This window comes from Alteromonas sp. HB246098 (genome assembly GCF_054890645.1).
This window is the reverse complement of sequence record NZ_JBTZUG010000005.1, coordinates 1-57,671: the sequence shown is the minus strand read 5'-3', so window position 1 is coordinate 57,671 and position 57,671 is coordinate 1. Positions and strand designations below refer to the sequence as shown.

Annotated in this window: 44 protein-coding genes (1 of these 44 running past the window's edge); 26 read left to right on the top strand and 18 right to left on the bottom strand. The window is 43.7% G+C overall.

Annotated features, from left to right (window positions below; translation table 11 throughout):
• Nucleotides 1–200, bottom strand: partial view of a LysR family transcriptional regulator gene (locus tag ACYTPF_RS12080; RefSeq protein WP_461852365.1) — the start only. The gene continues 685 nt to the left of window position 1, outside the view; 200 of the gene's 885 nt are visible here — the first part of the coding sequence; it begins with the start codon at nucleotides 198–200; the stop codon falls past the left edge of the window.
• Between the two features lie 98 nt (nucleotides 201–298).
• On the opposite strand from ACYTPF_RS12080, the gene ACYTPF_RS12075 reads away from it, so the two are divergent.
• The 4 genes from ACYTPF_RS12075 (at nucleotide 299) to ACYTPF_RS12060 (ending at nucleotide 4,773) form a co-directional block, all read left to right on the top strand.
• Nucleotides 299–1,798, top strand: a complete 1,500-nt coding sequence (locus ACYTPF_RS12075; RefSeq protein ID WP_020744244.1) for a CoA-acylating methylmalonate-semialdehyde dehydrogenase — start codon at nucleotides 299–301, stop codon at nucleotides 1,796–1,798.
• 14 nt (nucleotides 1,799–1,812) lie between these two features.
• A complete protein-coding gene (gene mmsB / locus ACYTPF_RS12070; RefSeq protein ID WP_461852364.1) occupies nucleotides 1,813–2,688 on the top strand; it encodes a 3-hydroxyisobutyrate dehydrogenase in 876 nt (291 codons plus the stop codon).
• Nucleotides 2,689–3,215: 527 nt separating this feature from the next.
• The gene (locus tag ACYTPF_RS12065) at nucleotides 3,216–3,938 is read left to right on the top strand and encodes a lipocalin/fatty-acid binding family protein (protein ID WP_461852363.1); all 723 of its coding nucleotides are present in this window, start codon (nucleotides 3,216–3,218) and stop codon (nucleotides 3,936–3,938) included.
• Between the two features lie 70 nt (nucleotides 3,939–4,008).
• Nucleotides 4,009–4,773, top strand: a complete 765-nt coding sequence (locus ACYTPF_RS12060; protein WP_461852362.1) for a zinc-dependent metalloprotease family protein — start codon at nucleotides 4,009–4,011, stop codon at nucleotides 4,771–4,773.
• 70 nt (nucleotides 4,774–4,843) lie between these two features.
• On the opposite strand, the gene ACYTPF_RS12055 is transcribed toward ACYTPF_RS12060, so the two are convergent.
• Both ACYTPF_RS12055 and dld read right to left on the bottom strand, forming a co-directional pair.
• Complete coding sequence (locus ACYTPF_RS12055; RefSeq protein ID WP_269916618.1) at nucleotides 4,844–6,874, bottom strand: BCCT family transporter; 2,031 nt, start codon at nucleotides 6,872–6,874, stop codon at nucleotides 4,844–4,846.
• A 246-nt stretch (nucleotides 6,875–7,120) separates the two neighbouring features.
• Nucleotides 7,121–8,854 carry a D-lactate dehydrogenase gene (gene dld / locus ACYTPF_RS12050; RefSeq protein WP_461852361.1) on the bottom strand — a complete coding sequence of 578 codons (1,734 nt, stop codon included), beginning with the start codon at nucleotides 8,852–8,854 and terminating at the stop codon, nucleotides 7,121–7,123.
• A gap of 277 nt (nucleotides 8,855–9,131) precedes the next feature.
• Between dld and ACYTPF_RS12045 the strand changes: the two genes are divergently transcribed.
• A complete protein-coding gene (locus ACYTPF_RS12045; RefSeq protein ID WP_179984515.1) occupies nucleotides 9,132–9,809 on the top strand; it encodes a helix-turn-helix transcriptional regulator in 678 nt (225 codons plus the stop codon).
• A 36-nt stretch (nucleotides 9,810–9,845) separates the two neighbouring features.
• Here ACYTPF_RS12045 and ACYTPF_RS12040 read toward each other — a convergent pair whose 3' ends face one another.
• From ACYTPF_RS12040 to ACYTPF_RS12020, 5 genes are all read right to left on the bottom strand, one after another.
• Nucleotides 9,846–10,607, bottom strand: coding sequence for a CsgG/HfaB family protein (locus ACYTPF_RS12040; RefSeq protein WP_179984516.1), 762 nt, complete (start codon nucleotides 10,605–10,607; stop codon nucleotides 9,846–9,848).
• Between the two features lie 8 nt (nucleotides 10,608–10,615).
• Nucleotides 10,616–11,071 (bottom strand): curli assembly protein CsgF, encoded by a 456-nt coding sequence (locus ACYTPF_RS12035; RefSeq protein WP_232091236.1) that lies wholly within the window; start codon nucleotides 11,069–11,071, stop codon nucleotides 10,616–10,618.
• Nucleotides 11,065–11,412: a CsgE family curli-type amyloid fiber assembly protein gene (locus ACYTPF_RS12030; protein ID WP_269916610.1), complete on the bottom strand. Its 348-nt coding sequence runs from the start codon at nucleotides 11,410–11,412 to the stop codon at nucleotides 11,065–11,067. Before ACYTPF_RS12030 ends, ACYTPF_RS12035 begins: the two co-directional genes overlap by 7 nt.
• Nucleotides 11,413–11,512: 100 nt before the next feature.
• On the bottom strand, nucleotides 11,513–12,958 hold the full coding sequence (locus tag ACYTPF_RS12025) for an autotransporter outer membrane beta-barrel domain-containing protein (protein ID WP_461852360.1): 1,446 nt from the start codon (nucleotides 12,956–12,958) through the stop codon (nucleotides 11,513–11,515).
• A gap of 29 nt (nucleotides 12,959–12,987) precedes the next feature.
• Nucleotides 12,988–13,500, bottom strand: coding sequence for a curlin subunit CsgB (locus tag ACYTPF_RS12020; protein WP_461852359.1), 513 nt, complete (start codon nucleotides 13,498–13,500; stop codon nucleotides 12,988–12,990).
• Between the two features lie 441 nt (nucleotides 13,501–13,941).
• On the opposite strand from ACYTPF_RS12020, the gene ACYTPF_RS12015 reads away from it, so the two are divergent.
• From ACYTPF_RS12015 to ACYTPF_RS11990, 6 genes are all read left to right on the top strand, one after another.
• Nucleotides 13,942–16,464: a S8 family serine peptidase gene (locus tag ACYTPF_RS12015; RefSeq protein ID WP_461852358.1), complete on the top strand. Its 2,523-nt coding sequence runs from the start codon at nucleotides 13,942–13,944 to the stop codon at nucleotides 16,462–16,464.
• A gap of 209 nt (nucleotides 16,465–16,673) precedes the next feature.
• Entirely contained in the window at nucleotides 16,674–17,330 is a 657-nt protein-coding gene (locus ACYTPF_RS12010; protein WP_461852357.1) for a response regulator, read from the top strand.
• Nucleotides 17,330–18,901, top strand: a complete 1,572-nt coding sequence (locus ACYTPF_RS12005; protein ID WP_461852356.1) for a sensor histidine kinase — start codon at nucleotides 17,330–17,332, stop codon at nucleotides 18,899–18,901. Before ACYTPF_RS12010 ends, ACYTPF_RS12005 begins: the two co-directional genes overlap by 1 nt.
• A gap of 294 nt (nucleotides 18,902–19,195) precedes the next feature.
• The gene (locus ACYTPF_RS12000; protein WP_179984524.1) at nucleotides 19,196–19,951 is read left to right on the top strand and encodes an SDR family NAD(P)-dependent oxidoreductase; all 756 of its coding nucleotides are present in this window, start codon (nucleotides 19,196–19,198) and stop codon (nucleotides 19,949–19,951) included.
• 8 nt (nucleotides 19,952–19,959) lie between these two features.
• Nucleotides 19,960–20,784: a 2-keto-4-pentenoate hydratase gene (locus tag ACYTPF_RS11995; protein ID WP_461852355.1), complete on the top strand. Its 825-nt coding sequence runs from the start codon at nucleotides 19,960–19,962 to the stop codon at nucleotides 20,782–20,784.
• Nucleotides 20,785–20,885: 101 nt separating this feature from the next.
• On the top strand, nucleotides 20,886–21,704 hold the full coding sequence (locus ACYTPF_RS11990; protein ID WP_461852354.1) for a thioredoxin family protein: 819 nt from the start codon (nucleotides 20,886–20,888) through the stop codon (nucleotides 21,702–21,704).
• Nucleotides 21,705–21,796: 92 nt separating this feature from the next.
• Here ACYTPF_RS11990 and ACYTPF_RS11985 read toward each other — a convergent pair whose 3' ends face one another.
• Nucleotides 21,797–23,242 (bottom strand): DEAD/DEAH box helicase, encoded by a 1,446-nt coding sequence (locus tag ACYTPF_RS11985; RefSeq protein ID WP_461852353.1) that lies wholly within the window; start codon nucleotides 23,240–23,242, stop codon nucleotides 21,797–21,799.
• Between the two features lie 408 nt (nucleotides 23,243–23,650).
• Here ACYTPF_RS11985 and ACYTPF_RS11980 point away from each other — a divergent pair, with 408 nt between their 5' ends.
• Nucleotides 23,651–25,747: an EAL domain-containing protein gene (locus tag ACYTPF_RS11980; RefSeq protein WP_461852352.1), complete on the top strand. Its 2,097-nt coding sequence runs from the start codon at nucleotides 23,651–23,653 to the stop codon at nucleotides 25,745–25,747.
• A 13-nt stretch (nucleotides 25,748–25,760) separates the two neighbouring features.
• On the opposite strand, the gene ACYTPF_RS11975 is transcribed toward ACYTPF_RS11980, so the two are convergent.
• The 5 genes from ACYTPF_RS11975 to ACYTPF_RS11955 all read right to left on the bottom strand — a co-directional run bounded on the left by ACYTPF_RS11975 (nucleotide 25,761) and on the right by ACYTPF_RS11955 (nucleotide 31,485).
• Nucleotides 25,761–26,192, bottom strand: a complete 432-nt coding sequence (locus ACYTPF_RS11975) for a hypothetical protein (RefSeq protein ID WP_461852351.1) — start codon at nucleotides 26,190–26,192, stop codon at nucleotides 25,761–25,763.
• Complete coding sequence (locus ACYTPF_RS11970; RefSeq protein ID WP_461852350.1) at nucleotides 26,180–27,370, bottom strand: hypothetical protein; 1,191 nt, start codon at nucleotides 27,368–27,370, stop codon at nucleotides 26,180–26,182. The genes ACYTPF_RS11975 and ACYTPF_RS11970 overlap by 13 nt, the downstream gene beginning before the upstream one ends.
• Before the next feature lie 174 nt (nucleotides 27,371–27,544).
• Nucleotides 27,545–28,156, bottom strand: coding sequence for a bifunctional 4-hydroxy-2-oxoglutarate aldolase/2-dehydro-3-deoxy-phosphogluconate aldolase (gene eda, locus ACYTPF_RS11965; RefSeq protein WP_179984529.1), 612 nt, complete (start codon nucleotides 28,154–28,156; stop codon nucleotides 27,545–27,547).
• A gap of 89 nt (nucleotides 28,157–28,245) precedes the next feature.
• The gene (locus ACYTPF_RS11960) at nucleotides 28,246–29,172 is read right to left on the bottom strand and encodes a sugar kinase (RefSeq protein ID WP_461852349.1); all 927 of its coding nucleotides are present in this window, start codon (nucleotides 29,170–29,172) and stop codon (nucleotides 28,246–28,248) included.
• 84 nt (nucleotides 29,173–29,256) lie between these two features.
• Nucleotides 29,257–31,485, bottom strand: a complete 2,229-nt coding sequence (locus tag ACYTPF_RS11955) for a polysaccharide lyase 6 family protein (RefSeq protein WP_461852348.1) — start codon at nucleotides 31,483–31,485, stop codon at nucleotides 29,257–29,259.
• Between the two features lie 372 nt (nucleotides 31,486–31,857).
• Between ACYTPF_RS11955 and ACYTPF_RS11950 the strand changes: the two genes are divergently transcribed.
• Nucleotides 31,858–32,589, top strand: coding sequence for a FadR/GntR family transcriptional regulator (locus ACYTPF_RS11950; protein ID WP_179984532.1), 732 nt, complete (start codon nucleotides 31,858–31,860; stop codon nucleotides 32,587–32,589).
• A gap of 642 nt (nucleotides 32,590–33,231) precedes the next feature.
• On the top strand, nucleotides 33,232–34,557 hold the full coding sequence (locus ACYTPF_RS11945; protein ID WP_179984533.1) for a mechanosensitive ion channel family protein: 1,326 nt from the start codon (nucleotides 33,232–33,234) through the stop codon (nucleotides 34,555–34,557).
• Between the two features lie 51 nt (nucleotides 34,558–34,608).
• Here the strand turns inward: ACYTPF_RS11945 and ACYTPF_RS11940 are convergent, their stop codons facing one another.
• Nucleotides 34,609–35,094, bottom strand: a complete 486-nt coding sequence (locus ACYTPF_RS11940; protein ID WP_179984534.1) for a hypothetical protein — start codon at nucleotides 35,092–35,094, stop codon at nucleotides 34,609–34,611.
• 209 nt (nucleotides 35,095–35,303) lie between these two features.
• Complete coding sequence (gene katG / locus ACYTPF_RS11935) at nucleotides 35,304–37,604, bottom strand: catalase/peroxidase HPI (protein WP_461852347.1); 2,301 nt, start codon at nucleotides 37,602–37,604, stop codon at nucleotides 35,304–35,306.
• Nucleotides 37,605–38,113: 509 nt separating this feature from the next.
• On the opposite strand from katG, the gene ACYTPF_RS11930 reads away from it, so the two are divergent.
• The 3 genes from ACYTPF_RS11930 (at nucleotide 38,114) to ACYTPF_RS11920 (ending at nucleotide 42,064) form a co-directional block, all read left to right on the top strand.
• Nucleotides 38,114–38,710, top strand: a complete 597-nt coding sequence (locus ACYTPF_RS11930) for a porin family protein (protein ID WP_179984536.1) — start codon at nucleotides 38,114–38,116, stop codon at nucleotides 38,708–38,710.
• A 442-nt stretch (nucleotides 38,711–39,152) separates the two neighbouring features.
• On the top strand, nucleotides 39,153–41,369 hold the full coding sequence (locus ACYTPF_RS11925) for a VTT domain-containing protein (protein WP_461852346.1): 2,217 nt from the start codon (nucleotides 39,153–39,155) through the stop codon (nucleotides 41,367–41,369).
• A complete protein-coding gene (locus ACYTPF_RS11920) occupies nucleotides 41,357–42,064 on the top strand; it encodes an endonuclease/exonuclease/phosphatase family protein (RefSeq protein ID WP_179984538.1) in 708 nt (235 codons plus the stop codon). The genes ACYTPF_RS11925 and ACYTPF_RS11920 overlap by 13 nt, the downstream gene beginning before the upstream one ends.
• 46 nt (nucleotides 42,065–42,110) lie before the next feature.
• On the opposite strand, the gene ACYTPF_RS11915 is transcribed toward ACYTPF_RS11920, so the two are convergent.
• Complete coding sequence (locus tag ACYTPF_RS11915; RefSeq protein ID WP_461852345.1) at nucleotides 42,111–43,091, bottom strand: LysR family transcriptional regulator; 981 nt, start codon at nucleotides 43,089–43,091, stop codon at nucleotides 42,111–42,113.
• Nucleotides 43,092–43,489: 398 nt separating this feature from the next.
• Between ACYTPF_RS11915 and ACYTPF_RS11910 the strand changes: the two genes are divergently transcribed.
• From ACYTPF_RS11910 to ACYTPF_RS11885, 6 genes are all read left to right on the top strand, one after another.
• A complete protein-coding gene (locus tag ACYTPF_RS11910) occupies nucleotides 43,490–46,084 on the top strand; it encodes a TonB-dependent receptor plug domain-containing protein (protein ID WP_461852344.1) in 2,595 nt (864 codons plus the stop codon).
• 116 nt (nucleotides 46,085–46,200) lie between these two features.
• The gene (locus ACYTPF_RS11905; RefSeq protein ID WP_179984541.1) at nucleotides 46,201–47,022 is read left to right on the top strand and encodes a sulfite exporter TauE/SafE family protein; all 822 of its coding nucleotides are present in this window, start codon (nucleotides 46,201–46,203) and stop codon (nucleotides 47,020–47,022) included.
• Nucleotides 47,023–47,041: 19 nt separating this feature from the next.
• Nucleotides 47,042–48,220, top strand: coding sequence for a pyridoxal phosphate-dependent aminotransferase (locus ACYTPF_RS11900; protein ID WP_461852343.1), 1,179 nt, complete (start codon nucleotides 47,042–47,044; stop codon nucleotides 48,218–48,220).
• A 249-nt stretch (nucleotides 48,221–48,469) separates the two neighbouring features.
• Nucleotides 48,470–48,835, top strand: a complete 366-nt coding sequence (locus ACYTPF_RS11895) for a response regulator (protein WP_461852342.1) — start codon at nucleotides 48,470–48,472, stop codon at nucleotides 48,833–48,835.
• Nucleotides 48,832–49,416, top strand: a complete 585-nt coding sequence (locus tag ACYTPF_RS11890; protein ID WP_118492212.1) for a chemotaxis protein CheX — start codon at nucleotides 48,832–48,834, stop codon at nucleotides 49,414–49,416. Before ACYTPF_RS11895 ends, ACYTPF_RS11890 begins: the two co-directional genes overlap by 4 nt.
• Nucleotides 49,416–50,726: a sensor histidine kinase gene (locus ACYTPF_RS11885; RefSeq protein ID WP_461852341.1), complete on the top strand. Its 1,311-nt coding sequence runs from the start codon at nucleotides 49,416–49,418 to the stop codon at nucleotides 50,724–50,726. The genes ACYTPF_RS11890 and ACYTPF_RS11885 overlap by 1 nt, the downstream gene beginning before the upstream one ends.
• Nucleotides 50,727–50,794: 68 nt before the next feature.
• On the opposite strand, the gene ACYTPF_RS11880 is transcribed toward ACYTPF_RS11885, so the two are convergent.
• Nucleotides 50,795–51,826, bottom strand: a complete 1,032-nt coding sequence (locus ACYTPF_RS11880; RefSeq protein ID WP_461852340.1) for an MBL fold metallo-hydrolase — start codon at nucleotides 51,824–51,826, stop codon at nucleotides 50,795–50,797.
• A 462-nt stretch (nucleotides 51,827–52,288) separates the two neighbouring features.
• On the opposite strand from ACYTPF_RS11880, the gene ACYTPF_RS11875 reads away from it, so the two are divergent.
• The 3 genes from ACYTPF_RS11875 to ACYTPF_RS11865 all read left to right on the top strand — a co-directional run bounded on the left by ACYTPF_RS11875 (nucleotide 52,289) and on the right by ACYTPF_RS11865 (nucleotide 57,581).
• A complete protein-coding gene (locus tag ACYTPF_RS11875) occupies nucleotides 52,289–54,658 on the top strand; it encodes a DNA polymerase II (protein WP_461852339.1) in 2,370 nt (789 codons plus the stop codon).
• A 256-nt stretch (nucleotides 54,659–54,914) separates the two neighbouring features.
• Entirely contained in the window at nucleotides 54,915–55,493 is a 579-nt protein-coding gene (locus ACYTPF_RS11870) for an EF-hand domain-containing protein (RefSeq protein ID WP_461852338.1), read from the top strand.
• Nucleotides 55,494–55,850: 357 nt separating this feature from the next.
• Nucleotides 55,851–57,581: an AMP-binding protein gene (locus ACYTPF_RS11865; protein WP_461852337.1), complete on the top strand. Its 1,731-nt coding sequence runs from the start codon at nucleotides 55,851–55,853 to the stop codon at nucleotides 57,579–57,581.
• The last annotated feature ends 90 nt before the right edge of the window (nucleotides 57,582–57,671 follow it).

Here is a 57,671-nt window from a genome sequence, read left to right as displayed (position 1 = left end):
TAAGTTACTAACTCACTACCATGGGTAGTGAGCACATATCCCTTTTTAGTTAGCTCGAACAACTTGCAATTTAATGAATCTTCCAGTTTTTTTACACGACGAATTAACGTTGTAGGGTCTACCTTTAAGCCTTTAGCTGCAATAGCTACACGACCATTTCTTGCTAATCCAAGAAACAAGCGCATGTCATCCCAATTCACTCAAATACCTGCATTTTTACAGCACCATACTGCAAGTATATGTATTGCCTTTGCAAACACAAGATTTCAATATTGTTAAAAATTATTGGAGCTATGTCATGAGAAAGATTGTTCACTTTATTGCAGGTAAAGATTTTGAGGATAGCAGCGAGAATACCGCGTCGGTATTTGCGCCTAACACAGGTGAAGTACAGGCTGAAGTAAGCTTGGCTAACACTTCAACTTTGGCCTATGCAATTGAAACAGCCCAAGCTGCACAGGTTGAGTGGGCAGCAACAAATCCTCAACGACGCGCTCGTGTTATGTTCAAGTTTAAAGAGTTGGTTGAAGCAAACCGCGATCGCTTAGCGGCACTATTATCAAGCGAGCACGGTAAAGTGTTGGTTGATGCGCAAGGTGATATTCAGCGCGGCCTTGAAGTTATCGAGTTTGCCTGTGGTATCCCTCATGCGCAAAAAGGTGAGTATACCGAAGGCGCAGGCCCAGGAATCGATGTGTACTCCATGCGCCAAGCACTTGGTGTAGTGGCAGGTATTACGCCATTTAACTTCCCGGCTATGATCCCAATGTGGATGTTCGGTGTGGCAATTGCCTGCGGTAACGCGTTCATTTTAAAGCCATCAGAGCGCGATCCGTCAGTACCTGTTGAACTTGCAAAGCTTATGATTGAAGCCGGCCTTCCTGCAGGTGTGCTTAACGTTGTTCACGGTAACAAAGAAGTGGTTGATGGTATTTTAGATCATCAAACTATTAAAGCGGTGAGCTTTGTAGGCTCTTCTGACATCGCTAATTACGTGTACGAGCGTGGCGCTCGTGCTGGTAAGCGCGTTCAAGCCATGGGCGGCGCGAAAAACCATGGCATCGTAATGCCTGATGCAGATCTAGATCAGGTGGTAACCGACTTAGTGGGTGCTGCATACGGCAGTGCCGGTGAACGCTGTATGGCGCTGCCGGTTGTCGTCCCAGTGGGCGATGAAACCGCTGAGAAACTGAAAGCCAAGCTTATACCGGCTATTAAAGACATTATGGTAAGTCATAGTGAAGATCCTAACGCCCATTATGGCCCTGTGGTTACTGCTGCTCACAAAGAGCGCGTTGAAGGCTATATCGACCTTTGCATAGAAGAAGGTGCTGAGCTTGTTTACGACGGCAGAACCAGTCAGATCCCAGACGACAGCCAAGGCTACTTCATCGGCCCAACGTTCTTTGACCACGTGACCAAAGACATGCGCTCATATCAAGAAGAGATTTTTGGTCCAGTGCTTCAAATGGTGCGCGCTAAAGATTTCAATGAAGCGGTTAACTTAGCAAGTGACCATCAATACGGTAACGGCGTCGCAATGTACACCCGTAACGGCCATGCGGCGCGCGAATTTGCGCAGCGCGTAAACGTAGGCATGGTTGGAATTAACGTGCCTATTCCTGTGCCAGTTGCTTACCACACCTTTGGGGGCTGGAAGCGCTCTGCATTTGGTGATACCAACCAGCACGGTATGGAAGGGGTGAAATTCTGGACCAAGGTTAAGACCATTACGCAGCGCTGGCCTGATGGCTCAGATACGAACGACAACGCCTTTGTTATTCCAACCATGGGCTAAGTGAGGAGACTATTATGACCACAGTTGCATTTATTGGCCTAGGTAATATGGGCTCAGGGATGGCAGATAACCTGGTTAAGAACGATTACAACGTATTGGCCTTTGACTTAAGCGAAGCGGCGCTGGCCAAAGCCAAAGAAGCAGGCTGCACTATTGCGAAAAGTACAGAGCAAGCTGCTGCTGAGGCCGACATCGTTATCACTATGTTACCAGCAGGCAAGCACGTAAAAGATATCTATTCAAATCAGATCTTGGCTTCTGTCCGCGAAGGCACCTTGCTTATTGATTGCTCCACTATCGACGTAGAAACGGCGAAGAGTGTGTCAGAATTAGCTGAGAAAAAAGGCCTTAAAATGCTGGATGCGCCAGTTTCTGGTGGTGTTGCAGCGGCTGCAGGCGGCACGCTTACGTTTATGGTGGGTGGCGACGCTGATGCATTTGACAAAGCCCATGGCGTACTTAGCGCAATGGGCAAAAAAATTGTTCATGCGGGCGGCCATGGTGCGGGACAAGCAGCAAAGATTTGTAACAACATGTTACTTGGCGCGACCATGATTGCGACGTGTGAAAGCTTCCAGCTGGCGCAAAAACTTGGCTTAGATGCGCAAGTGTTCTTCGATATCGCGTCAAATGCCTCGGGACAGACATGGTCAATGACCACCTACTGCCCTGTAAAAGGTGTAGGGCCACAAAGCCCTGCTGATAACGATTTTGCTGGCGGTTTCGCTTCTGCGCTTATGCTCAAAGACTTGGGGCTGGCCATGCAGGGCGCGAAGGGCGTCAACGCGCAAGTACCTATGGGTGAGCTTGCTGCAAAGTGGTTTGAAATGCATTGCGAAGAAGGCAATGCAGGGATGGATTTCTCTTCAATAATCAACCGATTAGCGTAAGAAAATCAACAGTTTTCCGACGGCTACTTTCCCTCAGAAGAGGTGGCCTTCTTACTGAGCGAGTAAAGGATTTTACTCGCTCTTTTTTATCTTTTGCCTCCTATCCCGCTTGTTTTTGCGCTGTTGTTACCTCGCTAGTTCCCGTACCAAGCGGAATTATTCCTTTGTTATTTGATGTCCCCTTTTCATCATCCAGAAGCCATTTTTAGGTGACCTATTCGTTCTCACCAATCTAATTAAAACGAGCTGACTCGGTGTTGGGTCTACATCTTGCAAACTGGCATTTCAACGAAGAAATTTACACTGCACTAAAGGGCTAAATTTAATACACCCTTATGCAAACTAATACTTTTACAACAGTAAAAATATTATACGTTTTAAGGACTTACTTAATTCATTAAGCAATTTCACTAAACACATTGGTTCTTCGAGCCTCTCATTTAAAGTAAGCGTGAAGAAGCAGTGTGTCGCTAAATTCTAACGTTCAATTTCCTAAATTCAGTAAGTAAAAATAAAAGGAACACAAAATGAAAAAGCGTATTGTTGCTGCTTCGACGGCAATTTTAGCAATTGGCTGTATTTTCGCCTTTATCGACACTTCTCCTTCTCACAAAAATGAGGTAGCGACGGCGAAAACAGATACAAAATCAGTTGGTAAAGAAAGCGCTGTTGAAAAGCAACGAAACGGCAAAGTGCTATCGACCGGTGTCGATAACTTCAAACCCAAAAATGAAGCCGAGCTAAAAGCTCAGGCTACAACTACTACTAACGGTAAATCAGAGAAAGACACCATCGTCTGGACAACATCAGAAGATGGCAAAAAGGTACTTGAAGCAGAAGGCTATATTCCCGCTGACGTAACCGATGAAGCTTACATTGAGCTTGATCGTGAAGAATTAATGACGGTAGAAGTTGGCGAGTATCTCGATTTATATATCCCACAGTTCGGTGGCAGTTACACCGGTGAAGTTGACCACGTTGTCACTCATCCAAACGGCGATCGTACCGTAGAGGCCCACATCCCAGGAGCGGGCTCTCTCTACGCTGCCGTTATAACGCTTGGCGAAAATGCTACCTACGGAAACTTAGCCACGCCTCGCGATGTGTTTGTGCTTGAAGGCAACGATAAATACGCATGGATCGCGCCTAAGTCTTCAATGATGCAAAACCACATCGAACGCGAACCCGACAGCGAACGCCCGCTTAGCGACGACAACGCTGAAGAAGTCTTCGATCTCGGTCAAAACTAATCCCCTAGTGCCTGTTGAGCTTCACAGGAAATTCAACAAGCTCAAATAAAACAACAAGAAGGATATAAAAATGAAACACACATTTAAGTGTTTAACAGCAATGGCAGTTTCACTGCTTTGTGCATCAACAGTAACGGCAGCCACCATCGATGTGATGGTGCTTTACACCCAACCTGCTGCAAACACTGTGTCTAATATCGACACTAAAATTAACCAGTACATTTCACACGCCAACCGTGTTTATCAAAATAATGCGATAGATTTACAGTTGCGTTTAGTGGGCGCTCAGTCTTCTGCTGCTACATCTAGCGATCTACAACCCACTGAAAGTGCATTAGATTTGTTAACTGATAGCAGTGGTGTACAAAACGCACGAGCCTCTAACGGCGCAGACATGGTTGTGCTTCTAGGTAACCGTGAAAACATTTATGAAGGCGGCCAATTGGCAGGCTATGTATGCGGTATTGGCTGGGTAGGTCAAGGTACCAACGGTACTTTGTACTCTAGCTCGCAAAGCCGTATGTATAGCATCAGTGCTGTTGATTGCGGGTTATCTACATTCGTTCATGAGCTTGGTCACAACATGGGCTTAGGTCACTCTGTGCGCCAGGGTTCAGTTGGTGGCGTTTATAGTGACGGTATAGGACATGGCGTTGATAATAACTTCTCAACAATCATGGCTTATCCACAAGCATTTGGTAGCGCCACACAATTAGACTATTTTTCTGATCCATACTGGTCGGGCTGTAATGGTCAAGCGTGTGGTGTTGAAAATGAGTCAAATGCTTATCGTGCGGTAAACGCGGTCATCAACCAGATCGCTAACTACTATTAAGCAAATAAGTAATTAGGGGATACGAAGGGAAAGCGATGATGCTTTCCCTTCAATTTACTATCTAGTTCACCTACTTTTTGGGCTGCGTTAGCATGTCATCATAGGCATCCATTTCCCAGGGCAGTTCACCTGGACTGGTATCAAGGAAGTGCAAGTAGCTTTCAAACTGGTCCAAGATATCCTTGGCTATACTCTCCTTGTCATAGCCATAAATATCATAGGCTTGACCGCCGCGACGAAGGAACACTTCAGCACGAAAGTACTTTTCCGACTCGTCATCTTCGGAACGCAATTCTGCGTAACTAAAACCCGGTACTAAATATTCGGTCATTCGAATGTCGTAGATAAAGTCCATGTGATCGTGACGCTCAACAGTGAAGATCGCCCTTCCCGTTTCCTCTTCAAGCTTAACAAACGCCTCCCACTCTCGCGCTTTCAAAGCAGCTTGTACGTCTTTCATCGCCGCTATTACCGTTTTGTCAATAAACTCATGTACCTCGCTTCGGCTCGGATAATCGACCATTGCAGCAAACCGGCCTTTAAGGCTAGTTGTTCGGCCATGATTTCTATTCAATGTATTCGCCGTCAAACTATTGTTTCGATAGCCCTCGATGACAAGTGCACGCCACAGACCTGCTGCAGACGCTAACATAATAAAGGCGAATGGTAAGGCGCTTGCAATGGTCATCGTTTGCAGGGCATTCAGTCCACCAGCCAACAGCAATACTGCTGCTACCGTACCCTCTAAACAGGCCCAGAATATACGCTGCCAAACCGGGCTTTCTTCTTTACCACCAGAAGCAAGTGAGTCGATAACCAGCGACCCTGAGTCTGATGAGGTCACAAAAAATGTAATGATTAATAACACGGTCAAACCTGACATGATTGACGCGCCGGGTAACAAGTCGTAAAGCTTAAACAAGGCTACGGCTTCGTTCTCCTGTACATCACTAATAAGCGTTGTTACCCCTTGGTTCATGATGGCGTTTAACGCTGTATCGCCAAACACAGAAAACCAAAGGAAAGTAAACATGGTAGGCACTAGCATTACACCAAACACAAACTGCCTAATGGTTCTGCCCCGGCTTATTTTGGCAATGAACATGCCCACAAACGGCGCCCACGCAATGGTCCAGCCAAATATAAATAGGGTCCAGTTTCCAATCCAGTCACTACGACTGTAAGCTTGAAGATTAAAAGTGCGCTCGATAATACCGTTGACATAACTCCCTGTGTTTTGCAGAAAGGTCTCTAGAATATGAACGGTTTCCCCCATGACAAAAACTGTACCCATAAGAGATACAGCCAAAAGCATGTTCAGAATAGAAAGTCGCTTGATGCCTTTATCCATTCCCGCAATAACCGATATTGTTGCGGCTATCGTCACTATAGCGATAGTACCTACCTGTACCATGATATCGATGGGAATATCACCGGACAGATAGTTAAGCCCCGCATTGATTTGCGTAACAGATAGCCCAAGGGTAGTGGCGATACCAAACAGTGTTCCTAGAATGGCAAATACATCTACTGCGTGACCTATTGGGCCATAAATTTTATCCCCTATCAGCGGATATAAAGCAGAGCGAATAGATAGGGGCAAACCATGACGGAAAGCGAAATAGGCAAGCACCAAGCCCACTAGCCCGTAAATTGCCCAAATGTGGAAACCCCAGTGGAAAAACGCGATTTGCATAGCCTGCTTAGCGGCGTCGACCGTTTCAGCTGCTCCTGCAGGCGGCGAAGAATAGTGTAAAACAGGCTCTGCCACACCAAAGTAGAGCAGCGCTACGCCGTAGCCCGCAGAAAATAACATCGAGAACCACTCGGGAAAGCTATATTGAGGCTCAGCATGATCGGGCCCTAATTTTATGTTTCCCCAGCTAGATGACGCAATCGATACAATAAAGACCAAAAAGATTGCAACCGACAGCATATAGAACCAGCCAAAGCTTTCGGTTATCCATGCCAGTGTGCTGTTAAAAGCCTCGGCAGCGAGCTCCGGGTTACTGATTGTTCCGATAACCAGAAGCAGAATGATGGCAACGGCGGGAAGGAATACAGGAAGAAGAATGGTGGAGTTGTTTACTTGACCTTTCATAGCAAATCCCTTTTCACTTACAGGTAAACTGATAACCTGCGAAAGTTTAAACACTTTCTTTTGTTACTAGCGGAGATCGGGTTTGGTTCAGGTTAGTCCAGATTTAACAAGGTGGTGTAGATCTCAGAACTTGTTTAAAGCGCTAACTGCAAAAAGTTAGCTGGAAAGAAAAAGGGTTCTACTTGGTTTTAATTTAGAAAACAACAAGCAGAACCCTTTTAAAGTGCTTTTTATGTCATCAGACTTTTAGTGATGTCCACCACAACAGCCACCTTCATGCTCAGCCCAGTTTTTGAGTTTGGTAGTTTTACCTATGCCCGGGTTGAAGCTGTTGGTTGGGTCAAGTTCGCGATAGAAGTTCTTAAGTGCGTCTTTGGCAAAGTACTCATGACCCACATTATGCTCTGCAGGATACTCAGCACTTCTAGCATCAAAGGTTTCTAGAATTTTGCCTTTTAACACTTTCGCGTCGGCGCCTTTCTTCAATACATAGTTTTGATGCATAACGTGGCAAAACAAATGACCATAATACAGTTTGGTATCTATCTGATCGTCTATTTCTTTTGGTAGTACTTCAAACCAATCAGGATCGTTTCGGCGAAGCGCAACGTCTATGGTCATCATGGCACCCACTTCTTTGCTGTGCATTACGTGGTAGCGACCTATTGCTCCACCGGCAACAAAGCGGTGTAAAATCGCTTTATCTGCTTCTTCCTCGGTACACTCAAAGTAGCTGCCTTCATTAGTTTTGAAAAACTCATCTAGGTAGGCTTTGGCTTCATCTACCCCGTCGTTGCTCATTTCCAAAATCCAGTGATGCTGATATTTGTCCCTAAACTCTTCCATGCGCTTGGGTAAGTGATTAGGAAAAATATAGCTCATGTACTGCATAACGCGGTCTGACATTTTATTAGGTAAAAAACCTAACTTGTCGGTAAATGCATCGAATTTGCGCTTAAACGCAAACAGTTTTGGAATGAACTTCGCCCCAAGCTTACTGATAACGATAAACATATCTTTGCCGTACTTTTTCGACACGTCATAGCAATCGCGGTGAAGGTATTCACCCGAGTCAGGCAAATTCTTGAAGGTTGAAAGAATGTCGCGCCGCACTTTTGTAAATACAGCAGCGTCGTTTGAACCTACATAAAATACTTGTTTCTTTTCGGGAATTGGAAAGGTGTCTAGCCTTACTGCAAACACAGCAAGTTTGCCTGCACAGCCTGAGGCCTCATGAAGTCGCCTGCCGTCATTGTTAAAACGAGATGGCGTGTTAGAGTCAACGTCTCGTACGCGCTCATCATATTCATTATCTGAGGCGCGAGCGTCGGGGTGCTGTACATCGGTTTCTTTATAACGCTTGTTTTCAAGGTTATCTAAAATCTCTTCTGGTTCGCGACCTAGGTTAATGCCAAGGTTGTTTACCAAAGATAACTTGCCGCTGGCATCAATTTGCGCAAAAAGAGCAAGCTCGGTATAGGCTGGGCCTCTTTTTACTAAAGCGCCGCCTGAGTTGTTGCATATACCACCCACGATAGATGCACCAATGCACGATGAACCGATAACCGAATGTGGCTCTCGGCCATACGGCGCAAGCGTTTCTTCCAATCCAAATAGGGTACTGCCGGCTAAACCTACAATTTGTTTACCATTATCCACCAGCTGAATTTCATCAATGCGCATGGTGCTTATAATAACAAGAGGTCTATCGTAATCTTTACCGTCTGGTGTAGAACCACCCGTTAACCCTGTATTTGCCGCCTGCATAATTACCGCAACATCGGCTTCAACACAAAGCTTTAATACACGCCAAATTTCAACCAATGTTCCCGGTCTTACGACCGCGAGCGCTTCACCTGCGCCAAAGCGAAACCCTTTGGTATATGGCTGCTTTTTCGCTTTATCAGTTAACAAATAGGCTTGCCCTACTACATCGCGCATAGATGCAATCAAAGACTGAGTGTCAACATTTACGGTCATGGTTCTCTCTGTGTGTTGAAGTTTTGGAAGGATTAGCTTGGTGATGAACTATACACTAACGTCATTATTAACAAAGGGGGCAAACGTTTTTTATAGAGATAATTTACTTATATTTAATTCGCCGAGTACTTAAGAAAAACGGCTATTCTTAAGCAAAATTAATATAAGTTTTTCACTGTTACATTTTGTTACGCTTTGGCGCCGCAAGTAAGACCACAGGAGTATTGTAAAGCTATTGTATAGTTCGTAAGGTTGATGTACACGAAAAGGAGCTTTCATGTCACACCAAGCGTTCGTTTTAACAAGAAGTAGTTTCTCGGAAAATACTAAAAAGGATGGAGCTTACGAACGATTCCTTAGTATTTTGCCATCGTGTGGATTTAACGTTACAACTGGCGCTATCCACCCGCCTAGAAGCGTACTCAACAACACTTATACCTTCTTCATTGATGCACAGTATTGTGACCCTGCCGCCATGTTTAGCTTGCCGGTCGTTAACGATTATCCTGAATTAAACAAAGTGATTTTCAACGTGCCGGAAAGTAACATCGACTTTCATTACGCGGCACTTCAACACGGTATCAATGGGGTGTTTCATATCGAAGATAGTTTGGAATTGTTAGTTAGAGGTGTTCAGCAGGTTCAGGCAGGTAACAAATGGTTTAGTCGCGAAATTATGAGCCGCTATATTGATGCTAATCTAGTGCCAAAAACTAAGCCCGTTGCTGCGCTTCAGTCGTCGACTACAGTGCTAACCAAACGAGAATTGGCCATTACACGCAAAATTGCCGACGGTGCACAGAACCAAGAAATTGCAGATTGCTTGCATATCAGTGTGAATACGGTGAAAACACACGTATACAGCATATTCAGGAAAACAGAATGCAGAAATAGGGTTGAACTTATCAAATGGTTCGATCATCAGTTTAGTCAGCCCCAACAGGTAAGCTACTAAACTGACGAGCAATTAAATTAAAACACTGTATGGCGCTTACGCTTTGGCGCGCCATACTCCTTTCTCCATTCCTTGTAATACTAATTCACTCACCGCTTTCTCTATGCTTTGCTTAACGCATTCAAACATGGGTTCGTTGGTGGTGTACCCCGTTTCGGCTTCAAGCAAACGCTTTAGCGAAACGTACCTAAACAATCCCGCTCTCACTTCTTGGCTCAGTACTTTTTTAGATGTTGAAACCGATACCAGTACTTGTCCCGTTCTCACATCAACCGCGCGCATATAGATAGAAATTTGATCTTCTCTAAACAACTCACTCGCGCCGACACCAAAATATTCAACGCCAGCCCCACCAGTACGAATATTGGTGTCGTAGCTAATTATGCCGCCTTCTATAATAATTCTAGCAGTCGTGAGTGGCGGTAAATCGCCCCCGTTTTTTTCGTCGGCCCGGATAATTTTTCTTTCCGTAAGAATATTTTGTAGCCCTTCGCGCTCAACAGGTAAAAACCACGATGTTTCACTTAGGGTTTGTACAAGGATAGACGTAGCCCCCTGTGTCACTGCAGTTGAAAAAGAGCTCGCTCCCGTACTCGGTTTGTATTGCCCAGTTTGATCCCTAAACGCGTACACGGAGACCGGAATTTGTCCCATGGGTGCCGGTAAACTTTTTACTTCAGAGAGGGTGGCGCTATCTTTGATAATATCCGCAGCCGTAGTATCAGGCGGGAGTGTATTTGTGATGGACTGGCAACCAGTGAGTGCCAAGGCCAATAATAAATAAACGGTACTTCTCATGTGTTTCCCTACCCAAACCGTGGAATTTCTACAATGGTGACTTCACCTGTCAACAAGTTAGTGATGTTCACGATAATACTGTCAGCGTTACTCGTTATAAGCTCAACCTGGAAGTCACCGCTAACAAAAATGCTATCTTGGTTAAAAATACTGTCTATCGGATTGCCATCTTCGTCGTATTCCTGCTCGCCAAAGGCGATATCTGTAATTTCACGAACAATTCGATTTATATAGGCTCGTTCTAATGACTCTTGAAGCCGCTCATCGTAAGAGCGTTCGCTTAAAGAAGCACTATGCGCGTTTTGTGAATTTGCCTTGCTTAATAAAAATGAACCATTAAGTGGGTTGCCACCAAAAGACGGATTTATTGGCTCATAAACCAATTCAGTTGCCAGCGTTATTGCAGGCGCAACTAACGTCGCCACTGTAAGCGCTGCAATTACAATTTTTTTCTTCATTACCATTCGTCCCCTGCTAAATCTGGGCTTCTACTGTCTATACTCGCATTGGCTACCGCGTCTAATACCAAAAAGATAGCTTGCTGTACTTTCTCATCTATCGGAACTTGCCTACGTCCCATATAAGTTTGATACACCACTTTATTGTCGTAAATTACTGAAAGTAGCGTTCCGGCTTGAGGCACTATGATTTCTTTAACTACTAAGTTTTTACCTGAGCTGTCGGGAACTTCCCGCCAATATTGACTAATTCGCGAAGCAAATTCGTGACCCTGGCGGCTTATACTGTTATCGAGCAGTAGCCCGCCTAAGCGAATTTCTTCCGCATGAACCGGAGAAAAGAGCACACTTAAAACTAGTGTGAGAAAAGAGAGATGATGCAAATACTTCATTTTATTGAATTGAGCCGGGCTAACGCCCGGCTATTCATTCTGTACTTTAGTACATTTACATCTGAACGACGGTCGCTACGTTGTAATCACCAACTTGCGTAACACTTACCGTGCCGCCGTTGCCAGTTATACTACCCGTAACTAAATTGTCGTTGCCCATTTGCGTTACTTCAAAGGTATTCATATCGCCTGAAATAACAAATTGACCACCCGTCTCGTCTGTTACCCAGTTTCCAACACCTTCTTGCATAACACTAACTACGTTGTCGTCACCATTAACAAGCAAATCTAGTAGGTTAAGCTCACCTGTTTGCGACACCATAATTTCGTTGTAGCTCGAAGTAACGTTGCTAGCTAACTCAACTGATGCATCGTTTTCAATACCCTCTTGCGACATTTCGATGATATTGCCATCCGCATAGTAAGTTGCATCTCCAATACCTGCTTGAGCCAACGCCAAGTTTGCATCGCCATCTTGTTCGATTTCAACGGTGTTTAAAATGCCATCAAAGTTTACTGTGCTGATTTCGTTGGCATCACCCACCTGAGTCAAATCGAACTCATTAAATAAACCAATCACCCCTGCGTAAGCGGTGTTACCCTCTCCCACTTGGTTAATTTCGAAAGTATTCGCTTGCCCACCGACGGTTTCTACCGTAGCAAGGTTTACATCGCCAATTTGGTCAATGTTGACTTCATTGGCTGAACCTTCGAACACGCCTGTAGTAATTTCATTGCCGTCGCCATCTTGTTCGAACTCAAGCACATTAGCATCGCCAATCATGGTCCAAGCGATAACGTTCTCATCGCCATCTTGGTCAATTTCAACTTCATTATCAGACCCAATTACGGTTAAATCTGAAATGTTGTAGTAACCATCCTGAATAACATCAATTACGTTAGCATCGCCGCTCAGTTCGCGAACATAGGATTCGTGCCAGTCACCGCTTTGATCAACATAAACCGTATTGTCGTTACCAGAAATCGCATTATTAGCCCAGTTACCACCATCGCCTTGATACACAGATAGCGTATTGCCGCTACCCACAATGCTGTTTATCGAGCGATTAAAGATAAAGCCAAACGGGCCGCCGTCACCTAATTGAACAAGTGAAACCGTGTTGTCGTCACCCTCAACTACGAAATCTGCTGTGCTGCTTAGGCTATCTTGCTCTGATTCTAAAAAATTGCCGTTGCCAGTCACACTTGCAAAAAAGGTGTTACCTGATTGCATTTGCGATGCAAGCACTTCGTTAGCGTCACCAGTTACTTCTACAACAATCGCGTTAAGGTCACCTTCCTGGCTTAACACTGACTCATTACCTACTTCGTTTCCCTCTGGTGCCGTTTGGGTTAGCGTAATTTCATTGCCTTCTGCCGCAGCTACAAAATCTGCTGTGGCGTTAAAGTCTACCGTTTTAGTTGCAGGAACTTCCTGAGCTGACGCCCACCCTGATGCTGCTACTAAAAGCAATGCACTAGCTATTTTTGTTTTTTTCATTTTCACGTTGTCTCCCTATGGCAATCACATCATTCTTGATATTGTGTGATGTTAATTACCATTTCGTTCCCTATCTGATAAACAGTGAAAGACTGCTCACCTAATTGATTGACATTGGCAACATTGTCGAGCCCATCTTGAATAATTTCGAAATAGTTGTTGTTGTTTTGCTGCAGCAAATTCACAACGTTGCCTTCACCAAGTTGAGTGATGATAGCTTCGTTATTACTGCCGTTTTGAACAACGTTCGATAGGTTGGCGCCGTTGCCGCTTTGGATAATGTTAGTTATGTTATTCAGCCCAAACTGACTGACAGCAATGAAGACCGTTTCATCGTCTATCGTAATAGCTTGAGCATTCAGACTCATTGAAAGAGAAGATTCCACCATGTCGGAGCTTGTTGATAAATCAGACTGTTGGGCATAGACAGAAGAGTTGACGATTAGAAGACCACACACCGCTGAAGCTAAAAGCGCATTGGCTTTTAATGCTTTTACGTTTTTAGCGCATTGGTATTTTTTAACCTTTAGTTTCTTGTCCATGAGAACGACTGCTTCCTTGATTTACAACAAAGGTGACCCTTCTATAAAACGCCTTAAAAGCGAGAGAATCCATCACCATTAAGTTGTATTTATTACATTCGAAATAACATCAGCATGCGTTTCATTAGCATTCTTGCGGTTAATGCTAATACCTTAGTGCTAGTTTTGTTTAAAAATCACATTCAAAAAAATTGTTGGTAAGACCTCTTGGCTAATATAGGAGACAGCGCCTCGTTTTGGGTACGCTGTCTAATAATTAAGTACCACTTCACTTATTATTTATAGTCATGGCCTAGTGGTTAAGTTGTATTTTTATACTAATTTTTGCGTTAAGGGTGGCAGGTTTTCTAAATTGCGTTATAAGTTTTAATCGTTAGTTATATCAGACCGAATGAGAAGGTTTCGTGATTAAAGCATTATTGCTAATTATGGAATCTAACTATGAAAACAAAGCCTTTTAAAACAGGCCTTTCAGCACTGTCATTAGCCCTACTTCCGCTAATGGCTTCTAGCCACGCACATGCCGCGAAAGCCGAAATTTTCGATGACAGCGTTATTGTTGTGTACAAAGAAAATGTGAGTAAAGCGGAAAAAATGCGCGCTCGTTCATCAGTGGGCGCAAGAATCAGCGACGCTAATCGTGATGAAGTGGATGATCGATTCGCCAACCTTCTAAATGGCCGCATTGCCAAACTTCAACTTCGTGGAAAATCGGTTAAAGACGCCATTGAAACTTTGAAGAAAAACCCAGCGGTTAAAATTGCCGAGCCAAACTTTTTATATCGCAAAGCATTAATTCCTAACGACCCGTCTTACGGTGACCTGTGGGGGTTGGATAATACCGGACAAGCAGGCGGCACCGCTGATGTAGATATTGATGCACCAGAAGCATGGGAAATTACAACAGGTGATAGCGATGTAGTGATAGGTGTTATCGATACCGGCGTTGATTACAACCATGAAGACCTTGCAGATAATGCATGGGTAAACCCAGGTGAAATCCCCGGCAACGGCATTGATGATGATGGCAACGGCTACATTGATGACGTTTACGGAATTGATACAGCAAACGGTGATACCGACCCTATGGACGATGATTCTCATGGTACGCACGTAGCTGGAACTATTGGTGCTGTGGGCGGAAACGGTATAGGTGTAGTTGGCGTAAACCACGATGTGTCTATCGCTGCCTGTAAGTTCCTAGGTGCAGATGGAACGGGTTCAACCGCTGGAGCTATCGAATGTATTGATTACTTCACCGACCTGAAAGAAAACCGTGGCGTTAACGTAAAAGCTACGAACAACAGCTGGGGCGGTGGCGGCTACAGTGAAGCGCTAGAGACCGCTATTGAAGTGGCTGGCCAAGCTGGAATTTTGTTTGTTGCTGCAGCAGGTAACTCTGGTTCAGACAATGACAACGTCGACAACTATCCGTCTAACTATGTCACTACAACAAACAGTTTATTGGCAGTTGCAAGTCACACTCGAACTGACGGCGATAGCGGCTATTCATACGGTCTGGAAACGGTGGATATTGCAGCGCCAGGTACAGCTATTTTATCTACTATACCCGGTGACGGCTATGCCGCATACTCTGGTACATCAATGGCTACGCCACATGTTGCGGGTGCAGCGGCTCTTGTATGGTCATTAAACCCAGAGCTTACACCGTCAGAAATGAAAGAGCTGTTAATGACTACCGGTGAAACTAGTCTTTGGGCTGACGGTCGCACAGTTTCAGGCAACCGTCTTAATGTGCTAAATGCATTAGAGGAAGCTGATCCAACACCTGGCTTTAAATTGGGCATCACACCAGGTTCAGCAGAAATTGAAGCAGGTGAAGCTTATACTTTCACTATTGAAGTTGGCTCAATTGCTGGCTACGAAGAAGAAATACAGCTTTCTCTTGCCGAAGAAAGTGACATTGCTTATTTAAGTGCTAACACGGCAATGCCTGGCGACTCCATTACGCTTACAGTAGAAACCTCTGAGGATACGCCTTGGGGCGCTTATAGCTTTACCGTTAATGGTGTAAGTGGTGATATTGAGAAGTCTAAATCTGCTAGCCTTTACGTTTACCCGCAAGGGCTAAATGAGTTCCCTTACGCATATTCAGGCGATGCTGTACCTACGTTACCGAACGAAGAAGATCCAGATGATGTGGGCGTTGATCTCGTGATCAATGTACCGGATGACCTAACGGTGTTTGGTATGCAGGCATCGGTAGACATCACGCATACATATAGTGGTGACCTAGTACTATCACTTACTTCCCCTCAGGGTACAACTACCGTTCTGCGTCAAAACCAAGGTGGCGGCACAGATGATATCGTTGAGAGCTATAACACTGATGCCTTTAACGGCGAAGTGGCTACTGGCGATTGGACCTTGAACGTGCTTGATACCTTCAACGGAGATAACGGTACCGTAAATACATGGAGCCTAGTGGTTACCGGTATTGGTGAAGTAGGGCCTACACCGCCGAACTCTGCATTTGCTTATGACGCTTCAGGTCTATCAGTGAGCTTTACTAACAACAGTAGCGACGTTAATGACGACATTGTTAGCTACAGCTGGGACTTCGGTGATGGTGCGACTTCAACAGAAGAGAACCCAACTCATGTTTACGCAAGTACAGGTGCCTATGATGTAACCCTTACGGTTACTGACTCTGAAGGCCAAACTGGCGTTTCGACAGAGACAGTGTCGGTTTCAGACAGCAATATTGTTGCCGAAATTGACCGCGCTATGCTTTCTCGCTTCGGCTCACTACGTGTAGATTTATCTTACAGCGGCTCAATGGCTGATACTGTAATGATTTATCGCAATGGTGAACTACTTGAAGAAGTAAGCAATACTGGTCGTTATCGCGATAGAAGCCGTGGCGTTCAGCCTGGCGAATATACCTATATGGTGTGTGATGAAACGTCTGCGTGTTCAGCGCCAGTGACGGTAAACCTTTAATACCGCGTTTGGTATTGCTATTACACGCAAAGTGATTCTTAGTATTTAGCATGCTAAACACTAAAGCTTAAGTAACTGCCGGCCATGGATAGGCCGGCTTTTTTTTATGCAAAAAATTGAATGTACCGCTAATCTAAGCCATCGGCTTATTCCCTATAAGCCAAATACAACGTAAACTTTATGCATTAAGATAATAATTAGATTTTTCTATGCACATACTCCTCATTGATGACCATGAGATTGTAAGGGACGGCATTAAGACTCTTATCGAGCAAGAGTATGGCTGGCACGTCACGTACGCTGTAAGTTCATTAAGCGCACTCCCCTCCTTCGCGTCTTTAGACGACATAGATGTAGCAGTTTTGGACATCTCCTTAGCTCAAGAAAATGGTTTTGACACGCTTATCAAAATTAAGAAAGAGGCCCCATTTGTAAAATGCTTGATGCTAAGCATGTACGATCACGTGGGTTATATTAGTAAAGCGCTTGAGCTTGGCGCCGATGGCTACGTTACAAAAAGTGCCGCCACAAAAGAGTTAATGGACGCCCTTGAGTCACTAGAAAAAGATGAAAACTATCTCAGTTCAGATATCAGTAAAAAATTAGCGTTTGGCGATAAGCGTCTGACCTCCATTCTCACAGAAAGAGAAAAGGAAGTTTTTTTGCTACTAGCTAAAGGTTTCCAACCTAAACAAATTGCCTATCACATAGATACTGCGCCAAAGACAGTCATGGTTCACAGAACTAATATTTACAAAAAGCTGAATGTTACTTCTCAATTTGGCTTGCTTCGCATAGCATTAGAAACTGGATACTTAGATGTATCTGACGTCATCTATGACGACACCCTAGTCAAAGCGGATTAATGAATATCACGCGGTATATCAACACTACCTATTTACAGATGGGTTTGATATATACCGGTCTATTTCACAGCGTATGGCTATTTAGCACCCAGTTTGAAATTATATCAGGCACTGTGAGTTGGTATTTACCCGCTGGCGTTCGCTTGGCCGCCTTTTTGTTATTACCGTTAGCAAGCTGGCCCTTGTTGCTTTTTTCAGAAAAATTAACCCACTTCATTTTATTCCATCCAGGGGGCGTTCTTGATAACACCGCCTTTTTAAGCGGAAGTGTCGGCTGGTATTTAGTGCACTTGTTAATATCACCCGCAGTAGTTTGTGGATGTGTTTATGTCTTTAGACGCCGCTTTGCAGCACCTTATATCGATAATGTCCGCAGTACCCTTGCTACCTTGGCATTCGGCGTGCTGATAAGCGTAGCGCTAGGCGCTGTGTTTCTCGGCAGAAGAGCTATTGAAGTACAAACTGACCTAGCGGCTTTTCTTTCTATTTTGTTCGATTTCTCTCTTGGTGACTTTGTAGGAATTATCGTTCTTTGCCCCCTTTTATTTGCGCTATACACTCGCCAGTACATTAATAAAAATGAATCAACACTGTTTATAACCGTGGGAACATGGTTACTTACTTTAGTTTTCAGTAGTTATCTCTATTCTCAAAATATTAATATAAGCTATCAAATTAAGTACCTCGCGGTATTTCCAGCTCTCTTCTTATCGTATCGCTATGCTGTGTTCGGTAGTGCGCTATCTTGTTTCTTTATTGGTATTACAGCGTTTGTGGTAGCCAGTCAGAGCGCTTTACCTCCCATTGAACATCAATTTTATATTTTAGCGCTATGCGTAAGTTGTCTCATTCTAGGGTCTTCTATCAACCAGTCGAGTAAGTTGAATAAAAAACTGGCCCGAAACAACGAAGACCTTGAAATTGCAGTACAAAACACACAAGCCCTCGCTGCCAAGCTAGTGGCATTACAAGAGGATGAAAGAAAGCGTTTATCTCGCGATCTGCACGACGATTTTGGCCACCGCATCGTCGATTTAAAACTTCAGTTATCATTGATTGACACAACCAAAGACCACGACATCTTAATCGACAAAATAGATGCTTTGTACCAGGCAATGAAAAAGAGCCTAGGCGGTTTACGCCCTTCTGGCATCGACACTCTTCCCATCGAGAGCGTGATCGAACGCTCCGACATCATAACTACGCTGAAGCGCGCAAAAATAAATTTTTCATTCAATCTTAGCGGTACGCCTATTAATTTAAAGCCCGAGCAAAAAATACACATTTATAGGATAGTTCAGGAGGCGGTAACTAATAGCATCAAGTACGCTAACGCGAAGACACTTTCTATTGATATTTCCTATGAGTCGCAAAGTGCAACATTCACTGTAGCTGATGATGGTGCGGGTATACCCGACACCAAAGAAGGTACAGTTGACGCTAAGCCCACACTCGGCCTGCTTTCCATGAAAGAGCGCGCTAAGTTGATAGATGGAACGCTTGATATAACTAGTTTTACCCCATCAGGGACTGTGGTTCGCCTTTCTATCCCCACCTACAACATTCAATAGCACTTTTTATAAACTGAACTAAGATGAAAAATTGGACTTACCAATAAACGTAATAAAGACTTCACTTTTCGCGCTTTACTGATCCTTACCGACGCTATAACCCCCCTCTTTCCAAAAACAATAAAACCCTCTAATTTTCATAACATTAAACGTAAAAAAAGATTGAAACACCTGTACCGTTAAACAGAAATTCATAAAACAATGACAAAAAACACACAAAACAGGTAGACCAATTAATTTTATTGACCTAAGATTGGTTATACACAATGTAATACAACACAAAGAGTTATTGTTATGACGAAGAAAGTAGCACTGGTAACTGGAGCAACAGGCGGCATCGGATTTGAAGTTGCTAAAAGACTTGGCCAAGACGGTTTCACTGTTGTTTTAAATGGCATTGAAGACGATAAGGGCGCAGAGCGTGTAAAAGAGCTTAGCGACTTAGGTATTGAAGCAGAATACTATGGCTTTGACGTTACAAGCGATGAAGCAGTTGATAAAAACGTAAAAGCGATTGGCGATAAATACGGCAAGATCGACGCAGTCATTAATAACGCCGGCGGCCTTGGCGGACGCAGCCCAATGGAAGAAATGACAACAGAGTTTTACCGCTTTGTTATGGCACTGAACCTTGATAGTGCGTTCTTCGTTTCTCGTGCAGCTATTCCTTACTTAAAGAAATCTGACAGTGGCTCTATCGTAAATTACACATCTAATGCTGGTTGGAACGCTGGTGGCCCTGGTGCGGGTATCTATGGTGTTTCAAAAGGTGCGGTACATACTTTGACCCGTGCACTTGCTAAAGAACTTGCACCAGCAGGTATTCGTGTAAATGCTGTTTCTCCTGGCACCATTGATACGCCTTTCCATGCGCAAATTAAAGCGACTAAGCCAGAAGTATTTGCTTCTTGGAAAGATAACATCATGCTTGGTCGCCTAGGGCAGCCTGAAGAGGTTGCGTCTGTAGTGTCTTTCTTGGTAAGTGAAGATGCGTCATTTATTACTGCTGAAACCGTTCAAATTGGTGGCGGTCAGGCACTCGGGATTTAATCGTCACGATGTTTCCTGATAAACCACTTACAGAAGACGACCTGAAAACGCTTTCGAATACCCTGGTTAACGCACGCAAGCAAGCCACTGTATTAGAAACTTTTCCAGGTGATGTTCCGACAACTTTGGACGCGGCCTACCGCGTTCAAGACATGTCGCTTGAACAGTGGAACGACGAGATCACCGGCTGGAAAGTAGGCATGGTGATCCCCGAACTTCGCGATCAGATGGGCGCAGAGCGCTTAATGGGCCCAATCTTTAAAACGGTTACCCATTTCATCGGTCGTTCTCATGCAGACGATGAATTTGTTGAGTTAGAAGTCTACGCTGGCGGTATGGTTGCTGTTGAAGCCGAACTGGTATTTGAACTGGGAGATGAAATTACGCCCGGCTCAATTGATACCAAGGGTCCATTAAAGCACCTAATCAAAGCTGTGTATGCTGGTGTCGAGATTGCCAGTAGCCCTGTTATTGATTTAAATAGCTATGGCCCCACTGCCATCATCAGTGACTTTGGCGTAAACCAAGGTATGGTAATTGGCGCCCCTATAGCGTCGTGGGATACAGTGATTGAGCATATGCAGACATCTGTGTTCATTAATAAAGATCACATTAATACGGCACCATCAAACAACGTATTACGCGGGCCTATGGCGGCTGTTGCTTATTTAATTGACCAAGCTGCAGCGCGGAATATTACACTTCCAAAAGGCTGTATGATTTGCTCAGGCGCTATTACTGGCGTACATGACACAGTGGCTGGTGCCACATCTACAGTCACTTTCGAGGGTGTTGGGAATATCAACATGAAGCTGATTCCTGTATCAGCTTAAACCGACCTGCTAAAGCGGTAGTTTACTACGGTCAATTACCGCTTTTCTCTTTGCTTTTTATGCTACATTGTTGTTGATTTAACTACTATTTTGACCATTGTATGCAAAACACTTTCTTTAAACGTCAAGCCCAGTTGATTAAGCACAGCTTAGCCATAGCTACTTTTATAGCCGCTTTCTCTATTCTAAATGGCTGTGTAAGCACCCAGAATGAACCCCCTTATACCTACGCCCCTTCTTCGTCACCTTATCAAGACGTGGTTAACGCGCAGCAACGAGCTGTGGAGGAAAGCAAGCTGCTTCTGGTTGTCATGGGAGCACAGTGGTGCCATGACAGCACAGGCTTAGCTGAGCGCTTTGCAACAAAGGAAATGGATCTTATTCTACGCGCCCACTATGAAACTGTATTTGTTGACGTAGGAACGCTTGAAGACAGAAGAAATATAACCGAGCGATTCAACTATCCGATTTACTACGCAACGCCAACTGTGATGGTTGTTGAGCCTAAAACCAGTGCTTTGTTAAACAGAACGACGATGGATATTTGGGGGCGGGCCGATAGCATCCCTTTGTCAGAGTACATAACGTACTTTTCCCGTTTTCCTGCTATGACAGCTGCGCAAAAAGCTCCACTTATTAATTGGAAAGCAACAGATGAAGAAGCCGCCTATAACAAAGAGCAGGCAATTAGGCTTCAAAGCGCGTATGACAAGCTTGGGCCCCTGCTTGCACAAGATTTACAAGGCGATACTCCAGAAGGGCTTAACCAGCTATGGAAAGAAACCAAAGGCTTTCGTACTGAGCTACAACAGACACTCATTAAACGTGCTGAGCTCACGCTAGACGCTGAGAATAGCAACGGAGTAAACACCACGCCGGCGCTGCGCCATTACAACCCGTTTTCATGGGAACATAACTAAAACATTAGTTTTTAGGGAACATCAAAAAAGGGCCTTTTATACAAAGGCCCTTTATCAATCAAGTATCATTTTACTGATAATAATACAATTTTTTACGCTTCAGCGCTGTTTGAAGCCCTATTACTAGTCGAACTGTTCGACTGGCTATTTCTACGTTTAGCAGGTCGTCTAGCAGTACCTTCGCTTCCTGATTGTCTTTGTCCTTTAGGTTTACCGCCGCCACTGTTACGTGTATTTGGCTTGCCCCCGTGAGAGCTACCATTTCCACTACGGTTGCCCTGTCGTTGTCCCGCTTTCTTATTACCGCCAGTTGACTTGCCTGCACCGCTATCACCTTGAGATGCTTTCGGTTTTTTCGGTTTTTTGGGCTTCTTCGGCTTAGAAAGCGTGGTAACAGGTACAGCTTGCTGAGGCTCAAAACCTTCAAGGGTTTTGCGAGGGAGCAGTTTTTGAATGAGTGTTTCGATATCTTTTAGGTTCTGTAATTCTTCGGCAGAAGCGAAAGACCAAGCTTGTCCGCTCGCACCAGCGCGCCCAGTACGACCGATTCTGTGAACGTAGTCAGCCGCTGTGTTCGGCAAATCCAGGTTAACCACTATCGGCAGTTCGCTGATATCTATGCCGCGTGCAGCGATATCGGTCGCCACCAGAACTCTAATCTCGCCACTTTTAAAATCAGCAAGGGCTTTGGTTCTTGCCCCCTGACTTTTGTTTCCGTGGATGGCGGCACTTGGAATTTTCGAGCGGCTCAGCTTTTCCGCAATTCGGTTGGCGCCATGCTTGGTACGGCTGAAAACTAATACTTGCTGCCACTTTTGCTGTTTAATCAAACAAATTAGCGCAGTCGTCTTTTTAGACTTATCAATAGTCACCAAGTGTTGCTCGACAGCGTCCACTGTTGTATTAGCAGGGGCGGTAGAAATACTTACAGGATCACGAGTTATCGTTTTCGCCAGTGCGGTAATCTCATCAGAAAACGTAGCTGAGAAAAGTAGGCTCTGACGCTCCTGTGGCAATAGTTTCAACACCTTTTTAATGTCGTGGATAAAGCCCATATCAAGCATTCTATCGGCTTCATCTAATACCAATACCTCAAGCTGTGAAAACTTCACAGCGTTTTGCTGATACAAATCGAGTAATCGTCCAGGGGTAGCAATTAGTACGTCCACGCCCTTACGAAGCTTCATCATTTGAGGGTTTATGCCCACCCCACCGAATACCACGGCTGTCTTTAATGGCAAAAATTCACTAAACGCTCGAATGCTTTCTTCTACCTGAGCAGCAAGCTCACGGGTAGGTGTTAGGATAAGCGCGCGAACATTATTGCCAGATACTGGCGTGCCAGACATTAATCTTTGTAAAATAGGAAGTCCAAATCCCGCGGTTTTCCCTGTTCCCGTTTGCGCAGCCGCCAGCACATCCTTTCCTTGCAATACTTCTGGTATTGCCTTTTCCTGGATCGGTGATGGCGTACTAAACCCTCGTTTTTCAATAGCTTTTAACAAGGGTTCAGCGAGCCCTAATTGGGTAAATGACATTAATAAACTCCTGTCATAGGTATTTATAAAAAGTTGCTAACCGCGAAGGTATAAGCGTTAGTGCTTTATTGTTAACCGTGGGGGTTATAGATTACTGGGAAAACCTAAAGAGACACGCCATTGCCAACTTGGCTTATTGGTGTTTGACATCAAGAAAAGAACGTAGGTGTTTACTCTTACAAATTGCGCGTGGAGTCTACCACTAAACACCTTAGGCCACCAGCGCATTTTTTGTTCAAAAGCCACTTAAATAGCGCATGGCTCTACCCCTTCATACAATTTCAATCTAATTACTAATTAAGAAATGACGCAAACCGTCTATACTAAATTTGTGAATAAGTGACGGCCCTTTCCTACATTTTATTCAAAGTCGTTACTGCCGGTCCATACAACTTAAAAGAGCATTTTTTGAAAAGTCTTAGGTCAGAGATATCCTTCAATACGCTTGCATCTATTTCAATAGTTAGTGCCCTAATCATAGGCTTGTCCATTTATGTCTACGAAAAGCTTTATATTGAGTTTGTCTCAGAAGAAGTTGATGCATTAGGCGTTAACATGGCCGTCGATCTTATTGATTATATCGAAGAGCCTGCCGGCAGTTTTAACCAAACGGAAATTCTGCTTCGTTTAGATGAGTATGAATACGCTGAAGCGGCTTATATTTTCAATAGTGACGGTACGCTTTTAAATATTTATATAGGCCCCGCCGGCTTTAAAGACGGTCCTAATAATCTTCAAGAAGTAAGCCCCCTATCTCCCGAGCATCCTAATTTTGACCGCAACATAGCAAGCTTACCACTAGGATTACATCGCACTTCTAATAAAGTAATTATGATAAAAACGGTAGGCGAAGACATTTACCCAATGGGAAAACTAGCGCTGCTGTTTAACCTTGAGGAAGCATTAAAAGTCAGCCGACAAAGATATATAATTTTGGTTACTCCTTCAGTAGCTTTTCTTATCGCTATCTCGCTAATCATATCTGCTCGAGCGCAACGTAAAGCAATGCGCCCCCTTAGTACACTGATTGAAACCATGGATAGTGTGGTAGATGACAAAACGTATGATGCTAAGGTAGAGGAAGGAGATAAGAGAGAGATGCTCGCTTTGTCTCGCGCATTCAATAATATGATGACAAACATCAAAGCGCAGTCTGAAGCTAACCGGCAAAAAACTGAGATGCTACAAAAGCAGCAGTCCCAGATGGAACGACTTGCCAATTTCGATGCGTTAACAGGACTTCCTAATCGTCAATTTTTGATGAAGCTCTTATCAAATGAACTTACCAAAGCGCAGAAAAACAATTGTGAACTTGGTTTACTGTTCATCGATTTAGATGGTTTTAAATCGATTAACGATTCTTTTGGTCACGACACAGGGGATAGGTTTCTTCTACATATTAGTTCACTAATGGAAAACGCACTTAGTGAGAGTTGTACTCTAGGGCGTTTGGGCGGCGATGAGTTTGTCGTTATCGCTCCAGACATTGACTCGCCCACCCTCCTAGAAGATATAGCTAAAAAGATTGTAAATACCGTATCGAAGTCCCATACGGTCAACCAACTAAGGCTAGATTCAAGTGTCAGCATAGGGTTAGCGCTAGCAAGTGATTGCAATTATGCCGCTACCAACTTAATTACTAACGCTGACGTTGCAATGTACAAGGCTAAGGACAATGGTAAAGCAAGATATGTGTGGTTTACCGATGAAATGTTAGCGCATACGCAACGTAAAGTTCTTATTTCTACCCGAATCACTGATGCACTTGAAAACGATGCTTTTTATCTCAGCTATCAAGCTAAGGTGGATGCAAATAAAAACGTCATTGGGCTTGAAACCTTACTTCGTTGGCAAGATGAGGTGTTAGGTCAGGTGTCCCCTGCTGAGTTTATTCCCATTGCAGAACAAACTGATAAGATTTCATTAATAAGTCTTTGGGTACTAAAGCAACTTAGTCATGAACTCCCCATGCTAATGAAAGCATTCGGTAGTCACGTAACTATATCGGTCAACTTAAGTACCCATGATTTGAATAACTACAATGTCACACACTATATTCTCAATGAGTTAAATACCGGTAGGCTCCCGGCTTCAAACTTAGAGATTGAGATTACTGAATCAGCTTATATGAATAGCTTTAATGTGGCTAATACGTTCTTTGCATCACTTAAAAAGCTAGGCTGTAAACTCGCACTTGATGATTTTGGAACGGGATACTCATCACTTAGTTATCTGACCCAGTTTGATATAGATACGCTCAAAATAGACCGAAGCTTTATCAATAATATAGGCGCTTCTAAGCAGTCAGAAATGATCACTAAGACCATAATTGAAATGGCTAAGAGTTTAAACTTCTCTGTTTGCGCTGAGGGCGTGGAAACGCAAGAACAAGCTAACTTTTTACTTAGCCATGGTTGTAACACGCTTCAAGGCTTTCTTTATAGTAAACCCCTTCCCATGCTGGACTTAATTCACAGCTTTACGGTGAAGACACAACAATCCTAGGCCTTATAACCATTTAAAGACTTCGATAAACAATCCGAATATTCTCTGGTAGCTCTGTGTCGGCTGGAACATATCCGATAGCACCATCATTGTTACTAACGTAGGTTATCAGAGCATCCAAACTGTTAAATTCGATGGGAGGCGTTTGACGTCCACTGAAGCGCATTTGGGCCCAATAGGATTGAATACGCGACTCTGGCAAAGCAATAATTTTTGCATTGAAGACAGCGCGAAGTCTATTTCCTGGGCTCAAAGCGACAGGGGCCAAAACATAGCTCTTGTTTGTTCCGCTGCTCATGAAGAGGTTGCGAACTTCACCCTTAGTAAGCGAAAAAGCTTGGTCAGCAACATTTGCAACAACCCAAACTCCTTCCTGAGCTGTGGCAAATCGAGAGCTGAGGAGAAAAAGAAAAAAGAGCGCATATTTTCGCATTAAAATATCCACTCTACCGCCACTTGATACAAGGTAGCGTTTCTATCGAAGTTGTTGTCTTTTACTTCATAGAACGATGTTCTACCTTCTTTACCATCAAGAATCGACAGCTCAGCTTTAAGTGCGATATTGGTTTTTACATCCCACCTTGCGCCAAGAGTCCAAGTATCAAGATCATCCGTCGGAAAAAAGCTATTTAGCTGCTCAACTGCAAAATAAAGCTGATCGAGTTCAGGCGACACACCTACAGGTATTACATTGTCGATGGTATTGAGGGATTGTCTGGATGAAGCATAAGTTAAGTGTAAAAGAACCTCATCAAGATAGTAGCCATATGAAACATAAAAACTTTCTAAATTCGCAAGTACATCGATATCAGACGAGACCTTCATCCACTCACCGCTTACATACCAACTAAGTGTGTCATAGCTGGCGCCCAGTAAAAAAGAGCCCGCGCGATCGTTAATATCAAACTGTTCAGCTATGGAGTCGAACCCAGCAGCTCTAAGCCCCTGTAAAAATGGGGCAATTTCATCAATGGTAGTTTTGACTTTGGGGGCATTGATAGTGGCTGTTCTTAATTGCAACCCACCGTAGTTCACTTCAATAACACCACCAAACATATTGTCTACTGCAACGTCTACATTGACACCACTTGAAGCTAGCTCATCTTCATACTTTCCGTAGTAAGCCTCAAAATCTACAACAACGTTGCCAAATGACCTTCTCAACCTTGCATTTCCGCCTTCATATTGAGAGAACAAATAGCTGCTGTAGAGTTGCTGCGGCGCATTAATCCATGGGTAAGCAAACCCAACATCAATAACATCAGAATACTTTAAAAAAGGCGTGCGCAACCGACCCACATTAATTTGAAAACTTTCACTAGGTGCGTAGGTTAAATACAACCACTCTATACCTGACTCTCTATCGTCGTCGGTATGCAAGAGAAGTTGAGCTGAAGCGGAGAACGATGATGAGTAGGAATAGTCAGCCTGCAAAGCTATAAGAGATTTTTCAGAAAAGCTGATGCTGTTGTCATACCCTTCATAGGTAGCTTTTTTTGTATCTAGTTGACCTGCAACCGCCCTTGCAAAACCTGAAAACTCAAGTTCACCAGCACGGCTTTCTGCAACAGACAAAAGTAAGGCGGCTGCAATGGTGAAAGGCAGCACTATCAATTTGATCATAGTCACGTTTTCATTCTGATTGTATAAAGCTAGCGCCACTGCGTTGTATGCGCGAACTATTTCACTAATGATAGCTCGGTTAAGCTATAACACCAATTAATACGCTGAAAAATCAAAAAGCTGGCGAATGTGCCAGCTTTTTGAGGAATGAAAATTAGGAAGGTGACGGGTTCGTTACACTTGCGAACATGCCTCTGTGATGAGGTTCCACTGTTTATCTGCTACCCATTGAGGTTTCGCAACCCAAGTACCGCCTGCCGCAAACACATTACCTAGCGACAGATAGTCGTTGAAATTTTCTGGCGACACGCCTCCCGTTGGGCAGAACTTTGTATCTTTAAATAATCCACCTACCGCTTTCAGGAAAGACGCACCACCTGACAAAGATGCTGGAAACAGCTTCATTTCTCTGAATCCGTGTTCCCGTGCTAACACGATATCTGATACATTCGATACCCCCGGCAGCACAGGTAAACCTGAGTCTACCAGCATAGTCAGCAGGCGCTCGGTTACCGCAGGCGTCACGATAAAGTCCGCTCCAGCATTGATAGCAGCATCTAAAGATGCTTTATCGATTACGGTACCAGCGCTAACAATCATATCTGGCAGCGCCTCTTTAATAGCTGTAATGCATTTCGCTGAGTTTTCCGAACGCAATACAACTTCAACCGTGTTAAGGCCTGCAGCTGACATTGCTTTAGCAATGGCCACACCGTCTTCTACATTATCGGCTTGAATGATTGGGAGCAGGGTTTGGCCGCCCATAATGTCTGATATTTTTTTCATGGTTTGTCTCTTGTAATACGAGGGGCGAATGCCCTTATAAGTTCGATATAGTGTTTTATTTGGTATTCGAATACTTAGCTTTAACTTACTTAAGCGATAGATGTCACTAGGTCTGCATAGGCCTTTTTATCTACAATGGCGCCAGGGTGCTGAATCACAAAACCTGCACACTTAGCGGCTTTGTTTACGCAGGCCTCTGGGCTCTCGCCCGTAAGATACGCCCCTAGAAAAACACCGTTAAAGGCGTCGCCAGCAGAGGTAGTGTCAACAACATTAGTAACAGGGGTTAGCCCTACTTCTGAAACCTCTCCGTTTTCATCAACTAGTGTTACAGCGCTTGCGCCATTTTTAATAACGAGCTGCTTAAATGAGAAAGGCGCTAAAAAGTTTATTATCTCTTCTACCGTTTCAAACCCATACAAGAAGTTAAAGTCTTCTAATCCAGGTAACGCGACATCAGCTATTTCAAACGCTTTTTCATACAATGCAGTGGCATCGTCCCTACCCTTCCAGAGGGCTGGTCGATGATTCATATCAAAAACAATTTTGGTTCCACTTTCTTTAAGTGTTGCAAGTAAACGCCAAAACTTCGGTAAGTCTTCAGTATTTAAAATAGCGAGCGAAATACCTGAAAATAGCACTAAGTCCAACGCAGTCATGGAGGCTTTATCGTCATCAGTAAGCTGAGACATCAAGCACTTCGCGGCAGAATCATTGCGCCAGTATGTAAAAGAGCGTTCGCCGTCGGCATCGGTATAAATTTTATAAAGACCAATATGTTTGTCTGGATGGGTAAACAGGAAGCGTGTGTTAATCGTCTCGCTTTGCGCAAAGTCAAGCATCTCCTTTGACAGTGCGTCACTGCCTACTGCACTGACAAAATAGCTATCTAATTGAGGGAACGTGCGCTTTAGATAAACGGCAGAATTGAAGGTATCGCCAGCAAACCCTTCTTCTAATACACCGTTTACTTTTTTAAGTTCGGCCATGCACTCACCAATAAAACCAACTCTCATATCATCCACCCTACGAACTCGTAGTCTTTAATTTTTACTGTAATTACTTTTCGTTGCATAAGTTGCGCGCTAGTTTGAGCATTTTTACCCAGGGCAGCGACATTCGTCTTTCGCTTTCAAGAAATCAACAATGTCGATTTCTTTTGTATTTTTAAATGTATTGCCGCTATGCGACGTTTGCGGCTCTCCAACGGTATGTTCAATTTTGACCGGCGCACTTGCGTTGAACTCATTATTTTTAATCTGTGTTTTTTGTACGCCGTGAAGAAAGATGCTTGCTTTTCGCTTGTTTCTTTTACCCACACCTACATTCGATAATACGTTCTTAGCTATCGTTACCTTGGGCCCAAAAGTACTTTCGTCGGTGCCACCGCGATAGATAAGTGCTAGTGCACCTTTGACATCGCTAAATGTGTTGTTTCCTAAATTCAACACTTCAACGTTGTAGATACCTAAATCATCTTTTTCTTTATTTAACGCCAGTACGTGACCTGAGATAGTGTCAAATTGGCTATTAGTGATAGATAACAAAGTCGCAAAGCTTCGGGCGCCTGCTGAAAAGAAGTGATAGCTATGATTTATGTCTAGGTCAGTTACTGTCACCTTATCCATAGTGAATCGGTAATTAGTTAACATGCCCCACTTTTTAGTGCGGATGAATGTATTTCCAGCCGCATCTGGCGCATCACTGCCTGAAAGCGTTACGTCTTCAACTTCCAGTGAACCATTATCACTTATTTCAAAAAGTGCAGAGCGCTGGGGACGGATAATGACTTTTGCGTTTTTGCTTGCTTTTACAGAAAGAGTTTTAGTTATCTTAACAATTTTTTGCTCGCTATAGACGCCATCATTAAGTATGAGAACGTCGCCATCTTTCGCTTTAGCTACCGCTTCAAAAAGCGAATTTACACCTGGCTCTACAGCAATTTCATCTCCTGAACCAAACGGCGTTTCGTACTCTTTTTTCTGATACCAACTTGGCCCTACTTCTGCTTTATTAAGCGGTTTAACACTGTCGTCAGCCCCTACTTTCATTTCCTCAAGAGAAACACTGTTCGATGAAGATAGCTGTATATCGCTTCGTTTCGTAAAACCTTGTTCAATTTGACTCTCTACACTGTAGTTAGCCACATTGTTTGTAAATGCTATACCGCTAATGTCATCAAAAAAGCTAAATGTAGTAGGCACCGTTTTCGCGATAACAAGGTTGTTAGCAAAAGCGCTATCTACAGGTGGCGCTGAACGTTCTTCGTCTGCTCCTGCAGCCAATTGAATGTGCGAAACGTCAATGAAGGTATTGTGGTGTATGTTGGCATTCTTTACTTGGTGATAGCGATTTTGAGGTGAGTTGGGCACGCCATTCATTACTGTAAAACCACTGCCAAAGCGGTAGCCAGTAAGTCCTTTAAACACGTTATTAGCCACTTCTTGATCAGCATTAATTACACGTACTCCACCCGTGTTAGGAACACCATTTCCTAAAAACACGTTATTGGTAATTGTGTTACCGTTTCCATGCCTTAGCGTTAGCGTACCGCGAGATTCAATGAAGGTATTGCCGTGAAGAACGTTTCCGCCTGATTTAACGCTGATAATTTCAACTTCGCCGTTACACCGGTCAAACACATTGTTCTCGACTCGGGTAAAAGAGTTTTCAAGTGAATAATGGCTGGTACCAATTCTTAAGGTTTCTCCACCATTTGAGCCTAACTCAGGTCGATAGCCAAAATAATTGTTGTCTATCTTGTGATAGTTTTCGACGCTATCCTTTGAATCTAACCTTACTGCTACAGTTACGCCTCGGTTTCGCTTGCCTGCTAAGTACGAACTATCTAGCCTATTGTGTTTTCCATACAGCGCTATCCAATAGTCACTTTCAAATTTGTCTGGCTTAGAATAGTCTTCAATAACGACTTCAGTGACGCGGGTATAATTCGCAAGTTCGTTTTTACTTATTCTGTAGCTAATTACTGAACCTGATGGAGAGTAGCCGTCTTTAAATACAAGCCCAGATACAATTAAGTGGCTTCCCGCAATAGATAGGTTTGATTGGCCGGAGAGAATAACACCGCCTTTGCTTTGCGCTCTCAATGTAATTGGCTCTTGCTCACTTCCTTGCGCTTTGAACTTAATTTCAAAATCATGGTAGGTACCATTTTTTAGTACGATATCATCGCCAGGGGCAACTTTCTTTAACGCGTTGAGGTAGCTTTTTTTAGAGTCAACTAAGTAGTCTTCGGCGTAAGCCGCTGTATTAAACGCCAAGAGAGTAATAATTCCGATCGCTGACTTACAGACATTTGCTACTTTCATACATTCCCCATTTCGCTGGCAAGATCTGCGGTGATATCTACCTTGATAGTGCTACTGACCTTGCTAAATCGTATAAATCGCACATAAATTGCCAATCTTCTTTTGCAAAAACGCAATTATGCTGTTATTTATTTGTTACTGATTGTTTTAGAATCTAACCAATAAACAGACCAAAAACAACCAATTTATTTTACCAATAACAATAAAATGTATTACCAATTGAAAGAACTTTTCTGGTCATAGAGTGCTTCAACGCACAGTGCTCGGGACTTTGCGCTTTATGCTAGTTTCGATATACAATGGTCAGATAGAATTAATTTACCAATTGTCTCTTCTTTTTAGGTAAGCAACAGGCAAACAAGGGCTGTAAATATGAAGACTCGTCGTCTCTTCTGGAGCATAGTTGAAAAACTTGAAGCGCTAATCGATCAAGGAATTTATCCTGAAGGTAGCCGCTTACCCGCAGAAAGGGAACTCGCGGAGACGTACAACGTTAGTCGCCCTACTATCCGTGAAGCCATTATCGCGCTGGAAGTACGAGAGCGTGTAGAAGTAAAAACTGGTTCAGGTGTATATGTATTGCATCAGAAAAAACAAGGCCAAGCCACCAAGCCGATCAGCGCATTCGAGCTTACCCAGGCGCGAGCGCTTGTCGAAGGTGAAGCTGCCGCGCTTGCTGCTGCAACTATTTCAGATGAAGAGTTAGAAGCGCTGAAACAGACCCTTGTGGAGATGCAGACTCCTCAAAAAGCCGACGAGGCGGACCAGCGCTTCCATCAGATTATTTCTCAAGCGACACGCAATAACGCCATTATGCTTTCAGTTGAAAATTTATGGGAATTGAGAAGAACTGTCCCTCAGGTTATATCTGCCTATAGTGATGTGTGCTCACAAGGCGAAGAGCAAAGGCTGAGAGAGCATACGCTTATCTATGATGCTATTGCTAGCAAAGATACTGCAGGTGCAAGACGAGCAATGCATCAGCACTTTAATCGCCTTATCAACGCCCTTTTTGATGCGAGCGAGGCAAAAGCATTAGAAGAGATAAAACGTAAAACTGATGAAACTCGTGGGCTCTACTCTATAGCTCATCTAAGACAGTAGTTACGACTGCGTACTTTTCTTGTTACAAAATAAAACAGGCTTCTTATTTCTAAGAAGCCTGTTTGCTTTGTAGGGTACTCTTGAGAGTAACTGTTTTTATTATTTTTGCTTTAAAGCGCAAAACAAAAACTACGGTTTGCCATTAAGTTTACACTCTTCAACAAGCCGATTTTCGTATAAGCGCATAGATAAGCTAGTCCACACTCTGCTTAAACAAGCAGCAGAAAACAAATTCATATTACAATTCGGCCTTACCAGATGTCAACCAATTATTATTACCAATATTTGACTGCTTTAATTTTTTCTATCTAGTCGACAAATATCATTCAGTAGGAACATTACCTTTGCTCAAGTCATTTACTGTCATAAAATATAAAAAACGTTTAATTTCAGCGCATTAGGCAACCCCTTTATCCTTCACTTTATATCTAAGAGGATAAATCGTGTGGTGTCCCCCCTTATTTCGCTGAAAAAACCGCCAAAACCTGTATGACCAGTGATGAATAAACAAACGATACATGTTGATTCGGTGAAAAAAGCTTTACCCTAGCTAGTATTAAAGATAAAAAGCGCGCAGGAATTCCACGCTCCATTAACAACATCCGCACTTATATTGCGCGATAAACCAATTAAGTAGAAAACATGAATGTTGATAGTTTAACTCAGCACTTAGAAGAGAAGTTAGCCATAGTCAAAGCATCGGTGATGTCTGATAGCTTCATTATCCAGCTTACGACCATTGTTGTGATTTATTGCTGTGCTTATCTACTTGCTAAACAAGTAAAAAAGCCGTTTAAGCTTATGCAGGAAAAGCCACAGAATGGTGCACATACCATGAGTGGTCTTTTGTACAACCTTGGTGAAGCACTTTTTCCGCTTATAACCATAAGCACCCTGAAGATTACTACTGTATTAGGGGCACAATTTCAGTTTGATGCATGGCTATTAGAGATAGCTGTTGTTGTTGCATTAATGTTATTTGTAAGCTCTTTAATCAAAGGCTTTGTTGAGAACAGCACAATAGCCGCTTTCATGCGCTGGGTAGGCCTTCCTATCTTGTTTTTACATCTTATCGGCTTGCTACCGCTAATTACCTCGGCACTGGAATCGATAGCTATATCTGTAGGCAATGTCGAAGTTTCTGCTTACGGCGTTACTCGAGTACTCCTGTTCGGCGCTTTGTTATTTTGGCTAGGGCGAAGCTCTAATGCTATTGGGCAAGATATCATTAGAAATCAAAAGTCTCTTGATGTGTCTACGAAGGAAGTGTTCGCAAAGCTATTTGAAGTGGCGCTTTTCTGTATTGTGTTTCTCCTATTGCTTAACGTTATGGGGATCAATCTTACAGCGCTAGCTGTGTTCGGCGGGGCTTTGGGTGTGGGCTTGGGTCTGGGGCTTCAATCCATCGCCTCAAACTTTATATCGGGTATTATTATTCTGCTGGACAAATCGTTAACTGTTGGCGATTACGTTGAACTGGAAGACGGCCGTAAAGGTATCGTTAGAGAATTTAAAATGCGCTACGCGGTTTTGGAAACTTATGACGGCAAAGACATCCTAGTGCCAAACGAGAAGTTTATTAGCTCTTTGCTAATAAACTGGACGCATAAAGATCCAAAGCAACGATATCGCATTGACTTTTCGGTTGCTTATAAAACAGATATCCGCGCAATGGTAGAAATCATAAAGGAAGCGGTATCAGAGCACCCGCAAGTGATCAGTGGCGACAATATCCCTTTTGAAGAGCTACCGGACTGTGAAATAGACAGTTTTGGCGACTCAGGTGTAAACATGTTTGTCGAGTTTTGGATGGAGGGTGTAGACGATGGCAAGAATCGCGTGGGTGGTGATTTGCTACTTACTGTCTTTGAAACACTACGTGAGCACGATATTGAGATCCCTTTCCCTCAACGCGAAGTTCGGGTTATCAACGAGCAAAGTATTGGTATCCGAAATACCACACCATAGGCTTAGAACGAATATTAATGAGTGCATATTAAAACCGTCCCTTCGCGCTGGTTAGAACCTGGCGCGGAGGGTATCCCACTGCCACTCTTGGGCAAACAGGCCTAGCGTGTGAGCAAACTTTTTATAGTCTTCTTTGCCCATTGCCGACGCTACCGTCTTCAACTGAGACTTCGCTTTTATAGCTTTAACCTGAAGCAACTCTAACCGCTTATCCGCACTTGAATCGAAGTTCTCGCTAATGATGGCATTCGCTTTATCGGTAGCCTCCCATGCGGTGATCACATATCCCACCAGCTTAATGTAAACCCCAACCATTCCTTTTCTTTCGAAAATATTCTCGAACATAGAGCCAGATAACAATTTATGAAAGCTAGCTTCTGTCTCGAAGGCAACGAATGACTCTGCGTTTTTGAGTTCTTCTAACACATTGTGCAGAAGTTTTATGTGAGCGGCGGAATTAATAGCATTGTCATTTAATGCATTAATATCCTCACTTAGCATTTCTAAGTTTACCAAGGTACGTTGAAGGCTAGCCATCGCGATATTTGTCTGTTGAGGCAAAAAGTAAAGATTCAGTGTATCGAAATAAAGAAAGCTTTGCGACGCTCCCAAGGCCAATTTAACTAGATTAACAATTTATAAAGTAGCTGTGAGTTCAGCGTAGAAAAAGGGCGCCGAAGCGCCCTTTTAAACTTTGATACTATCGCTAAGAAGTTCGCGATAGCAGACTCGCTCTATCTATTTACCTATTTACCTAGGCTGGCATTTAGGTCGTGACGTAAGTCGAAGCGGTCTAGCGTCATCACTTTAGTCCATGCATCCACAAAGTCTTCAACAAAACGTTTCTTCGCATTGTCGTAAGCATAAACTTCGGCTACAGCACGTAACTCGCTGTTTGAACCAAAGATGAGGTCTACAGGAGTACCTGTGTACATAACTTCACCTGTACTTCTGTTCACGCCTTCATATACCGATGGGTTATCAGTTTTTCTCCACTTAACACCCATATCAAGTAGGGTTACGAAGAAATCGTTATTAAGCGTGCCTACTTTGTCAGTGAATACACCGTGTTTGGCATCACCTACGTTAGCCCCTAGTGAACGTAACCCACCTAATAATACGGTCATTTCAGGTACAGTCAGGTTCAGTTGATCAGCCTTGTCTACCAACATGTCAGTCGGCGAACGATAGCTGGCTTCAGCGTTGTAGTAGTTTCTAAACGCATCAGCTGTCGGCTCTAGCAAAGAGAAAGAGTTAATGTCTGTCTGCTCTTGAGTTGCATCCGTGCGACCTGGTACTACAGGTACAGTTACTTCAACACCCGCGTCAGCCGCTGCTTTTTCGATAGCTGCTGCACCACCAATAACAATCAAATCGGCAAGTGACACTTTCTTCTTAGAGAACATGCGCGAGTTGTACTCTTCCTGTAGCTCTTTAAGCTTAGACACTACAGCTTTTACTGTCTCTGGCTCATTAGCTTCCCAACTCATTTGTGGCTCTAGCGCAATACGTGCACCATTTGCACCACCACGCAAGTCAGATGCACGGAAACTTGCCGCCGCTGCCCACGCTGTTTTTACAAGCTGCTGAACCGTTAGACCACTTTCTAAGATGTCTGCTTTAAGCTTTTTAACGTCTTTATCAGAGATCGTTTTGTAGTCAGCTTTAGGCACAGGATCTTGCCAGATAAAGTTATCTTCTGGGATATCGTTACCTAGGTAACGTGCTTTTGGTCCCATATCACGGTGTGTTAGCTTAAACCATGCTTTAGCGAATGCCGTTTGATACTCTTTAGGGTCTGCCAAAAAGCGTTCGGCAATTTTGCGATACTCAGGGTCATACTTAAGCGCAAGGTCAGCAGTGGTCATTACAGGAGGGTTTCTCTTACCTTCCACGTGTGCATCTGGCACTGACTTGTGAAGCGATTCATCAGTAGGGACCCACTGAATAGCACCGGCTGGACTACGGGTTTGCTTCCACTCAAAACCAAGTAGGTTTTGAAGGTATAAGCTTGTCCATTTAGTCGGCAATTGTGTCCACGCCCCTTCTAAACCACTGGTAACTGTGTCTTCAGCATTGCCTTTTCCACAGTTATTTTTCCAGCCTAGTCCCTGCTCTTCTAAGCCTGCGCCACCTGGCTCAGCATCTAGACAATCAGCAGGCTTGTGTGCTCCGTGCATTTTACCGAATGTATGACCACCAGCGATTAGCGCTACAGTCTCTTCATCGTTCATCGCCATGCGACTAAATGCAGTGCGAATGTTTTTCGCAGATCCCATTGGATCAGGTACACCTTTAGGACCTTCAGGATTAACATATATTAGGCCCATGTGCGTAGCACCCAGAGGACGCTGAAGCTTGCCGTCGCGCTCTTCACGATCACTAGCTAGCATTTCCACTTCCGGACCCCAATACACCATATCAGGTTCCCAATCGTCGGTACGACCACCAGCAAAGCCATAGGTATCGAAACCCATATTTTCCATACCCACAGTACCGGCAAGGATCATCAAGTCGCCCCAAGATAAACTTTCACCGTATTTTTGTTTGATTGGCCAAAGTAAGCGACGAGCTTTATCTAGGTTGCCATTGTCCGGCCAGCTGTTTAATGGGTCAAAACGCATTTGGCCGCCATCACCGCCACCGCGGCCGTCTAAAGTACGATAGGTACCTGCGCTGTGCCAAGAAAGACGAATAAAGAAAGGACCGTAATTGCCGAAGTCTGCTGGCCACCAATCTTGAGACGTAGTAAGCAGCTCGTTTACGTCTTTTTTGACTTCATCAAGGTCAAGTTTGGCAAAAGCTTCAGCGTAGCTAAAATCCTCGCCTAGCGGGTTAGAACGGTTGTCGTGATCTCGAAGCGCAGAGAGATCAAGTTGATCAGGCCACCAAAACTGATTCGTCTTCGGTTGGAAAGCTTTAGTCATCCCTGTGCCTTTAGCACCAGCGGGCTTACTGATCTGGTCATTAGCAATAGCACCTGATGCGCCTAGCGAAAGCGCCACTAGTGCCGATAACGTAGTTTTTTTAAACCTATTTAAAGTCATGGTCTTTTCCCATCTGAGTTTGTTTTAGTTATCAAGCGATAAGCACTTAAAGTGCCGCCGCCCGTTAACATTTTGTTTACCTCATAAGCTGTTAAAAGATAGACACGCTTACGCAATATTTACAGTTGATAAAATGAATTCAAGTGATTGGAAAATCCAATTAAAATAAACCTGATAAATTTCAACAACTTAAAAGCGTATTCTGTTATTGGCGCTATTAGTGTTCAAAATATAGTCGAAGTATTTCTAGTCGCAACGCGTATTTATGAATCTCTTTCAGACTCTAGGAAAAATTTTCTTATGGCGCTTGGCAGTGGTTTTTAATACAAGTCTAAAATGCATAAATAACAAACAATTATGCGACCACTCCTGTAAATTTTGCTCTAGTTTGAAATGAACACTGAAATTTCTACCATGGCACAGCAGTTGAAACAGAAAGTGTGTAATCAGGACACGTCGGCTTCAAGTGAGAAGTCGATGAATTATTAAGAAGTAATGAGGATGAACTTATGAAAAACACACTTAAGACACTTACTGGACTTGCTACTGTTGCCTCTATCAGCGCGATGGCATCGTTCGGCGCACACGCTCAATCAAATCAAATTGAAGCAAAAGACAGTGGTTTTTATGTAGGTGGTAATTATGGTTACCTGCGCGTTGAAGGCGAAGATGATTTCGATGATGACAAAGACGTATGGCAAGGTCTTGTAGGCTACAAGTTTAACGAATGGGTCGCTATTGAAGGTGGCTATATCGATTTTGGTGACTACGGTAACGATATTGCAGGTGCTGAGACGGATGGTTATACAGCCGCTATTAAAGGTATCCTTCCGCTAACCGAACGCTTCTCTCTTTATGCTAAAGCAGGTCAGCTATGGTCTGAAACAGAGTACAACTTTGCGGGTGTTTCACGTGACAACGATGATGAAAGCCTTTTCGTGGGTGCTGGTCTAAGCTATGCGGTTACTAGCAACTTCCTAGTGAACGCCGAGTACACTGTATACGACACAGAACTAGACGCAGACGAAGCGTTTGATGATATCGACGACACGGACTTTGAAACCGATCTTAAGCAAGCGAGTATCGGTGTAGAATATCGCTTCTAAGGTTAGAATACCGCTTCTAAATAGAAGACCTACCCGAATTTAAATTTCTATATTAATAAGCAGAGCCTGCGTTTTTCACGCAGGCTTTCTTTTATCCAAGTATCAACTCTCTGCCTCTGTTAGAAATTGGTTACTGTTACTACTTTAAATGGAACATTTTCTGATGTTCTGCTGCGCGCAACGTAAGGCGATACTAGCAAGCAAACAGTTTGTTAATGCAATATACATTGAAATCTCTGAGCTCAGTTAAACGATAACGATGAAACTTCCTAGGTTGTGAAAATCTTACATTTTACTACACACCTCACATAATGCCCTCCGCCAAAAAAACAAATATCTCTTTATAAATCAAGCTATTGAAATCATTAAAAAGTATCCACCAGCAGGTATGAATTCTGCAACCTCACTTTTAGATTAATAAAACGAATAGCAGGTACAAAACATGCAATCAGGCAAAAGTATATTCCAACCAGGTCAAAACTGTTGGGTAGAGAACAAAGCTCGTTTCTCTACTCCTTTGATAGATTGCGGAAACTATTACAAAGCCTTGCATAGCTCAATTGTTAAAGCCAAACACAGTATTTTTATAGTTGGTTGGGATATAGACAGTCGCATTCGGTTGTTACGTGGCGATGATGAAGCTAACAGCGAAGCACCGAGTGTTATTAGTGACCTGCTCAAATGGAAAGCAGAGCAAAACCCAGACATCAAAATTTACTTACTGCGCTGGGATTCTTCTTTGGCCTTCTTCGCTCAACGTGAAATGTGGGCAAAAGAAGTGTGGGAAGAGAAAACGCCTGACAATGTTCAAACTGAGCTAGACGATACCATTCCAATGGGCGGCAGCCAGCATCAAAAAATTGTAGTTATTGATGACGAACTTGTTTTTTCAGGCGGTATGGATGTTTCGACTAACCGTTGGGATACGCGAGACCACCCCGTGGTTTCAGAGGAAAGAGATGGTCCCGACGGCGAGTACGGTCCGTTACACGATGTTCAAATGGTTTCAAGCGGGCCTGTCGTCGCCGACTTTGCAAAACTTGTTAGATGGAGATGGCAGCGAGTAGCTGAAGACACCCCTATTAATATTCGTGAAGATGCGCGTATTGATGAAAATGCGCCTTTGCCTGAAGCATGGCCAGAAGACTACCCTCCACTTTTTGAAAACGTAGAGTGTGCACTTGCTCGAACCATTCCATTTATGGATGAAGCAGAGCCAGCGCAAGAAGTACGTCATATGCTACTCGACCTAATTGGCGAAGCAGAGTCGGTTATCTATATCGAAAACCAGTTCACGACTCGTCAAGAAATCGCTGAAGCGCTTAATAAGCAACTTAAGTTAAAGCCAAATCTTTCCGTTGTTATTGTTAGCTCTTACGAACCTAAAGGTAAGTTTGAATGTGAGGCGTTTTGGGCTAGCCGTATTGAGTTCAAAGCGATTTTGGAAAAAGGCATAGACCCGAAACGTGTAAAGCTGACTTACTCTTCAATAGAAGACATGCAGGGGCGAAAAGCATACAAACGCATTCACTCTAAGGTGATGACCATTGATAACAAGTACCTTGTTATTGGGTCTTCAAACCTAAGCAACCGTTCAATGACCCTCGACACTGAAATTGATACGGTTTTGTTCGGCAATAGTAAAGACAACCAAGCGTGTATAGAGCAAGTGAGAAACGACCTACTTGCTGAGCATACAGGTCGTGATATAGATGCGATGCCGGAGATATTTAACAGCCAGTTCCCTGTTGAAGCATTGATGCAAGATCAAATAGCACATGGTTATGTGCTTACCGAAGTTCGCGACGAAGTATTTACAGAGCACTCGGTTAAAAATGTATTTCGCGCCTTATCAGACCCAGAAGAACCGCTTATTTCAGTACCTACATTTGATGGTGACGCGCTACCTGCTCGTAACCCCAAGCGTCGCAGCATAATGATTTTAATTGGCATTGCCATTATTGCGGTGCTTGGCGGGCTGATGTTTTGGGCAAGCCAGTCAATTCCATGGTTAAGCTCAGACAGCATCAACGCCTTTTTAGAAAAAAGTAGAGGCACTTATTTTGCCCTTCCAACTGTTTTGCTCGTGTATGTAGTCGGCGGCGTTTTGTTCTTCCCGGTAACCGTACTATCTCTAGCAGTAGCCGCTATTTTTGGTCCAATTTGGGGGCCCATTTACGGCATTATGGGCGCGCTAATGAGTTCAGCAATTATGTTTGGTATCGGCAAGCTATCGGGTAACGCTGGGCTTAGAAAGATTGGTGGGCCAAAGGTTGCCGCAGTGGATGAAAAGTTGAAACGCAGTGGTGTAGTTGGCGTAGCAGCCATTCGAATGTTGCCGATTGCACCATTTAGTTTGGTAAATTTGGTCGCGGGCATTTCATCTATAGGCATTTTTCAATTCTTGGTAGGTACGTTTTTAGGCATGTTCCCTCCAATGATAGCCAAAGGCCTTGTTGGCGATTCCATTGCGCAAATTTGGCAGAATCCATCTGTAAAAACTATTAGCTACCTTGTGGGAGGCATTATTTTATGGGGCTTGATGATTTGGGGGTCGCAAAAATTCGCGCGCTACTATCAAGCTCGAAAAGAGGCTAATAACGACACGGAAGAAGGCAGTAACAACTGTAAGGATGAGTCTGAAAAATGTGCCGCATAGTTACCTACAATATCCATAGCGGAGTTGGCAGGGATAAGAAGCACGACTACAAACGTATTGGGCAGTTTCTTGCGAACAGCGGTGCTGACGTAGTTTTGCTTCAAGAAATGGATACGCGCCCTCCCGAACGAGATACAGCGCAAGATGTAAAAGACATCTGCGCTGGCAATACGTTTAAATTGATTCCCTCCCCAGCAATTAGAGAATCTGATGGGTGGTATGGCAATGCAATTTTGACCCGTTTTGATGTGTTGGAACACGACACCATAGATGTGAGTCAAACAGGTAGACAGCCAAGAAACGTGCAGATTGTTGAATTAAAGACTGAGAAAACGCCTCTGACGGTGGTGAATACCCACAAAGGGCTTAAGAAACTTGAGCGTCGTTCGCAGTTTTCTCTGCTCCACGAGCACTTGTCGCGGCGTTTAAAAGAAAAACAAACGCCGCTATTTCTAGCAGGTGATTTTAACGAATGGCAGTTTTTTTCAAAGGCCTTTAAGGCATTAAATGATTTGCTATTGCAACAGAAAATTGGTGCCACGTTTCCTAGCAACTTCCCTGTATTTTCTCTCGACCGCGTCTGGGTAACTGAAGATATTAAGGTAAAGTCATGTAGGAAACTAAAGAACGAAAAAACTAAGGTGTTATCCGATCACTTACCCGTATTGGTAGATATTGTTCTACCTGAAGCATAATCGAGAAAATGCTATTTTCAATAAATGAAAAGTGGGATTTTCTCGATTATGCTGATTTCGCTACAAAGGATGACGCCGCAAACTCTAGGGTACCGCACCAATGTTTGAGCGCATTCTCCTTTGCTACCACTTTTCGAATGATATCGATAACTTGCTGATATTCGTGCGTAGCTTTTCTCTGTTTGTTTGTCGCCGCCAGCACGGTTCTATGCATTTCAGGCTGAGTAATTTTAAGCGTTGATACCAGCCCTGACTCCCTTAAATGGAAAATCGCGGAAGTAGGTAGAATCATTACTCCCTCCCCCTGCATGACCTGTCTTAAGCCGGTCATAAGCTGCCCAGAATAAGCGAGATCATGCTTTAAACTCACTCCTGTGGCTTTTTCATAATCGGCAATAAGCTGGCCAAGCGCATCTTTATTTCCGGGCGACAGAAGAGGCAGTTCACTTATCTCCCAAAATTTTATAATGGATTTATCTCGAAGCTTGGCGTACTCGGGATAAGCTGGGGAACCAGTAAAAACGAGATGTAGCTCTTCTTGAATAAGAGGGGTCACGCTCATAAATTTAGGTTCTATCGCCTGTTGATAAGTTAAAGCAATATCTACCTGTTTTGATTCGAGCCAGTCGTTGATGGTGTATGAAGGCCCAGTGCTGATCTCTACTTTCAACGCTTTATGATTACTCGTTATCTCAGTTAATAACGGCAGGGAAAGTACGTTGCCAATTGACGGAAGCATTCCTATTTTTACTACTTTTTGCTGTTCTCCCTGAAATGCTTGCAACGCTGATTTCACGTTGTCAATTTCACCCATTATTTTCTCTGCGTGTTTGTAAAATACTTCTCCAGCGGGCGTTAAGCTTATACCCGAAAAACTTCGTTCTAGTAGCGTTGCTTTGACTTCTCGCTCCAAGCTTGCAAGTTGCTGACTAATAGCAGGCTGAGCAATATCTAGGGCTCTTGCCGCCGCAGCAATACTGCCTCGCTGTACTGTGGTTATAAAGTAATGTAGCTGTTTAGAGTGCACTTAACCCCCTTTTGGAAGGCAATAGAGAATAGCCCAGCGTAACTGCATCTGAAGTCAGCAAGGTATATGCCATTCCAATAGGTTATATGAAGCAAAGATGTAAATAAAAGCGCCCACAGATGGGTTAAAAAAATCTCACATTAGATGCTACTTAAGTCTAATACCAAGAAAACCGTGAGTTTCCGAAGGGGTCAATATTTTTCTTATACCCCTGAATATTCTTCTTTCTTCCACCAGCGGCAAAGAGTTTTTAGCCTAGTCCCTGTACACGAGTTACACAATAACAATTACAAGATGTGTATGCATCAATGTGGTGCTCGTGCGTGCCTAGAAAGAGTGCAGATTCAATTAATCCGCATTCATAAATTAAGTAGCAATAAGCACGATTGGGAACACTAATGAATCAAAAGAAACTCCACACTGCAGTACGTTACGCACTTACCGGATTAACCCTTTTCACTACCTCAATGCTCGTACAGGCGCAAGAAGCCAGCGAGGAAACTACAGAAGCCAAAGATTTAGAACGTATAGCCGTTGTTGGCGCTCGTGGTGCGCCGCGCTCAGTAACAAGTTCGCCCGTTCCCGTTGACGTCTTAACCGCAGAAGACGTTGAAGCCGTTGCGTTTACCGACATGAACAACGTTCTAATGACCCTTGTACCTTCCTACTCTGTTGGCAGACAGCCTATCTCAGACGGCGGCACCTTTATTCGTCCTGCGACGCTTCGAGGCATGCCCACAGACAAAACCTTGGTTTTGGTGAACTCTAAACGCCGTCACAGAGCAGCGCTTGTTTCAATTGGTGGCTCTGGTACTCAAGGTCCAGATATCGCAACTATTCCTACAGCAGCAATCCAAAGTGTTGAGGTATTGCGAGACGGTGCGGCAGCTCAGTATGGTTCGGATGCCATCGCAGGGGTAATTAACTTCCAACTTAAAAACAATACTGAGGGCGGCTCTTTCACCATTGATTATGGTAGCTACTATGAAGGTGATGGCGACCAGATTACCGTTACAGGAAACAAAGGTTTCGCCCTTGGTGACGATGGATTCTTCAGCATTTCAGCCGAATACTCAGATAGTGAAGCGACCTATAGAGGCGAACAATATTGTGAACCATGGTTTTGTGTAGACGAGCAATCAGCCGAGTACATCGCTGATGCTACCGCTATGGCCAACAGTGTGCATGGTTCAGACGTAGTACAACCATGGGGGCAACCTAATACCAGCGGAAAACGCGTCTTTTTCAACGCGGGATACGCGCTAAGCGCTGAAGCTGAACTCTATGCCTTTGGTAACTATTCCGAAAGCGAAGGTGACGGGTCTTTCTACTATCGCTACCCTGGCAACGGGACTATTGAAGATATCCGTCTTGAAGACGGTTCTATTTGGAATCCTACAGAGTTTTTCCCTGGCGGGTTTACACCGCGTTTCTTTGGTGATGTCACTGATTATTCAATGGTGGGTGGCATAAAAGGCATGTCGGGTGATCTTACTTACGATATCAGTGGTCGTTACGGCAACAACGAAATTTCTTACACGCTAGCAAATACCATTAACCCTTCTCTGGGCAATGAGTCGCCTACATCGTTTGAGCCCGGCGATTTAACTAACGAAGAAACACAAATTCAAGCTGATTTCACCTACGACCTGAGTGAGTACATACTCGCTTTTGGGGCTAGCTATCTAGACGAGTCTTATGAAATTTCTGAAGGAGAGGTAAGCTCATATTTTGCAGGCCCTTACGCTACCTCTGACCCGTATGGCTTTTGTGACGGAACTACCGCTACTGCCGAAGGACTAGCCGTTATTGCAAACGGTTCAACATTAAATTGTGCTGACCCAGATGATGCTGTCTATACAGTAGTTGGCGTAGGTTCTAACGGTTTCCCGGGTTACTCACCTGACTATTCAGGTTCATATGAACGTGATTCTTATGCGGTGTACACAGACATTTCGGGAGACATTACTGACGAGCTATTTGCCCAAGCAGCATTACGCTATGAGGACTATTCAGATTTTGGCTCTGAGGTAGTTTACAAAGTCGCGGCATTTTATCAATTAAACAACGATGTAGGTTTTAGATCTTCATTTGGTACAGGCTTTAGAGCGCCCACACCAGGTCAGCAGGGTACAACTAACGTTTCAACTCGCCTGCCTGATGGTTTCCCTGTAGCTACGGGCTTATTCCCAGCTGGCGGTGATGTAGCACAAGCACTGGGAGCAGAAGAGCTTTCACCTGAAAAGTCGACCAACTTCACGTTAGGTATGACGGCTAACTATGGTGACTTAACCCTTACCGTAGACTATTACAATATCAAATTAGAGGACCGCCTTTACTCTGTATCCACACGTGATGTCTCAACAACGGTGGTAACCGACCCAGATGCTGATGGTTATGATGCTTACCAGAATTACTTAGCCCTTGCTGGAGCAAACGTATCGGGCGCAGAGTCAATCGGTGGTGTTTTCTTCTTCCAGAACGCATTCGATACAGTGACAGAGGGCTTGGATGTCGTAGCTACATACAAGATGGAATCCAAGTATGGCTCAACCGTTTTAACCGGCTCGGTTAACTATAATAAAACTGAGTTTGACTCTGACCCCAGCGAATATCTAGACGCAGAAGATCAGTTCGATTTTGAAAATAGCCGACCTGAAATGCGCGGTGTGTTCTCAGTCACTCACAGTTACGACGTATGGTCTGCGGTAGCTCGCCTTAGCTATTTCGGCGAATACGAAAACGCGGGGAGCGATGATGGTGTGGATCCAACAAGCATTCAAACCTTCGGCGACGAATTTATGTTTGATATCGAAGGCTCTTACCTAATTAGCGAAAACCTTACGCTTTCAGTGGGTGTCAGAAATCTATTTGATAACTACCCAGATCTGAGTACTAACGGAGACGCTTGTTGTGGCGAGCTGTATGACTCTGGCTCGATAGTCGACTGGCAGGGTGGGTACTATTACACACGGTTAGCTGCTCGTTTCTAACCCGGGTTAACTAACACCGGCGCAAGCCGGTGTTTGCGTTTTTAAATAACTGTATATAAGTAAAACTTAAAAGGTCATTCAATGTTTAAAGCTGTATTGTGTGGGGTAGAAAACTGATGGAAATAGAACTACTGTGGTTTGTAGTTACCTTGTGTATAACCGGTGCCATTGCTGGTATTACCGCAGGTCTATTCGGCAATGGTGGAGGCTTTGTTGTTGTTCCTGCCCTACTCGCTGTTTTTCCTTTCTTTACTCCCCCTTCTGAATCACTAGTGAAAGTTGCAATAGGTACGTCATTGGCATCAATTGTCGTATCTAGCGCACGTTCTGTTATGGCGCACCGAGCCAAAGGCGCCGTTGATTTTGACATCCTTAAGTCTTGGAGTATTTGGCTTATTCTTGGTGTGGGCGGAGGACTATTAATCGCGAATAACTCTAGTGCGAATGGCTTAACCGTAGTATTCGCTGCAGGTGTACTGCTTTACTCTGTATATTTTCTTTTCCCTGAATTTGTTGTACGTCCCGGCCTTGTTTTCGATATGCCTAAAGGCATAGGCAAAGCGGTACTAGCATTCGTATTGGGCGGCTTCTCTGCATTACTTGGTATAGGGGGGGGCACGCCAACCGTCATAACAATGGTGATGTGCCAACGCACTATTCAGCAAGCTGTTGCTACCGCTGCCGGCGTTGGATTTCTCATCGGCCTACCAGGTGCTATCGGCTTTCTATTTATGAAGCATCCAGACACGGCATCTCTTCCTGTTGGCACTATTGGCTACATCAACATTCCAGCGCTCATCGCTATCAGCATAGGCGCAATTTTTACTGCACCTATCGGAGCGAAGATGGCGCATAACTTTAGTGAAAAAAAGCTAAAGCGATTGTTTGGCATTTATCTCGTCATTGTTTCAAGCGCAATGTTCTATAAAGCCATTTAAAATAAAAAGGAGAATATCTATGAGTTATAACCGTTCAAGACGTTTATTTTTAGGTGGCTCGGTAGCAGCATCAGCCATAGGAGCAACAGGTTTTAGCAACTTGGTTAGCGCTCAATCTTCAAGTGCTGCAGCAAATGAAGCGGCATCGGTAATTTATGGCCCAAAACCTGGCGTAGCGAAACTAAACGCTAACGAAAATCCGTTCGGCCCTAGCCCCAAAGCGTTGGACGCCATTGCTCAGGCCTCTGCTCAAGGAGGTGCTTATTACGCTTATCCAGCAGCGATGACCCTGTTAGATATGATAGCCGAGCGTCATGGCATTACGCGTAAGAATATTTCACTAAGCGCAGGGTCTAGCCCAATTCTTTCCTACGCAGCCGTTGCTGCCAGTAAAAACGGTAAGATTCTTGGTCCGGATCTTTTTTGGGACACCACCTCAAAAGCACCTGAGAAACAAGGTGCGCCTGAAATAGTAAGAATTGCTAATACAGCAGATCTCGACATTGACCTTGACGCCATGTATGCCGCTATTGATGACTCTATCGGTATGGTACATATCTGTAACCCTAACAACCCCACGGGTAAAGTGCTTGATCCAGATAAACTTCGCGAATTTTGTATCAAAGCCTCGAAAAAGACACTTGTTTTAGTTGACGAGGCCTATAACGAACTCATCGAAGAGCCACCAAAGCATTCAATGATCCCGCTTGTTAAAGCTGGCCACAACGTCATCGTTGCGAGAACCTTCTCGAAGATTTATGGTTTAGCGGGTATGCGAGTAGGCTATCTAATTGCATCTGAGGAAAATACTGAATGGATTAATCGCTTTGGTATGGGCGGCTACACATTGAACCAAGCGGGCCTAGCAGCCGCAATAGCGAGCTATAATGACGATGCCTTTTTAACGTTTTCTAAAGAAAAAATTTATGAAGGTAAATCTATGGTTATGGACGCTGTGAAGGCTAATGGTTTGACAGCCTTACCCTCTAGTACTAACTTTATCTTTGTTAATCTTGGTAATGGCAATGCCGAGTATTTTCGACAAGCTATGGCTGAAAAAGACGTACTTATCCGAGGCATTTATCGTACTTACAATAATTGGTCTCGTGTAAGCATGGGCAAAATAGCTGACGTTAAACGTTATGTCGATGCAATGCCAGCTGCGTTAGAAAAAATGCATGCAATGCGAAAAGGCTAAAAATATAGGGGCATGTGTCAGCTTAGATACATGCCTAGCCCTCTTCATTCCCCCCTAAGCACCAGCCTTCTAATTCAACTAAAAGTCTAATACGCACAAAAGTCACCTTTGTCATATACTCAATTCTGTAAGTTCTCATGTAGAGCATGGCTGCAATAATATTTTCAAAGGTATTGTTGCAGTAACGCAAAAGTTGCACATACTTTACTAAAAAGGCATCACGTTAAATGCCATTCAAGGAGGCTGTAAATGTCACTTTCTGTACTAGTTGCTGATGATTCCAAGTTGTCGAGGCGTAGTGTTATACGCTCGCTTCCCCAAGATTTAGAATACGAGATAACTGAAGCAACAAACGGACAAGAGGCAATAAATGCTCTCTGCGAAAACGAATTTGCGCTCATTCTTTTAGATCTTACCATGCCCGAGGTAGACGGCGTTGGCGTGTTAAAGCATTTACATGAAAAGTCTAACATGCCAAACGTTATTGTAATAAGTGCTGATTTTCAGCCAGAAAAGCAAAAAATTGTAATGTCTTTAGGCGCTAAGCGTTTTCTTCGCAAGCCTTTAGATAAAGAAGAGTTGGCCATGGCACTGTTTGAGCTGGGGTATCTATGAGTATCGTACTACCACTGGATGAAGAGCAAAGAGATGCCCTTCAAGAACTGCTAAATATTTCGATGGGGCAAGCCGCGAACTCGCTCGCTCAACTTATTGAAACCAAAATCGACATTTCTATACCTAAAATTTCAGCCGTCACGCCAACTCAGCTCTATAGCCTTTTATTTGAAACCGAAGATGCCTTTTATACCCGTCAGTCTTTCTTGGGCGATGTGCACGGTGAAGTCATGTCCGTGCTGTCACAAGCAGGTTTGAGTGAAGTTGCTACTCTAATGGATTACGACGAACCGTTAAGTAAGGAAGATATTCAAGAAATCATTCTGGAGCTTTGCAATATCTTAGCGGGCGCATGTTTAGCTGGCCTTTCTGATCAGTTAGAGCTTACCACCAACTTAAACATGCCTACGTTGTTTTTACCCGATAAAGCGAACTTTGATGAGCTCCAGTGGCAGCATAGCTTGGTGATGGAAGTTCAGTTCGTTATCGCAATTTCCTCATTTAGCATGCGCGTTGTTTTTTGTTTGGACGATGAATCTCTTGCTCGCATGAAAAACACATTGGATGAGTTACTCGCATAATGTTTGAACAGCTGGTAGGTAAGTTACCTGTCGGAATTGGTGTAGTCGATGAAAGCTTTAACGTCGTTTATCTCAACGACTTCTTTTTGGATCGCCTCCCTCACAAAATGCGCGACTGTTATAAAGACACGCCTGTGGTTGAGTTGTTTCAAGGGCAAGGTAAGTTCCTTAAGCGTAGGCTAAAGTCGGTATTCGTATTACAGCACCCAAGCTTTAGCTATTGGGAGCAAAGACCGCATATATTTCCGTTCAAAAGCTCTCGGCCTATTACGGGCGAAGAGACGCAGATGTACCAAAATATGGAAATTTTGCCTATTAAAGATAAAAAAACCGGGCAGCGTTTAGCCTGTATATTCTTGCAAGATGTAACCGCCCAAGCGAGCTATTTCAGAGCCCAGCAAAAACTTTCCGAAGCCCTAAAAAAAGAGCACGAAGCGCAGCGAAAGCTCATTCGCAAACTCGATACGGCCCAAAGCCAGCTTATTCAAGCTGAAAAGATGGCCTCTACGGGACAACTTGCAGCAGGGATAGCTCATGAAATTAACAATCCAATTGGCTTTGTAAATGCGAACCTCAATACGCTAGATCAATACGCATCACACCTTCTTGCCATATGTGACGGTGTTAAAGGTCAACTTGAACACTTCACCGACGAGCTAAGAGAACAAATTGATGCCTTGTTCGAGTCGAATCACTATGACCTACTGAAAGACGATATCACCGAGCTAATTGCAGAGTCTACTGAAGGACTTACAAGGGTAAAAGATATTGTCGAGAACCTTAAAAACTTCTCACTAGAAACTGCCGAAGGGATGCAAACAGTAGATATATGCGCCATATGTAATCAGCTAATCACGCTCATCTCCGCTCAATACAGCGCTCCCCTATATAAAATTGAATGTGAGCAAGAAAAGGTGGAGGTTATGGGGAATCCAGGGCCGTTGAAACAAGCCCTGATGAACGTAGTGATAAACGCTGCGCAAGCGATAGATGATAAAGGCTTCATAAAACTCACCATCATTGATGCCGCTGAATCAGTAACAATTAAAATACTGGACTCAGGCTGTGGCATTCCAACAAACCATTTAAAACGCGTGTTCGAGCCTTTTTTTACCACCAAACCTGAAGGTCAAGGTCAAGGGTTGGGCCTTTCGGTGGCTTACACCGCCATAGAACAACACCAGGGTAAAATATCCATTAGCAGTAAAGAAGCAAAAGGCACTGTTGTAGAGATTACGATACCTAAAGCCCCAGCAGCGCCACCGCCGTCAAGCGAGGAAAGCGAAACGGAAGACTCTCAGACAGTTTAGATACTCATTGTTATGTTACGATAAAAAATACCTATTAACGCCTTGAGTCATTAAGCTATTAATCTTCTTCAGCCCGCTAGTTTACTCGCTTCGCACACCTTAAATATATACACACCGTCCTCATTTAGTGTACGCGAAATATCCCCTTCATTTATTAAGTAATTAAGGTGAGACAAGCACTCCGCTACAGCGAACACCATGTTACGGCTTGAAAGTTTGCGCTTGAACATAACGGGTAAAAGCTCGACTATCGTTTGAGGTTTCTCACAAGCGTTTAATAAGGCTTTAAGGTGCTCGTGGTGATGCGCAATGAGCGAGTCTACCCGCTCGTTGAGACCAATAAAGGGAAGTTTGTGTGCGGGTAACACGGTTGTATTTTTCGGCAAGCTTTTAAATTGGGGCAAGGTGTTCAGGTAGTCAGCTAAAGTATTGGCGTCAGGCTCCGTTGAATAAGCACCGATATTGGGTGTGATGATCGGTAGAATGTGATCGCCAGAGATAAGAATATTTTTCTTTTCATTGTAAAGGCAGGCGTGTTCGGGAGAGTGGCCGCGTCCAATCATAATCACCCATTCATTATCGCCAAGCGATAATGTCATGCCATGCTTTAAACGGGTATAGCTTATGGGAAGTGGCGAGACAACACTGCTGTAACCATTACCCTCGCCAGAGGTCAGCTTTGCAATCATTGATTCATCAAGTCCTACCCGTTGGTAATACTGTACATCCCTTGCGTTAGTAGCGCCGTTTCTGCCTGCTGCAAACGCTCTGGCAGTGAAATACTCGGTTTGGGTCATATAAAAAGGTACGTTATATGTATCGGCTATCCAACCTGCTAACCCCACGTGATCTGGATGTAAATGCGTAACAATGACACCTACAATTGGTGCATCTAATTGTTCAAATATACGCTTCCAGAGCGATTTGGTAGTAGATGTTCCAATACCAGTATCAATTACCACCCAGCCGCCTTCACCGCGAATTAAGTACAGGTTTATATGATCGAGTTCAAATGGAAGGGGCATAGTTAGCCAAAGTACGCCGTCGGCTACTTCAATTAGCTCGCCCGGTTCTACCTGTTTGTCGTATAGATACTCCATATCGCCCTCACCTTTTCTAGCCTGCATCTTTTAATATTCACTGAGTCGTTCCACGGTTTCCAATGGCTGCTAAAGTAGCGTAGTTACGATCGCCAAGTATTGATAAAACCGTAAGTCGATAAAACATTACTCGATAATGTTTGTGCGTAAACTTAGCAGTATCTTATTTGTCTGATACCTTCGTTTTCATGCAAGATAATTAGTACAAGTCTCGTTCTAACTCGCTCTGTTAACAAAAACAAACATATCTGTCGAATAGAGATCTATAGGAGTTGGTGATAACAAACGCTATACTATGGTTGTTGAAGTTGATAGCCCACGTATTTTGTACCTTTTGCACTTTTCACTGAATGCGTAAAATGCTGGTTATAGGTGGTTATAAAAATTCGATCAGCGTCCACGCACTTAGGGCTTTCCTAATACATTGACACCTTTAAAGAAGCGGTGAGTAAAAACAAATTCATGTCAGCCCCAGTAATACAGCAAGGGTTCATACTCAACAAAAGTACGTTTACCCAGCGAGGCAAAGTATATGTTGAACTCTGGGTTAAAACCGCCAATAACACCGCTAGATTAATATCGTCGCCTCAAAACCCCACTTGCTTTGTGCCCCTTGAACAATGTGCTGCATTGCGCGACATTGCTGGCCGCATTCCAGCTAAGATCATTATTTCAGAAGATGGTTTTTACACACTAGAGCAAGTACCTGTTGCTACGGTTAAAACTGCCACTGAATCGCAAATGCATCAGCTTCGTCAACGCGCTCAAGAGCAAAGTATTGTATTGTATGAAGCCGATATTCGGGTGGCCGATCGCTATCTGATGGAGCGCTTTGTGTATGGCGCAGTGGAATTCGTTACTCCAAAAGTGGTCGATGATGCGTCACAACTTGTTATAGAAAATGCGCAGATTAGGCCCTGCCATTTCAGAACTACTTTTACATCGTTAAGTATAGATATTGAGTGTAATGAACACGAAGAGCTTTTCAGCATCGCACTCGCAGGTGAAGGAAAAAGTGTAGTGCTGCTTGTTTGCCCACCGAGTTTTATTGGGCAGACATTACAGGAGCAAGAAGACAGTCCATACACGCTCATTACGGTTGGCGCTGAGAAAGAACTGCTAGAAGCCTTTTTTTCACACCTTACCTCCTACGACCCAGACATTATTTTGGGTTGGAATGTTAAGCAATTTGATATGGCTGTGTTGGGCCGCCGTGCTAAGGCAAATTCGCTCAATTATGCTATTGGCCGCCATGGCCGAGAGGCTTCAGTAAGACAGTGGGAAGATCAGACACTCGTTGATGTACCTGGACGATGCGTGATTGATGGTATTGAAGCACTTAAAACCATGACCTATCAATTCGAGTCCTTCTCCCTTGACCATGTTTCCGAAGAACTGCTTGGTGAAAACAAGCTTATTCAAGCGGCAGACAAACTTGAAGCGATAAAACACCTTTATCATAGCGATCCTGTTGCCCTCGCGAACTACAACTTTAAAGACACCGAACTAGTAAACCGCATTCAGGATAAAACCCAGTTTATTGATTTTCTGGCATTGCGCAGCATTCTTACCGGCTTAGATATGAGCCGACCGGGAGGCTCGGTAGCGGCGTTTTTAAACGTTTATTTGCCCAAGCTACATCGCAAGTCTTATGTCGCAGGAGTGAGGCCTGAAAATGGCGGTTTAGCTAGTCCTGGCGGTTATGTCATGCGCTCCCAACCTGGCTTGTACAAAGATGTTTTAGTACTCGATTTTAAAAGCCTATACCCTTCTATTATTCGAACGTTCAAAATCGACCCTCTAGGGCTTGCGGAAGGGCTTAAGTCTCCATCAACCGCTATAGAAGGCTTCAAGGGTGCAGTATTTAGCCGTGAATCACATTTCTTGCCTTCTATCATTGAAAACCTATGGCTTCAGCGCGACGAAGCCAAAAAACAGAAAGACGCACCACGCTCTCAAGCGATTAAGATATTAATGAACTCTTTCTATGGAGTACTTGGTAGCGGAGGCTGTCCTTTTTACGATCCTCGTCTTGCGAGTTCAATTACATTGCGGGGGCATGAGATCATGCAAACCACCGCGAGTTGGATTGAAGAATTGGGCTATACAGTTATCTACGGTGATACCGATTCAACTTTTGTGCATGTTGAAGGAAATACTGCACTAGGTACACCTTCTGAAACAGGTCGCGAGCTTGCCAAAATTATTAACCAAAAATGGACTGAGTTACTTAAGCGTCAGTTCGACATTGATTGCCATTTGGAGATTGAGTTCGAATCTCACTTTTCTACCTTCTTTATGCCAACAATTCGTGGCTCTTCTGAAGGTAGTAAAAAACGCTACGCAGGGATGAAAGACGGTGAGCTTATCTTTAAAGGTTTAGAGAACGTGCGTTCGGATTGGACAGTACTTGCTAAAGTTTTCCAATACGAACTATACAAAAGAGTCTTTACCAATGAGCCTGTAAAGCAGTACATCAATAAAACGCTAAACGCAGTAAAAGCGGGAAAGATGGATGAAGAGTTGGTCTATAAAAAGCGACTCAGAAAGCCACTTTCTTCGTATGTGAAATCTCTTCCCCCTCACGTTAAAGCGGCGAGACGGGCCGACAAATTATTTGAAGAACAGGGTTTACCACTTCGCTACCAATCTAATACTTCCATAGCCTATGTAATTACCGTTCAAGGGCCACAAACGGTGGAAACAATCTCTGCGCCGCTTGACTATGACCACTATATAGAAAAACAGATAAAACCCATTGCTGATAGTATATTGCCAATGATATCCCTTAGCTTTGAACGCATAGCTAACGCTCAACTTTCCTTATTTTAATTATGTTTATCTGTATGAAGATCTTTCAGGCTTCGTGACAAATTAACAAAAGCATTACACTCTGAATCTATTTCTAACTTTAGCTATTACACGTATTTTCAACAACTTAGCTCGTTGGCACGACAAGTGAATAAGATATTTGTGAGTAGCTAAATAGGTTTGTGCGAAGTATTAACTTCAATCAACATGCGTTCAATTTAGTGATTAGGGCAATTGATAGCCCGTGTTCGCAAAGAGAAACAGAAGGAATTTGATTATGAAGATCACAAAGTTAAGTATGATTACTAGTGCTGTTGTTGCAGCTACACTTTCTGCGTCAGCATTCGCAGGGCATCATGAAGAAAAAATTTCTAAGAGCTTTAATGCGCTCGATCAAGATGGTAATGGCTACATAGTCGGTTCAGAATCCTCAGGTACTATCGACAGCAAATTAGTATCTAAAATGGATACTGACGGCGACAGTATGGTTAGCCGCGCAGAATTTAATGCATTTGTTGACGAAAAACCATCTATGTTCAGTGACGAGGTTATCACGCAGGTAAAAGCTGAAGGTACAACAGACGCTGTACTAACTGAAGAAGGCAATCCAGCACTTTTTTCTAAAGCTGATAACGAAATGATTTCAGAAAAGAATAAAGAGTTGCGCACTGAGATGTCTGCAACGGCCAATACTAAGTTCACTAAAATCGATATGGATAGCGATGGTAAGATTAGTAAGAAGGAACTAGATATGGCCGACGTTGAAGGCGACTTTGACTCAATGGATGAAGACGGAGATTCGTACATAACTCGTATGGAATACCGTACCTATTTTGAAGAGATTGAATCAGAATAGTTAAATTAAATAATTCATAGTATTTCCAACTATGTAGCCCCGCTTATAGTGCGGGGCTTTTTTATTTTCCCTCAAACAATACAACCCCACTAAGTTCACCAGTTCGCCCACTAATAAATGGTCTGCGACGAAACGCTAATATTTTTCGTTGAACAGCACCGTATACGACCAACATCTTGTCGACAAAACGCATTTGCAACCATATTGTTAATAAAAGTTAAATATTTTGTTTGCACAATTGCGCTTTCTGTAATTAGCGCAAAGGTCGCTATTGTGTACTTCGATTTCAAAATCATGATGGCGATTATCCAAAATCACATTTAAATCATATGCGTACGCGCATGGAGGCAAGGAATAATGGAATCAAATACACAGTTAAACACTGTATTCCCACTTCAAAAAAGTGAGTTTAGCGGTCCTAGTGATGCTGAACTTACATCACTCACAATAGGTCAATACTTCAAAAAGGTTGTCGACAATTATGGCGATAACCCAGCGATCATCGTAAAACATCAGAGTATTCACTGGACCTATCAGCAATACTGGCATGAAGTAGAACGTGTGGCCTGTGGTTTACTTGCCAATGGCGTAGAGCCTGGTGATCGAGTTGGGATATGGTCCCCCAATAACATCGAGTGGTCACTTGTACAAATGGCCACGGCAAGAATTGGCGCGATCATGGTATGTCTTAACCCAGCTTACCGCCCAGATGAATTAGCCTTTGCTATTAACAATGTCGGGGTAAAGCACTTGGTGATGGCACAGTCTTTTAAACACTCAAACTACATCGCCATTTTGAAAGAGCTAGCTCCGGAACTAGATTCTGACGAACAGAGTGAAACGGACGCGGCGCTATCGCTCTCGAAGCTCCCTTCTCTTAAACACGTATATACTATCGGTGAAACGTCTGTAGACGGCTTACAGGCATTTTCAAAACTGCAAGTAGAGCCTACTGAAGCTTTAAAATCGCAGTTAAAAGACATAGAAAGAACGCTAAATGCTGATGATAACATCAACATTCAATTCACCTCAGGCACAACGGGTAACCCGAAAGGCGCAACGCTTACTCATCGTAATATATTAAATAATGGTTTATTAGTATCAGAAGCTATGAGATTTACGCACCAAGACAAGCTTTGTATTCCCGTACCGCTCTATCATTGCTTTGGAATGGTGTTGGGCAACTTAGTCTGTTTAGCATCTGGTGCATGCGCGGTATTTCCTGGTGAGTCTTTTGACCCTGAACAAACGCTTCGCACAGTAGAAGAAGAAAAGTGTACAGGCTTGCACGGCGTGCCTACCATGTTCATCGCAGAGCTAGAGCTTCCTAACTTTGGAGGCTTCGATTTATCGAGCTTGAGAACTGGCGTTATGGCAGGAAGTACATGTCCTGAGGAACTAATGCGTAAAGTCCATAGTAAGTTTCATATGACCGAAGTCGTTATAGGTTACGGTCAAACAGAATGCAGCCCTATCAATCATATTACCGATATAGATTCACCATTTGAAAAACAGGTTAAAACAGTCGGCCGAGCTATGCCTCATACCGAAGTAAAAATTATCGACGCACAAGGCAGTACTGTTCCAATCGGAGAGCCAGGTGAGATTTGTGCAAGAGGCTATTGCGTAATGAAAGGTTATTGGGGAGATGAAGCTAAAGCTACCATAGACGCTGAAGGCTGGCTTCATTCTGGCGATCTAGGCGAAATGGACGAAGAAGGATATGTCACTATAGTAGGCAGAATAAAGGACATGATCATTCGCGGGGGTGAAAATATTTATCCACGAGAAATCGAAGAGGTGCTGTACCAACATGACGATGTATCCGACGCAGCTGTGTTCGGCATACCCGATAATAAGTATGGCGAGCAAGTGTGCCTTTGGATAAAAGCAAAGGACAATAGGCATTTAGATGAAGAGCAAATACGAGACTACTTAAAATCAAAACTTGCCTACTTTAAAGTGCCTAAATACATTAGTGTAGTAAAAGAGTACCCAATGACAGTAACAGGCAAGCTACAGAAGTTTAAAATGCGTGAACACATGATAGAAACGCTAAAAAAGCAATCCCTACAAACCGAAGCATAACCCTGCGGTAAACAATAGGGTTAGAGTTTTGACTCTAGCCCATTTTTTTCTTTGGTGCAGAAAGCAAAAAACCCGCCATTAGGCGGGTTC

What these genes read in the sequence shown, in the direction of transcription:
- ACYTPF_RS12075 (WP_020744244.1), top strand. Translation starts at nt 299, where the DNA reads ATGAGAAAGATTGTTCACTTTATTGCAGGTAAAGATTTTGAGGATAGC.
- mmsB (WP_461852364.1), top strand. Translation starts at nt 1,813, where the DNA reads ATGACCACAGTTGCATTTATTGGCCTAGGTAATATGGGCTCAGGGATG.
- ACYTPF_RS12065 (WP_461852363.1), top strand. Translation starts at nt 3,216, where the DNA reads ATGAAAAAGCGTATTGTTGCTGCTTCGACGGCAATTTTAGCAATTGGC.
- ACYTPF_RS12060 (WP_461852362.1), top strand. Translation starts at nt 4,009, where the DNA reads ATGAAACACACATTTAAGTGTTTAACAGCAATGGCAGTTTCACTGCTT.
- ACYTPF_RS12055 (WP_269916618.1), bottom strand. Translation starts at nt 6,874, where the DNA reads ATGAAAGGTCAAGTAAACAACTCCACCATTCTTCTTCCTGTATTCCTT.
- dld (WP_461852361.1), bottom strand. Translation starts at nt 8,854, where the DNA reads ATGACCGTAAATGTTGACACTCAGTCTTTGATTGCATCTATGCGCGAT.
- ACYTPF_RS12045 (WP_179984515.1), top strand. Translation starts at nt 9,132, where the DNA reads ATGTCACACCAAGCGTTCGTTTTAACAAGAAGTAGTTTCTCGGAAAAT.
- ACYTPF_RS12040 (WP_179984516.1), bottom strand. Translation starts at nt 10,607, where the DNA reads ATGAGAAGTACCGTTTATTTATTATTGGCCTTGGCACTCACTGGTTGC.
- ACYTPF_RS12035 (WP_232091236.1), bottom strand. Translation starts at nt 11,071, where the DNA reads ATGGTAATGAAGAAAAAAATTGTAATTGCAGCGCTTACAGTGGCGACG.
- ACYTPF_RS12025 (WP_461852360.1), bottom strand. Translation starts at nt 12,958, where the DNA reads ATGAAAAAAACAAAAATAGCTAGTGCATTGCTTTTAGTAGCAGCATCA.
- ACYTPF_RS12020 (WP_461852359.1), bottom strand. Translation starts at nt 13,500, where the DNA reads ATGGACAAGAAACTAAAGGTTAAAAAATACCAATGCGCTAAAAACGTA.
- ACYTPF_RS12015 (WP_461852358.1), top strand. Translation starts at nt 13,942, where the DNA reads ATGAAAACAAAGCCTTTTAAAACAGGCCTTTCAGCACTGTCATTAGCC.
- ACYTPF_RS12010 (WP_461852357.1), top strand. Translation starts at nt 16,674, where the DNA reads ATGCACATACTCCTCATTGATGACCATGAGATTGTAAGGGACGGCATT.
- ACYTPF_RS12005 (WP_461852356.1), top strand. Translation starts at nt 17,330, where the DNA reads ATGAATATCACGCGGTATATCAACACTACCTATTTACAGATGGGTTTG.
- ACYTPF_RS12000 (WP_179984524.1), top strand. Translation starts at nt 19,196, where the DNA reads ATGACGAAGAAAGTAGCACTGGTAACTGGAGCAACAGGCGGCATCGGA.
- ACYTPF_RS11995 (WP_461852355.1), top strand. Translation starts at nt 19,960, where the DNA reads ATGTTTCCTGATAAACCACTTACAGAAGACGACCTGAAAACGCTTTCG.
- ACYTPF_RS11990 (WP_461852354.1), top strand. Translation starts at nt 20,886, where the DNA reads ATGCAAAACACTTTCTTTAAACGTCAAGCCCAGTTGATTAAGCACAGC.
- ACYTPF_RS11985 (WP_461852353.1), bottom strand. Translation starts at nt 23,242, where the DNA reads ATGTCATTTACCCAATTAGGGCTCGCTGAACCCTTGTTAAAAGCTATT.
- ACYTPF_RS11970 (WP_461852350.1), bottom strand. Translation starts at nt 27,370, where the DNA reads ATGATCAAATTGATAGTGCTGCCTTTCACCATTGCAGCCGCCTTACTT.
- eda (WP_179984529.1), bottom strand. Translation starts at nt 28,156, where the DNA reads ATGAAAAAAATATCAGACATTATGGGCGGCCAAACCCTGCTCCCAATC.
- ACYTPF_RS11960 (WP_461852349.1), bottom strand. Translation starts at nt 29,172, where the DNA reads ATGAGAGTTGGTTTTATTGGTGAGTGCATGGCCGAACTTAAAAAAGTA.
- ACYTPF_RS11955 (WP_461852348.1), bottom strand. Translation starts at nt 31,485, where the DNA reads ATGAAAGTAGCAAATGTCTGTAAGTCAGCGATCGGAATTATTACTCTC.
- ACYTPF_RS11950 (WP_179984532.1), top strand. Translation starts at nt 31,858, where the DNA reads ATGAAGACTCGTCGTCTCTTCTGGAGCATAGTTGAAAAACTTGAAGCG.
- ACYTPF_RS11945 (WP_179984533.1), top strand. Translation starts at nt 33,232, where the DNA reads ATGAATGTTGATAGTTTAACTCAGCACTTAGAAGAGAAGTTAGCCATA.
- ACYTPF_RS11940 (WP_179984534.1), bottom strand. Translation starts at nt 35,094, where the DNA reads ATGGCTAGCCTTCAACGTACCTTGGTAAACTTAGAAATGCTAAGTGAG.
- katG (WP_461852347.1), bottom strand. Translation starts at nt 37,604, where the DNA reads ATGACTTTAAATAGGTTTAAAAAAACTACGTTATCGGCACTAGTGGCG.
- ACYTPF_RS11930 (WP_179984536.1), top strand. Translation starts at nt 38,114, where the DNA reads ATGAAAAACACACTTAAGACACTTACTGGACTTGCTACTGTTGCCTCT.
- ACYTPF_RS11925 (WP_461852346.1), top strand. Translation starts at nt 39,153, where the DNA reads ATGCAATCAGGCAAAAGTATATTCCAACCAGGTCAAAACTGTTGGGTA.
- ACYTPF_RS11920 (WP_179984538.1), top strand. Translation starts at nt 41,357, where the DNA reads ATGTGCCGCATAGTTACCTACAATATCCATAGCGGAGTTGGCAGGGAT.
- ACYTPF_RS11910 (WP_461852344.1), top strand. Translation starts at nt 43,490, where the DNA reads ATGAATCAAAAGAAACTCCACACTGCAGTACGTTACGCACTTACCGGA.
- ACYTPF_RS11905 (WP_179984541.1), top strand. Translation starts at nt 46,201, where the DNA reads ATGGAAATAGAACTACTGTGGTTTGTAGTTACCTTGTGTATAACCGGT.
- ACYTPF_RS11900 (WP_461852343.1), top strand. Translation starts at nt 47,042, where the DNA reads ATGAGTTATAACCGTTCAAGACGTTTATTTTTAGGTGGCTCGGTAGCA.
- ACYTPF_RS11895 (WP_461852342.1), top strand. Translation starts at nt 48,470, where the DNA reads ATGTCACTTTCTGTACTAGTTGCTGATGATTCCAAGTTGTCGAGGCGT.
- ACYTPF_RS11890 (WP_118492212.1), top strand. Translation starts at nt 48,832, where the DNA reads ATGAGTATCGTACTACCACTGGATGAAGAGCAAAGAGATGCCCTTCAA.
- ACYTPF_RS11885 (WP_461852341.1), top strand. Translation starts at nt 49,416, where the DNA reads ATGTTTGAACAGCTGGTAGGTAAGTTACCTGTCGGAATTGGTGTAGTC.
- ACYTPF_RS11880 (WP_461852340.1), bottom strand. Translation starts at nt 51,826, where the DNA reads ATGGAGTATCTATACGACAAACAGGTAGAACCGGGCGAGCTAATTGAA.
- ACYTPF_RS11875 (WP_461852339.1), top strand. Translation starts at nt 52,289, where the DNA reads ATGTCAGCCCCAGTAATACAGCAAGGGTTCATACTCAACAAAAGTACG.
- ACYTPF_RS11870 (WP_461852338.1), top strand. Translation starts at nt 54,915, where the DNA reads ATGAAGATCACAAAGTTAAGTATGATTACTAGTGCTGTTGTTGCAGCT.
- ACYTPF_RS11865 (WP_461852337.1), top strand. Translation starts at nt 55,851, where the DNA reads ATGGAATCAAATACACAGTTAAACACTGTATTCCCACTTCAAAAAAGT.